Below are 57,671 nucleotides of genomic sequence, written 5' to 3'. Positions count from 1 at the left end.
TCAGGCAGCGGTCTGCGGAAAGTGCTGGGGAATAGTCACCAGAAAGCACATCCCACATAATTATGGAATAGTCCTCCCGGAGGATACGTCCCTGACTGGATTTTATTTGGCCATAAGGAGGCCTAAATAGCTTCACCTCTTCCCCTGTGGCGTATTGAATCTCTTGAGCACAGTTTACGATATCTTCGAAATAGAGCGTATCAGCCGTCCTTCGGCCATTGAGATGATGATAGGTGTGATTTCCGACTTGATGGCCACGCATCACCACTTCTCTGGCTAGAGCAGGGTGTTTACGGACATTGTCTCCTACCATAAAAAAATTAGCCTTCATGCCTCTTAGCTCCAGCTCATCCAGAATATAATCGGTGACGCCAGGCACAGGCCCATCATCAAAGGTTAGGTAAATCTCCTTTTCCTGTCTTGATTTATGCCAAATATAATGCGGAAAAAACCTTTGGATGAAGGAAGGTACATAATGGATCAGCATAGCCAGTGCTATTTGAAGCGAATACTCAATAAGGTGACATCATCTCGGCGTGGGATATTGCCAGCAAATTCATCAAGCTTGATAAAGAATTGCTCATGAAAAACCTCTGGATCCTCGCAAAGATGCTGATTGACATAGTCAAAGAAGCGGTCATCGCCATATTCCTCATCTTTCTCATTAAACACTTCTGTCAGCCCATCGGTAAACATATGGATGGTGAAGGTCGATAAGCCCGATCGGGAGCCCTGCTCCAGAAAGGGTAATTTCGGAAATGCCCCCAAAATGGTGGTGCCTGCATCCAGAAACTCACTTTTATTCTGATCCTCATAGCACAGTACCGGCGGATTATGCCCCGCATTGATATAATGAAGCATTCCTGTTTTTCTATTGAAATGCCCTAGGAAGAAGGTAATGAAGCGCTCTCCCTTTGTATTTTCAAAAAGGGTGGTATTCAGCTGCTCGGCGATCATCTTCAGATCTGAGGTGCTTCGCAGGAGTGTTCTCAAAGCTGCCTGAAAGTTCGACATTAGCAAGGCTGCCGGCATCCCTTTTCCAGAGACATCGGCAATACAGAAGAAATCTTCATCGGCTGACTTAGAGATAAAATCGTAATAATCACCTCCTACAGTGCTATGGGGAAAATAGGTCACCTTGGCACTAATCCGATCGGTATCAGGTAGATTGGAAGGAAACAGCATACGCTGCACATTACTTGCTATCTCCACTTCTTTCTTCAGTCTTTCCTGCTCCAGCTGACGTCTAGCGAAGCGCTTGTTCTCCAGTGCCACCACTAGTATATTGGTGAGTGCCTGGGTAAAATCCAAGTCGAGGTCCTTCTCGGCATCCTTGGTTTTCAACAGAAGAATCGCCAGCATTTTATCCTTATGATATACGGGCACATAGATATCCAGCTCGGTAAAGGAATATTCGGGAGGCATTACTAAATTCAATTTCCCAATTTCCCTATTATCATCTACATCGGTATAGGGAATGAGTTTGGGGATTTTTTGCTTTACTCCATGTTTTACCCTTTCTTCAAAACCTTCCTCCTGATTAGCAACATATAAAACCAAGGCCTTAATATTAAGGTGTATGAGGCAGGTAAATTTAAAGATATTGAGCAAGACAGACTCATCTTTATTCTCATTGATGGCCTGAGTGATTTCAAGAAGAGCCTTTAGCTCAAGTTCTTTTCTTTGATATTTTACCGTTTCTGTAATCAAAATCGAGAGATTTATTATAGGGTATTATGGGCAAGCAGCCCCTTTTTAGTTGCGAGGAAATAATATTCTTTCCCTGCCTCTGTGAGGTCTATATCCCCATGCAATTCCTGGTCAGGATTGATCAGGCATTTGATATATTCCATCTTTAGCAACTGCTGCAAGGTACTCAAAAGTAAACCATCTTCCCAGCCTAATTCGCCTTTTAAGTAATCATAAGACTGGACAAAATACAATTCATCCAGTAAGTCAAATTCGTCTTCACTCATAGTCTCAGGCTTGTTTCTTTGCTTGTATCACCGGCCGGCCTTTCCATGTGGGCTGGCTAAACCAGGTGCCTATACCCACCAAAAATACATAAAAAGGATGAATAAAACTGGCCAGGAGCACATCCATCATCTTCCAGCGAATCTGCCAATAGCGAAAAGGGAAGGTCAAAACATATATTTCTACCATCAGCTTACTTCCCCACCAGACAGCAAAAATCTTCCAACCCTCATTCCCTGACAGCAGCCATCCAAAGGAAGCGATATTCATCAGTCCAAAAACAAAGCTCAATAAAGCCGCGAGGGCATTGACTTTACTCCCAAAGCCTCTCCACTTCCCCGCCCATCGGATGCGCTGGCTCATAAGATCACCAAGGGAATCGGCGGCAGTGGTCCATACTAGAAGCCTTCTATCCAAGCTATACTTCACTGCCTGATTCCCAAAAAACTGCTGCACTTTCCTAAGTAAAAACGCATCATCTCCAGAGAGCAGATTTTCATTTCCCAAGTATCCCTTCAGGTGGTAAAATGCCTCCTTTCGGTAAGCCAAATTGGCCCCGCTACACATCTGCGGAGATTTCGTCTTAAAGAAAAAATTAGTTAATAATAATACACTGGACCATTCCACATACTGAAATCGCCGCAGCCAGCCTTCCCCCCGCTTAGTCAATACAGGCCCAGCGACAAGCTGAATTTTTTCATCATCAAATTCCGACAAAAATGCCTGAACCCAGTCCTCCGGCAGGCTGCAGTCAGCGTCTGTGGTCAGGATTATCGAAGAAGTCGCCAGCGTTACCCCCGTAGATAGCGCCGCTTTCTTGCCTTCCCCAGCGCTTTTAATCAAGGTAATATAACCCAACTTCCACTTGGCCACCTCTTCCTGAAGCCATTCATAGCCGCCGTCTTCGCTATGATCATCGATCATAATTACCTCTAGCGAGGAATAGGATAACTTCTGAATACTCGTAAGCAGCTGAGGGAGATGATGACGCTCATTTCTAAAGGGCACCAAAACGGTGGCAGCATACTTTACGCTGTGAATCTGGGGCATAGCCTTCCCTTTATTTTTCTTTGGCCAATATCTGGCTAAGAGAATTAAAAAAGACAGGTAAATGATACCTAGCCCACTAAAGAAAATCAATGGAATATTCATGTCCATGCAGGGAAAACCACTAAATTGCGCCAATGAGCAAAATAGCGAAAAAGGCGGTGAAAGAGCAAATCATTTTGGGAATTGATCCCGGAACCAATGTCATGGGCTATGGGCTGATTATTGTAAAAGGGAATAAATATGAAGTCATACAGTACGGTGTCATCCATCTCAAAAAATACGGAACCCATGAGCTGAAGCTCAAAAAGATCTTTGAGCGAATCACAGGAATCATCGATGAATTCCTTCCTGATAAGGTGGCCTTGGAAGCTCCTTTTTTTGGGCAAAATGTCCAATCGATGCTTAAGCTTGGCCGTGCCCAAGGCGTGGCTATGGCCGCTGCGCTCGCCAGAGATATCCCTATTGCTGAATATTCCCCAAAAAAAGTAAAACAGTCCGTCACAGGAAATGGCAACGCTTCCAAAGAACAGGTCGCTGAAATGCTGAAAACCCTTCTGAATATTGAGACTTTACCGAAACTGCTCGATGCGACAGATGCCCTAGCGGTGGCTCTCTGTCACCACTTTCATGATGGAAGGCTACAGACACGGGGACGCACCGCCGGCTGGAAAGCTTTCCTGGACGAGAACCCTGATCGCGTAAAATAAGATCTATCAAGCCTCCACTTCTACAATACCCTCTGCTCTCTCCTAAGTCAAATCCCCATTCTAGGCATGCAGCCCCTAAATACTGACCCTATAATGAGAGGCCAATCGCACAGAACCTTCGTTACTCGGCCCTATGCGATTGGTTAAGCTAAAAAAAGCACTTTTAATTCGTTTTCAGGAAATTCCTCAGGAAGCTCCACAGCTTTCCGCCAGGAGTCCCTTTGGTCAGCTTGCAAAGATTTACTTCTGATTAAAATGCACCCAGCCTTGTGCCTTCAGCTCCACAGCTGTTTCACTTTTAGTCACAAGGAATTTTCCGCTATCTTCTTTGGTGATATGTCCGATAAAATGAATGTCAGGATGCTTTTCGAGTTTGTCAAAATCCTTTTGATCAATGGTAAATAACAATTCATAATCCTCACCGCCGTTAAGCACACAGGTGATCGGATCCATATTGAACTCCACTGCGGTATCAAAGGTCTGCTTGTCTATCGGCAACTTATCTTCATAAATAGTCACACCCACCTTGGATTGCTTACAGATATGAAATAATTCCGAGGCTAAACCATCAGAAATATCCATCATGGAAGTGGGCACCACCTCCAGATCCCGCAGCTCATGGATGATATCCATCCGAGCATCAGGCTTCAGCTGTCGGCTAGTCACATAGGAATATTTATCCAACTCAGGCTGCATATTAGGATTGGCCATATAGACTTCTTTCTCTCTTTCGAGCACTTGAAGTCCAATTAATGCTGCGCCCAAATCCCCTGTAACACAGACGATATCATTCTCCTTTGCGCCAGATCGGTACACCTCCTTGCCCTTCTCCACCTCACCAATGGCAGTGACAGATATCACCAGGCCAGAACGGCTTGAGGTGGTATCTCCGCCAATTACATCAACATTATATTGCTCTGCGGCGGCATTGATCCCTGCATAGATAGCTTCCACCGCCTCCACAGAAAATCGGTTGCTAAGCGCAATACTCACCGTGATCTGTGTGGGGATAGCGTTCATGGCTGCCACATCTGAGATATTTACGGCTACCGCCTTGAAGCCTAGATGATGCAGTGGCGCATAGGACAGGTCAAAATGAACCCCTTCCAGGAGCAGGTCCGTCGTCACGACCTTTACCATATCTCCGGCATCGAGGACCGCAGCATCATCGCCGATGCCTTTTAGAGTTCCTTTCTGACGTATTTTGATTTGCTCATTGAGTCTTTCGATAAGTCCAAATTCACCAATTGCGCCTATTTCTGTTCTCTTTTCGCTCATATTTTTATTTTTTCTTATGCAAATTTTTAGTATTCCTCCCCGTACTCTAGCGCATCTGTAAAGGGCTCTCCAATAGAATAAGCCTGCTAAATGCCTAACGAAGAATTAAGATCACTTTATTCCTTTTCTGTCTCCAAGTCCTGGCAAAGTTCTACTAATACGCCATTGGTACTTCGAGGATGCAAAAATACAACTAATTTATCATCTGCCCCCTTTTTTGGGAGATCATTCAGCAGTTCAAAGCCCTCCTTTTTCAGGCGGTCCATTTCTGAATAAATATCATCCACGGCAATGGCGATATGGTGAAGGCCTTCATTTTTTTTCTCAAGGAATTTTGCAATAGGACTATCTGCGGAAAGGGCCTCTAATAACTCAATTTTGGTCTCGCCAAGCAGGAAGAAAGCCGTCTGAACTCCCTCTGCTCCCACTTGCTCTTCCTTATAGGAGTCCTTTCCCAGCAACCTCGAAAATAATTCTTTGGAGGTTTCCAGGTTTTTTACCGCTATTCCCAAATGCTCAATTTTTCTCATGGCTGAAATTTGTGTATTTTTGTGGTAGGAATTATTTCTAAGGTAAGTATGTTTCCAAAAATACGCTTACTAATGTCGATATTTTCCAAAGTCAGGAAATAAGCCTTGGCCAAATAATGGTCAGGGCACATAATCCTTAACAGAATATTGGCAAAGAAATTCCTTATTGTTAAATTTATCTCAGCAGAAAAACGCATAAAAATATGATCATAATTTCAGACCAAGCAAAAGAACGGATTATAGAGTTGAAGCAGGAGGAAAACCGAACGGATAATGAAAATATCCGCGTGTCTGTCAAAGGCGGGGGCTGCTCTGGACTGATGTACGACCTAGGCTTTGATGAGAATATCTCTGATAGCGATCAGGTATTTGAGGACAAAGGCCTCAAAATCATCGTGGACAAAAAAAGCCTCCTCTATTTAGCGGGGACGGTTTTGGAGTTTTCTGATGGGCTAAACGGGAAAGGCTTCCAATTTGTCAATCCCAATGCCTCCAGAACCTGTGGTTGTGGCGAGAGCTTCTCGATATAATTCATCACTCCCACGCATTTCAGGTGGAATAAAAACATTAATGCTAAAGGGCTGGGCGGTTACCAGCCCTTTTTTTTTGGCCCTGCTTCTCCCTCCTTTTATTTGAGGAGGCACATTCACTTTACCACTCCAAAGATTTGCTCCTCTTTCCTTCTTGGTTTTTGGCTGGAAGAGATTAAATTTCTACTCCAGCCAAACATAGAGGGTGAAATTCGCAAAAAAGTCTAGGCATACCACTCCATTATTTTCCAGGATAAGTACGAATCCCTATCCAGAATCTGATCAATATATTGCTATCACCACAGGCTCCCTTCTAAAAACCCTTAATAGTGACCGCATCCCTTCTCTTTTCCTGATCGCCGTTGGCTATGTTAGCAGGCATTTATTACCTTTGCCAAAACCGAAAAAAACCCAGGTATATGGAAAATGCGATTAAGAAAGTTGCGCTAAATGACAAGCACATCGAATTAGGAGGCAAAATGGTGCCTTTTGCGGGATATAATATGCCCGTGAGATATTCATCCGATAAGGAGGAACACAATACAGTAAGGAATGGTGTGGGCGTTTTTGACGTCTCTCATATGGGTGAATTTATGGTTACCGGACCAAATGCATTGGCACTTATCCAAAAAGTGACGTCCAATGACGCCTCCAAACTTGTGATCGGTCAAGCGCAATACTCTTGCTTCCCCAACGAAACCGGAGGAATCGTCGATGACCTTATCGTCTATAAAATGGCGGAAGAAAAATACCTGCTGGTAGTAAATGCCTCCAATATCGATAAAGATTGGGAGTGGATCAACCGACATAATGATGTGAAAGCCGATCTGGAAAACATCTCCGACAGCATTTCTCTCTTTGCCGTTCAAGGCCCCAAAGCCACTGCTATCCTGCAGAAATTAAGCCCTGTAAACCTGGACGAAATCAAATTCTACCATTTTGCAGAAGGTGAGTTTGCAGGAAAGAAGGACGTCATTATCTCCGGAACAGGATATACTGGCGCAGGTGGTTTTGAGATTTATGTACGAAATGAGGATGCTATAGCAGTTTGGGACGCTATCTTCGAGGCAGGAGCTGAAGAAGGAATCAAGCCCATCGGGCTAGGAGCCAGAGACACCCTTCGTTTGGAAATGGGCTATTGCCTATATGGTAATGATATCGATGATACCACCTCACCACTGGAAGCAGGCCTGGGATGGATCACGAAGTTCACCAAAGACTTTATCAATAGCGATAATCTAAAAAAACAAAAAGAAGAAGGAGTCAGCAAAAAGCTCGTAGGATTTAAGTTTACCGAAAAAGGAATCCCTAGAGCCCATTATCCTATCGTCACCAAAGAGGGCGAGGCGATCGGAGAAGTGACCTCCGGGACCATGTCACCAAGTATGAATATTGGAATTGGTCTGGGATATGTCGATCTGGAATACGCCAAACCGGGAACAACCATATATATTAATGTAAGGAATAAGAGTATTCCTGCTGTTATTGAAAAATTACCTTTATTAAAAAAATAAATACAATGTCAATACGATGCTGTCTATAATTGCCCTACCTGACCTAATAGAATCAACCCAAGCAAGGCCGCCAGGGGAAGTACTTTAGGTCAGGTAGGGGTAACGATCATCAGATATATGGGTTTTTCCGTGAGGATGAAGAGGGTATTGAGCAGGAAACATCCTCTCTTGCCCCTCCCTACGATTATTTATAGAGAAATCAGAAATATTGACAGCCACTAACCTATCAGAATGAACAAAATCGAAGTTTGCCTTAGCCCTGAATTAATTCATCTCTATGATCTTAAGGGAAAAATTGTAGTGGTAGTAGATATATTCAGAGCCACCTCGACCATGGTCACAGGCCTGGCCAATGGCGTCTCTTCCATCACCCCTGTGGCGGGTTTGGAGACTTGCCGGCAAATGAAATCTCAGGGCTATATTATCGCTGGTGAGCGAAATGGGCAGACCGCCGATGGGTTCGAATTAGGAAACTCCCCTTTGAGCTATCTCAACAATGCTTTTGAGAATAAAAAAATCGCCGTCACCACCACCAATGGCACTTTGACCATCGAGAAATCCAAAACCGATGCCGCAGAAGTTTTGATTGGTGCCTTTCTTAACCTTAAAGCCACGGCAGAATACCTCGCTATCCAAGAAAAAGATGTCATCATTCACTGTGCCGGATGGAAAGGGATGTTCAACCTTGAGGATTCCTTATATGCAGGGGCATTGGTAAATTCCCTAAAGGATCATTTCACTTTTGAATGCGATGGAGCCATCGCCATGAAAGCGCTCTATGAGCAAAACCAAGATGATCTAAAGGGATTCTTAAGCCAAGCCTCCCATGCCAAACGGCTGCAGAATCATAATATTGATGCAGACATAGACTTCTGTCTGACCTTAGACAAATTTGACTTTATCGGTAAACTTGAGGATGAAAAATTAATCAAACACCCCGTCCACTAGCCTAAGGTCCCATAAGAGATACTTCTGTTTCTCTTCTTAGCCAAGGCTTGGGAATCTATCTTCTCGATCAGGCGCTAATCTTTTGGGAAATCCTCCTTTTGGATTTACCTTTGTGCCCCATGGAAAAGCACCTCCAATTCATCCAGACAAAATTGGACCAAATGGCCAGCCAAAACCGCCTAAGATCACTTCAATTCCTGAGCTCGGATTATATAGATTTCTTTTCTAATGACTATTTGGGTTTTTCGACCAAAGGTCTTCTCCATGTCCCCTCCCAGGAAATCAGTAATCAATGGATTGGAGCCACCGGCTCAAGACTGATCAGCGGTAACCACCCTGAGATGATTCAGGTGGAAGAGCAATTTGCCCGCTACCTTCGGGCCCCCTCTGCTTTGCTATACAATTCGGGCTATATGGCCAACACTGGTTTGCTATCCGCTTTAGGGGATAAAAACAGCTGCTTTGTGTACGATGAACATGTCCACGCCAGTATCAAGGAGGGAATGCGCTTAGGCTTTGGCTCCAAAATAGCTTTCAGACATAATGATATTGAGGATTTACAGAAGAAATTAATAGCCCAAAGCAAAAAGGATCTGAAGGTCTATGTGCTTACCGAGGGGCTGTTTTCCATGCATGGAGATGTCCCTCCCATCAGGGAAATCCTAGAAATCTGTGCCAGACATGAGGCTGCACTAATTGTGGATGAAGCCCACGCACTAGGTACCCTAGGGGAGGACAATAAGGGGCTTTCTTATTCTTACGCCGATCATCCCAACCTTTTTGCTCGTATAATTACCTTTGGCAAAGCCGCTGGATGCCATGGAGCCATGGTGCTGGGGTCATGCCTCCTTCGAGAATTCCTGATCAACTTCAGCAGGGCATTCATCTATACCACCGCTCCTTCATCGGATCAGGTAGCCACGATCTCGGCCAGTTTAAAACTATTTGCCGCCAGGACCAATTCAGAAAAACTCTCCTCGATCATCCACTATTATACCGCATTAGTCAAAGAAAAATCAACCGCCTTCTCCCAAAATCCCGGTCCAATCCAATATTGGCAATGTGCGGATATTGGATTACTTAAGCAAAAGGTGGAGAAATTGAAACAAGCAGGAATCAATTGCTACCCCATTCTGTCTCCCACCGTAAAGCCTGGCGAGGAAAGAATCAGAATTATTCTTCATGCTTTTAATACCAAGGAAGAATTGTCCTTACTTATCCAATTATTAGAATCCTGATCCATGAAAAACAGAATATTCGTAACCGGAATAGGTACCGGCGTGGGCAAAACCATCTGTGCCGCAGCCATCTGCAAAACCTTTGGTCATAGCTATTGGAAGCCTGTCCAATGTGGAGATCTGGACCAGTCCGACGCTATTATAGTCAAAAAACTTAGTCCGGAAACCTTAATTCACCCTGAATCCTACCTCCTCAGGACCCCACAGTCCCCCCATCTGGCGGCCAAAATTGAAAATATTAGCATCTCCCTAGGAAAGCAAGACCTCCCTGCCGATTCCAAAATCTGCGTGGAAGGAGCCGGCGGGATCATGGTCCCACTGAATGATGAGCATACCTTTATGGATTTCCTGATAGATTCGCAGCTCCACCCAGTCATCGTGATCAGGCATTACCTTGGAAGCATAAATCACAGCCTGCTGACCCTACAGGGCTTAGTACAGGCCGGAATGGAGGAGTACACCATCCTGTGGAATGGCGTCCCCAATTCCTCTTCGGAAGAAGCGATACTCAAAAGATTTACGCCTTCGGCGCAATATCGGATGGAGGAATGGACCGACCCATCAAGTGCCTTACCAAGAATTCAAAAAATCAGTTAATTGCCAATAATTCGGCCCACAGAAAGATTCGTGAAGTATGAAATATAACCCGCTAAGTATTACCAAAGCCTCCGGCATCAATCCAATAGGCCACTTCTCTTCTGATGAAGCGCAGCGGTATCACAGCCTTAGCCATCACTTTGGCTTAAATGAAAATGGAGATTGGGTGGGAAAAATCGCTCCATCCCTTTGGGAAAACATCAATACATATATCCATATTCTGGGGCATAAGCCTGAGCGATTTCCTGAAGAAGCAAAGGTATTATCTTATCTCCTGCACCATATGGACATCAGTCCTTCCGAGGAGCAGATGATCAATGCGGCCACATCAAGGGGAAGTATTGACTTCCTCTCCCGGATGCAGATGGAGCATCCCTCCGTGCCCGTATGGACCTCGCCTCACTCCACGCTGGGATTTGCAAGCAGCTGGCCCAGCTTACTTCATCCATCCGAATCACCACTCTTTTTCCAGTCTTCCACCTGCAGCAGTTTTGGCTTAACGCTTCAGAATGCCTTTGCCTGGCTAAATAGCGGCATGGCAAGCTCATTTATTGCGGCAGCTGTGGAATGCCCCACTGCCACGCTTACCATAGACCAGATGAAAGCCATCCGTATTTATGCCACAGATCCTGCCGCAGAATATCCCTGTCAATCTATGGATTTCCAAAAAAACCAAAATACCATGGTTCTTGGTGAAGGTGCTTATGCCTTCCAACTAGAAAAAAATGCAGAGAATAGATTAGCACTCCTCAAAAGTGTTGGCTCAGGGATGGAGAAGATCCATCACTCCACCGGCCTATCCGACAGTGGCCAGTGCATCATTCAAGCTGCCAACGCGACGTTTAAGCATTTTCCAAAGGAAGAAATTGACTTGATTATTGGTCACTTCCCAGGCACTAAACTAGGAGATCTGGCCGAACAAAAGGCTTATGAAACCCTCTTTCCAAATAGGCCTTACACCCTTTCTAATAAGTGGAAGATCGGACACTCCTTAGGCGCTAGCTTAGCGGCCAATCTCGACCTCGCCCTAGCTATACTCAAGAATCAGCAAGTCCCCGAAATCCCCTCCTATATCCAAAACTCAGCCTCCGCTCCCTCCAGAATCAATAATATACTGATCTCTGCTTTGGGATTTGGCGGGCAAGCAATCTGCGCGGTGGTGGGGAACTAAATCCCCCGCCTTATTTCAATTTATCATTGTTCTTATGCCTGTCCTTATCCCGGATATTTTTCTTCTCAAAATTCTTCTCCAATGCTTTGGTCAGATCCACTCCCGTCTGATTGGCCAGGCACATCAATACCCATAAGACATCCGCCATCTCATCGCCCAAGTCCTTACCTTCATCACTTTTCTTGAAGGATTGCTCTCCATATTTGCGGGCGATAATCCTGGCCACCTCTCCCACTTCCTCCGTCAAAATCGCCATATTGGTGAGCTCATTAAAATACCTCACCCCAACGGTATTGATCCACTGATCCACCTGGGCTTGTGCTTCTTCTATCGTCATCGTATTTATATTTTACATGAATAAGGCTTGCTCCTACTATTTTCAATTTAAAGCCAACAGCCACTTTTTAGCTTCACACTAATGCTGGATCTAGCATCAAATCATCCTTAGGACTTTCCCCTCTTCTAATACCAACTCCCTATCTACCACCTCGGGAATATCCTCATCATAATGGCTGACATAAATCATGGATACCTGTGGATGGCTTCCAATGTGATTTACTGTCTCCCTAAAGAGGATTCGCTGTTCGTCATCCATCCCCTGCGCAGCCTCATCCAGGATGAGTAAGGCGGGGGACTTGATCATCGCCCGGGCCAATAAGCAGAAGCGCTGATTTTCCAGGGGCACTTGATTTAATCTTTTTTGAGCAATATGCTCTATTCTAAATAATCGCAACCAATCCATTGCTTCCTGTTCCTGCTCACTACTTACTTTCTTAAATAGACCCATGGTGTCAAACAATCCGGAAAGCACCACTTTTAAGCAGGTCTGGTTGCTGGGGAAATAACGAACCAGCTCCGGGGAGACAAAACCTATCGGCCGTTTGATATCCCAAATGGACTCGCCAGTTCCTCTTTTATGGTCAAATAAAGTCAGGTCGTTGGCATAAGCCTGAGGATTCTCGCCATTGACCAAGCTCAACAGCGTGGATTTCCCCGCGCCATTATGTCCACGAAGCACCCAACACTCCCCTTGCTTCACCGACCAATTTACCTGATCGAGAATCACCTTGCCATTGTATTCGATATGAATATTATTCATCTGTACGAGCTGATCAAAGGTAGGGATCGGCTTCGCCTGAATGAGCTTGTCCAATTTACGATGATCAAATTGGGCCAAAGCTTGGTGCTGATGAAAGTCTAAAGAATGAAATTCCTCCCTTCGCAGGGTTTGAGAGACTTTTCCTCCCTCCAAAATCGCCACATGGGTAATAGCCTCGGGTATCTCTCCGGCAGAAGTCGCCATGATCACCTGAATCCCGGAAGCCATCATCGCCTCCAGCACCTCCGTAAAATGCGCCCTAGATCCCACATCCAAACCCGTCATCGGCTGATCCATCAAAAATAATTTCGGATTTCGCAGCAAGGCTGACGCAATCGCCAACCTCCTCGATTCACCATTGGAAAGCTTGATAAGTGACTTATCCGATAGCCGCTCCAGGTCCAACAAACCCATCACATTCTTAGTATTCCAATATCCTGCACGCTTGACAGGCACCTCGGACAAATGCTCCCAAACGGTGGCTGCTTCCTCAGACTCTGAAGAATTGAATCGCTGCTGATAATAAAAATTCTGGAGATTGGACTTATTCGTAAAGGTGTATTTCTGTGAAACCACTGATACGAGATCCCTGAAGCTATTGATCTCCCCAGCAGCGGTTTTCTCTTGCTGATATTCACGAGAAAACTCTCGAATAATCTGCCCTTGAGACAAATTAGTCTTACCCAAAATCGTATCCAGAAAAGCCGTCTTCTCCATTCCAGAAGCACTCAAAATGGCCCATTGCTCCCCTTCCAACATTTCAAATTCCAGATCCTGAAAAATGTTACGCTCCAGATAATTGACCTTCGCCCCTTTGATGGCTATAAAACTTCCCTTATTCATTTCTTATTATTTCTTATTCTTGCTATCAATAGAAATGGTCACTGGACCATCATTGACCAGTGAAACCTTCATATCCGCCCCAAATTCCCCTGTCTGTATGGGCTGGCCAAGCTCCTGCTCCACCGTCTGGATAAATCCCTCATATAAGGGGATGGCTATATCTGGCTTAGCAGCTTTGATATATGAAGGTCGATTTCCTTTTTTGGTACTGGCATGAAGGGTAAATTGACTGATCAATAACAGCTCCCCACCGATGTCCTTAAGGCTTTTATTCATCACCCCATTCTCATCTCCGAAGATCCTCAGGTTCACGATTTTCTTGCTAAGCCAGTCAATATCTTCCTGGTCGTCGGCCTCTTCTATCCCTAATAATACCATGAGGCCGAGCCCAATTTCTCCCTTTAACTCCCCGTCAATTCGCACGGCGGACTCAGATACCCGTTGAATAATAGCTATCATTACTAGTGTTAATTTTTTGAAAGCTTGAAGATAAATGAATTCGCTCAAGATTGACAGCTTTGATCCGTCCAATTTATTGCTTTGATGAAGCGATAGAAACAGAAAACAGCGCTAAGGACAGAAAGGGGGAGTTAATTACAATTCAGCTTATTTATTGAATAGTGTAAAAAGCGGGATATCATATAATAACACAAAATTGGTCCTGGCGATACTCACCTCTCCATAGACGGTATTGTCCGGATCTGTGTAGGATCGAAGATGAGGAGCATAAGAGTAATTTACCCCAAAAGACAAGGGCGACTTTTTAAGATTATACAAGACGCCGGCTCCTGGCATAAAAAAATGGGACGGACGCCAATCGGAATAATAGGTCGAGTCATCATTCAGGCGCAGGTTGAAGGTGGAGCCTAAGTCCAAAACGCTCAATAATACCGTCCAATGATAATTCCAGGTGATGGCAAATCCGATGGGAATCGTCATCCCTATATTCCCTTTAGGCGGAAGGCTGGGGGCATCAAAGGTATATTCGGTCCCGCCCGTCACCCCTATATAAGTATTGAATGAGATATTAAACTTACTCGCCCGCTTGATGGAGGAGCTGCTAATGGGCATTATGAAGGTATTCAGAAGTGAAATTATCTGATCAGGCTGTTTTAATAAGGCTAATTCTACTAAAAAATTTAGATTTCTAAACTTTTGAGAGTCATGATTTTCCCCAAACATAAGCCAAAATTCCACCATACTTCGCTGGAAGTCCTGCTGCCTAATATGCTTTACCATTTTCACATATTTCTGTACATCCATCTCATAAGCACTCAAGTCAAAAAGCTTAGTATAGCAGGAATCGCCTTTAAAATGCGCCATAAAAGTCTCAGTGGCATTGGCCACGTGGATGGCATAATCCATAAAATCGCTCATGGAAGTAAAGTCATAGGACTTATTCTTCGCCAATCTATAGGCATTATTAAGTGGCTCCACGAAGTCCGATAGCTCATGGATATAGCCGACAAATGTCTCCTTATTTACTTCAAAAAACGGATATTCTCTCAATTGCTCATAAAGTAATCCATAGAAAAAATGACTAATCACACTTTTTTCGTCCAGTAGTGAGCGCTTATATTTCATATCTACCCATTGATCTTTGCTATCTTCCACCTCCGCAAGGGCATGACTCAGCAGCACCATAAGCTGCATACCTGCGGCGACATTGACTAGATTCTGCTCTTTGGATTTCAGATCTGCCTGTAGGGCAATATTATTTAGCGTCTCCTTAATCGTAAATTCCTCCTCCAAACTGTGTAAAATGGAATGACTCATTTTGAGTATGAATTTTTGTTCGTCAGTGAATGAAAGGACGGAGCTATTGATCAACTTCTTTGGGAGGTCCTCTATTTCTGTCCTGACGATCTCCCGAATAAGGGTAATATCTGAGGTAAATATGCCACTATCTTCCTCTGCTAGTTGATTGATTAATTGGAGTGACATGGGGAAGCAGGAGTTTATCAAGCTGTCTTTGGCCAGTAGATTGATGAGTCGCTGGACGCCAAAGTGCAAGCCCGCATTGGCAAAGCGCTTCACCAGAAAACTATCAAAATTCTCATTTGCAGTTGATTTCCATTTATCATCAGAATCGCTTTCTATATTAAACTTGGCCGCATCAATCTGGGCCATGGAGGAGGGAGCGGGTGAAGCTGGCGACTGACTGCTCGTCTGTATTGAATCCGAGTGGAGAAATCCCATATCTGCGAATAGAGAATCACTCAGAAAGGGGTTCCTTTCCATGGATAAAGGGGTGAATTCCAATCCATAGTTTTTGAAAATAACTGCTATTTTTTGTTTGCAATAATCCGCTGAATACTTTTTTGAATTATATCCCGCAACAAGCTCTCCTAATTCAACTGCATCTTGGTAGGTGTTACGAAATTCAGATAAATCTTGCCCAAAAGCTTGGTTGCAATGCACTAAACAGACAACTATCACCCAAAGAACAATCTTCATATAATGCTTTTTAACCATATGATTAATTGCGATTGTTACAATTATTATAAGCACGCTGACCTATACAATTTTCTTCTCCTCACTGTTTAGTGGTTTTGGCTGTATCTCGTTAAGAAGGAATCAGGGCAATACCTACATACTTGATCAGAGGCTGATTGAATAAAATTCAGATCAAATATCTAGAATAATTGAGGATTAAACACTGTCGACAAGCTCTTTGAGCCCATATTATCAAAAAAATAGGCATAATTCAATAAAAACTGTCTAAAGAAATCAGGAAATGAAGATTAATAATTAAAATATGCATATTTGAGGGTATAAAAAAATCTTATTCCTCGAAAAAATTTAACTTGTCTTAGATTTAAAAAATCTGCATCTCACTGGAATTGATCACTTTAACCACTTCCAATTCATCCGTATGTGCCTGATGGATCATGGCTTTGGCTACTTGATAGGCATGAATAGGTTTATATTTCTTCAAAATGCCCACTGCCGTCACCCAGCTGGCCAGCCGCTTACCAATACTCTCCCCTAAGCGGGACTCATTTCTATCCCCTAATAAAATCGAGGGTCTAAAAATCCCTAAATAGTCAAATGGTATCAATTTGAGGTCTTGCTCAACCTCGCCTTTTACCTTGCTATAAAAAACTGATGAAGTCTGATCTGCACCCAGAGCACTCACATAATGAAACTTCTTCGCTCCCCATTGATGCGTCCATTTGGCAAAATTGATCACATAATCATGATCGATCTTATAAAAATTCTCCTTGGATTTTGCCTTCTTTATCGTCGTCCCAAGAGCACAGAAGCCCTGGATTTCCAACTCAAATTTCTCCAATGAAACGATAAGCTGATGGAGATCCCCACCGATATTTTGTTTTCTAAGCTCTCCGATCAAGCTGACCTGAGGAAGAGTCCCGAAGTCCACCACTAACTGCAGCAGCTTGGGATGTTTGATCGCTAGATCTCGCCGGCTCACCACCAGGACATATGAAAATGTGGGGTCGGAAAACAACTGATGTAACAGTTGCATTCCCACCAATCCTGATGCTCCAGATACGATCGCTAGCTTTTTCATTAGACTAATTTCTGACTAAGTAAGTCGACAAATTCTTTTTCTAAGTGTTGATTTTTATTCTTAGCATACCAAAGGTGTACGCTTTTCTTAAAATCCTCAGGAGATTCCCCATTAGGATTCTGCTTATAAGCCAGCATGAGATCCTGCAATTCCTTAGGTCTGGGTCCCCAGTCAAATAATACCTCCAAACTGTCCTCATCCAGGCCGATCACTTTAGGAATGGATCTAGCGCCATTGGTCAGAAAAGCATCCATCAAAGCAGGATTTTCATCCCGAAGCAGGTACCTTACTTTAAGTAAAGGATTTAGTGAGGCCAGTTTCTCCAAATATGGCATATTCTGAGCCGCATCACCACACCAAGCTTCCGTAAGCACCAGCCAAGTCTGAGGGCTATCTATAGCCTCCACGACGGACTGTGCCTCCTCGCTGATCTTAGAGGTTTTGTCCCAGCGTTTCATTCTCTGCACATTGATTCTGGTATAATCCAGCATGACTTCAGAGTGATTTTCACCGGTAGTTTTGTTCTCTATTAATAAGGTATCGATCAGATTACGGTACGTGGCATAGTCCATAGAACGGTCAAGAAGCTCACGGGTAATCAAGGAGGAATGGTCAGTCATAATTAAGTTATATTTTTCGGATTAACGGTAAGAATCAAACTTTTGTTCGTTCCCAATCCAAAAAAGCTTCAATGTCGGATTGCATGCTCTTGGTGATAGCCAGCAGGACCGACAGGTCATCGACATAGCCCAAGCCCGCAATAAAGTCAGGGATTATATCAAAGGGCATCACAAAATAAAGCAGACCTACCACCAATAAAATCAACGATTTGGAGCTAAAGGCTCGATATTCATTTCGCTGATAGGCTCGGATCATTCTTACCACCACGTCCAGGTACATTTTGGCCTCTTTGACGGTGGGATTATCAGCCAAAAGATGGATTTTTGAGCCCACCCTTTCCAGTAATTCATGTATTTTCTCTTTACTTTTGGCGATCTTTTCCGCCTTTCCCTGATAGTTCCGCTTTACCTTTCCGATCAGGGTCTTATGTTCGTTGCTTGTATTTTCCATGGTTGGTTATTATAGCTTACAAGTAAAATCTAATTTCATCCTTCACTTTAGTCAAAGCAAATGATATGCCGTCATTTTTTCTGCCAAGTGACAATTGAAAAACCTTCTTTGCCAAAACCACTGATTTATCATCGACGCTTACATCTTGCATGGCCGAGTTGATGAGGGAGATCACTTCTTCCACGGCATTACGAATACTTTCCCAGGTTTCATCGGAAAAGTAAAGTTGCTGCGAGAAATTATGATTGAACTCATTTCTTACTTCCTGCAATAAAAGGCCGTGCAGCTCGCCAGCGGTATAGGTAGGATCATTTAACCTACGCACCAAATTATTGGGGCTGATTCTTTCTAATAATAAACAAAGTCGCTCCCCTGCTTGAAGTTTAAGGGGGATTACTACCTTGGTATTCTGCGTTTTGAAATCTATTAATCGATCCTCTCTTTCTTTTCGAATAAAAGATATAATCACCAAATACATGGCGTAAATGACCAGCCCAGCTGGCAAAACAATCTTCAATAGAGCAAAAATGTATTCCATCAGTTTGTATTTTAATCCCGAATATCACAAATATATCAAAGACAAGTTGCCTATTTATGATTATTTTTGAACTATAATCGTGCCTTGAACATTTAGATTTTATGCTAATACCTATTACGATAACTGAAAAAGCGCAGGAGGAGATCAGAAATATCATGACTCATAAGAATATCCCAACAGATTACGCCTTAAGGGTCGGGGTAAAAGGAGGAGGTTGTGGCGGCATGTCTTACGCACTGGGTTTTGACCTTAATAAAGAAGGAGATGAATCCTTTCAGTTGGAAGGAATCCCAGTGCTGATCGAGAAACGGCATGTGATGTTTCTAATGGGCATGCAGATTGATTTTTATGAAGGGGATGACGCTAGAGGCTTCACCTTTGTCAATCCAGACATTCCTAAGCGACATGATTTAGACCCAGCCACCTAAGTAGATGCTATGAAAACCACCTTATCCATTCTCCTGTACCTTTTGGCTTGTACCACGCTTAGAGCTCAGGAAGTCCTGCAATTGGTCGAAAACGAGCCTTCTTCAGTAGCAGCAGTGGCTGAACTTAATTGGATGACAGGCTACTGGGAAGGAGAAGGGCTTGGGGGATTTTGTGAAGAAATATGGCTACCCGAAAAAGAAGGCCATATGAATGGCATCTTTAGATTTTTTAGTGAAGGCGAATTGATATTCACCGAATATATGGCCTTAACCAATGATGCAGAGGGTCGGCTATATTTGAAGCTCAAACATTATGGTGAGGACTATTCCCCTTGGGAAGAAAAAGATCGGTGGGAAGAATTTAAACTTATCAAGATTCAGGGAAAGACGGCTTATTTCGATGGCTTGACTATTTCTCGGGAAGATGATCAAATGACCCTGCAATTAATCATTGAGCATGAAGGCAATTCCTCTATAGAAACCTTTAACTATTCGCTCAATAGCCTATAAAAAGCCTTCAAATGCGGGCCTGACATTGGACCAAAACTCATCCAGGGCAATGATCCGAGGCTTCAAAAAGGAAATGATTTCACTCCAATCTTCCTGCTCCATCACATTGACATTGGGTAGGGTCTTCTGGATTTTGGAAGTGACCTTGCCATAGTCATCTGTACTATGAAGGGACCATTGCCATTCCTCTCCAAGTGCACCTTCGAGCAGTTTTTTGAAGGTTTGGAACTGCTCAAAAACCAGCTCCTGCATCTCCAGATCCTTAAAATTGATCTCTATACCTATGGAGGCAAAATCACGCTCTGCTTTCATGCGAAAAAACACCTGAGGAACGTGTGTTTTATAATTCTGCCAATTTACCTTAAGCCCTTCGGCAGAAGGTACCGGCTTCATATATTGGCCAAAAGTGGTCCAAAAATCAGTCTTGGTCTTTGTGATTTCAGCTCTTGTGTACACTTATCTATAATCTTCTGGGTAGGAAACGGTAACTACCGAAAAATTCACCACACCTCCCAAAGCTGGATTGTGTTTTTTGATAGTAATCTGCACCTTGGGAAGCCCCGGGTAAGACGCCAAAATATCCTGAACGATCCTATGCCCTAGATGCTCTAGCAGTTTTACAGGCTCCTGCATATGCGCCTTGGCTATTTGGTACAGGCGACTGTAGTCAACAGTGTCATCCAGCTTATCCTCGAGCATGGCTTTTTTAAAGTCAGTCTCTACGTGGATATCCACCGTAAAGCGGTTTCCAAGCTTCTTCTCCTCACTATATACCCCATGAAATGCATGAAATTCTATTCCCTCAAGCGATACTTTCCCCATTTTCAGTCAAATTGATCAAAAAACGAACCCGAACTCTTTTTGCTAGCTGGCAGATCCTCTTTGGGTTTGGGCACCTCGGTGGCTTTCGGCTCTGCCTTTTCCATGATCGGCTCTGGCTCTGGCTCTGGTGCAGGGGAGCTTTCCTCCACTTTCACCTCTGGTATCTTCGGAGTTTCTTCCTCCCTCAAATCTATAACCAGTGAAGACTCTACCGGGCTTGCGCTAGGGATAGGTTCAGCAAGCTCCGCTGCTGGAGATTCATGTTCTGAAGGCTCCGATTCCGCTTTTTTATTTTCAATTACAAAAGTATGCGACCTTTCTTTGGGCTGGCGTGATGCCTGCTCAGGAGCAAAGGAGGAAGATTGACGGTTAAGGTCCTTCACTGCTTTATGGTGCACATCCATATCAATACGCTTAAAATCATCCTGAGACTGGCTGATATTGTCAAGGCTTTCGCTGGCCATTTTCTTTAGATTACGCACGAGCATCTCCCTTTGAGAAAGCAACGCTTCATAATTATCCACCAACACCTTCACGTCTTCCTTCAAATCTTCAATGATCCCCTTCGCCTTGGTTTCCGCTTCATCTACGATATTGCGGGAATTATTTTTTGATTCAGCTTGGATGGCATCGGCATTCATCTGAGCTTCTTTTAGAATAAGCTCGGCTGTTTTATTGGCCTGTTCGATGATGCTGGCACCAGTATCTTCAGCCGCTTTGAGGGTTCTGAAGAGAGAGTCTTCCACTTCTCTCAATTTGGCAGATTCCTTTTGTACCTGTTCCAGTTTGATTTTCAGCTCCCTTTTTTCATCCATTTCCCGCTCCCATTCCTGAGAGAGAGTCACTAAAAAAGAATTCACTTCATCTTTATCATATCCCCGAAAGATTTTTTCAAATGTTTTCTGGCGTATTTCTAAGGGTGTTATTTTCATATAACTTAAATTTTCTAATGCCTAATAGTTGGAATGGTTAATGCATTTGGTCCAGATCGATCTCCCAGATAGAAATGGTCCGATCATCACTTATGGCAATGACCTGCTGATTATAGCGACTCCAAATCACCTTATTGACGGAGGTACCATGACCGGCATGTCTGGACTTATCAATCACCTTCAAGAGCTCAAAGCTTGCAGAATCCCACAGTTTGATGGATTTGTCCATACTACAAGTTACAAAATATCTGCCATCTTCCCGAAAGTCGAGATAGTTGATCGCAAACATATGAGCAACGATGTCTTTTTGCAGCTGGTATGTAGCGCTGGACCAAACTTTCAGGTGAGCATCACGACCACCAGTAATCAGCGTCTCTCCATCGGGGGAATACCGCAGGGCAAATACCGAATTGGTATGGTCATCCATATGGCTAAGCGCCTGATAATTCCGCAGATCAAAAATTTTGACAGAATGATCACTCGCTCCCACTGCTAGATGATGCTGGAGAGGATTGATATCCATCACTCTAATATTCTTCTCTCCTATTTTGAGATGCTTTATTACCGAACGCTCCTGAATATCCAGAACGATGATCATCCCACTTCCCGTCGCCACAAAGGCTTTATTTCCAAAAGTCTTGATATCAAAAATAGCCTCATCGGTAATCTTCAGTGACCAGATTTCCTGATTGGTATTAAGGTCGATCACATGCACACCCTCATAGTTATGCCCTATAAATAAGAGGTTATTCTCTATATTCACCTCCAATGCATATACGGAATGGGGTAATTTAGCAATTAATTTTCCGTCTTTGGGCTGGTCCAAATCCCACTGTACCACCAATCCATCACCAGCTCCTGTGTAAAAATACCTAGGATTTGCACCTTCTACCAGCGCATAAACGCTGTCATTATGACCGGTAAGGGTATTTAGTTTATTTACTTGAATTTTTGACATATATTGCAACAATAATCAAACATCACTCCTCGCCTGCTGTATGCTAGCAAAAATAGAAAAAATAAGTCCTTTATCTGCTTTGGCCATTAAGAATATTGATGAGGAGGAAAATAAGCCCGTAGATTTCCTAAGTTTCCGGGAAAAACTTTCCTTCGCCAATATCAGTCATCCTGACAAGAAGAAAGAATGGAAAGGAGCACGAATCGCTATAAAAGCGGCGCTAGATGCCATAAACCTGGATTACCCAGGCTTCTATAAGGATGAACATGGCAAATCTTACCCGATGAATAATTATGGCAATGTCTCTCTCACCCATACTCAGGGCTTAGCAGCAGCAATTTTTCATAAGGAAATGCCCGTGGGTATAGATATTGATTATATCAAAGAGAAAGTGGTACGCCTGGGACCCAAATTCCTGGACCCATCCGAGATGGATTTTCTCAATAATGATCCTTTACTTTATACTATCGCCTGGTCGGCTAAGGAGTCAATCTTCAAATGCCAAGGTCGAAAGGGAATTAGCCTACGCCAAAACATCCTCCTTTCGCCCTTCTGCGCAGAGGATAAGGTGGTCAAAGGAAAAATCTATCACACCGAATTTGCCGATCACTATTATGCGGTGAAGGTGGAGCAAGAAAAGGACCTCGTGCTCACCTATACCATCTGGTAATACCGACTAGCCTCAACGGCCTTATCAATACATTGGCGGCTCAAGAATAGCCAATAATTCTCGGACTTCCTCCACTTTATGTGGCTCCCCAAGTTTTTCAAATGCCACGATTAGATTTCGTAAGGTCCGCTTCACAATATCCAAATTGCTGCAAGGCTCAAAAAACTCATCTCTGGGCTCTATCTTCAAGTGCTGAAGGTAATTATTAATATCCTGACGGCTAAAGATCAAGCCCTTGTTGAAGGCATTGATATAAATAGTGGTCTCAGCGGATTTATAGGTGAGCACAAATAGGTTGGGGAGATTCACCCCATATACCGGTAGGCCTAACTTCTGAGCAACCAAATAATAAATAGCACAGAGCGAAATGGGATTTCCTCTTCGGGTGTCCAGCACATTACTGATCATACTATTACCTGGAGAATGAAAATTCTTGGTATTCGCCGAAAACCTCAGCTGGTTAAAAAGGACGTTATTGATTTGTCTTACCTGATCAAAGGCGGTAAGGTTCTGATCAAAGGCCGTCCACACCTCAAAATAGATCTGATTCATCTCTGCATTGATCGTCTCAAATTCCAGATCGGGGTATTGATAGGTATTTAGAATCCATAATCCTTGAAGCAAATCCCTATCCTCAGACAGCAGCCACTGCTCCAAGCGCTCTTTCAGTAAGCTATACTGAAGCTCATGCACAAGCTCTTCAATTTCTCTCTGTAAGTCAGGGTTAAAACTATTCTCCCACTTCTGCTCTAAAAAAGGAATAACATCATTTCCCATAGATATGATTTTCCCTTTCACATGATCCTTCACTTCTCTATCTGTATCATCGAGAAGAGACACCAGCGCATGTAGCTCCTTTTCACTCAGCTTTTCCATATTATCTATCTGTATTCGACTTCCGTATTTCCCTCCAAAAGCCTTTTAATTTTATTATAAATGGGTGTTTTTTGAGGCGAAAATCAATCAAATTTACAATCAAGTTTGTATAACTCCTACATTAAAACGCTCAGTAATGGGTGAATGGTTCGCTGCTTCTATCCCTATGGATATAATCCTTCTGGTTTCCAGAGGATTAATCACTCCATCTACCCATAAGCGGGCGGCGGCATAATAGGGGCTGAGCTCCTCTTTATATTTTTGGGTAATTTCATCCAGCAATTTTGTTTCCTCTTCGGGGGAGATTACTTTACCCTGTTTTTTCAAGGAAGAGACCTTAATTTGCAATAAAGTTTTAGCGGCAGAGGCCCCAGACATTACAGCCATCTGGGCGCTAGGCCAGCTGAAGATCAATCTTGGGTCATAGGCTTTACCGCACATGGCGTAGTTTCCCGCGCCATAGGAGTTGCCTAGGATGATGGTGAATTTTGGCACCACCGAATTGGCCATTGCATTGACCATCTTCGCTCCATCCTTGATGATTCCTCCGTGCTCAGCCCTACTTCCCACCATAAATCCACTCACATCTTGGAGGAATAAAAGTGGAATTTTCCGCTGATTACAGTTCATGATGAAGCGGGCGGCTTTATCGGCTGAATCAGAATAGATGACTCCCCCCATTTGCAACTCCCCTTTACTGGTCTTAACCACCCGTCTTTGGTTGGCGATAATACCCACTGCCCAGCCATCGATTCTTGCAGTGCCACAGACTAGTGTCTGGCCATAAGTAGGCTTATAGGCATCGAAGGTCCCGGCATCCACCAAAGTCTCTAATACCTGCTCCATATCATAAGGCTTCACCCTCTCGGCTGGAAACAGTTCGAATATTTTCTCAGTAGGAAGAGCTGGCTCGGAAGGCTCCTGCCTGTCAAATCCTGCAAGATCTGGAGCTCCTAAAGTCTCAAATATCCTCCGTATAGCCTCAAGGCACGCCTGATCTGTTTCATACTTCTGGTCAGTCACCCCGGAGATCTCACAATGTGTCGTGGCTCCACCCAAGGTTTCATTGTCTATGGTCTCCCCAATTGCGGCCTTAACCAGATAAGATCCCGCTAAAAAAATGGATCCTGTCTTATCCACTATCAATGCCTCATCAGACATAATGGGCAGGTAGGCTCCTCCAGCCACACAGCTCCCCATTATAGCAGCTACCTGCACGATTCCCATCGCAGACATCTTGGCATTGTTTCTAAATTGCCTCCCAAAATGCTCTTTATCTGGAAAAATCTCGTTTTGCATTGGCAAAAATACCCCGGCACTATCCACCAGGTAGATTATTGGGAGCCTATTCTCCATCGCTACTTCCTGAGCTCTTAGGTTTTTCTTTGCGGTCATGGGAAACCAAGCGCCCGCTTTGACGGTAGCGTCATTGGCCACGATCACACACATCCGGCCACTCACCCGGCCAATACCCGTCACTACGCCTGCACTCGGACAGCCTCCTTCCTCCTCATACATGCCATCTGCCGCAAAAGCTCCTATCTCCAAAAACTGCCCCCCCTCATCCATCAAAAAATCTATGCGCTCTCTGACCGTCAGCTTTCCTTTTGCATGCTCTTTCTCCATACGCTTTTCGCCGCCGCCCTTCTTTACTTCGCTTAGCTTTCTTACCAGCTCCTCCAGCAGCGCCAAATGCTGCTCCTTATTTGAATCTTTCATGGGTTTATATCTTTTGTATTGTCACTAGTCCTAATATAGAAAATTTCCATAAATAATAGCAGCCAGCCTTCAACCCTTCCCCATTACAACACCAGAGTCGTTTCTTTAAAAATCAGCTTTTTGGAGGGAAATAAAAAAAGGGGAATTTAAATTGTCTATAATTTCTCCCTAAGATAGCAGCCACAGGCATATCACTATCCTCACAACACGTTCAAGAATAATGCTATTTTCCACAGCCATCATTTCGTTCTCTAAAGAAATATGCTAAAAACCACTCCGCAGCCAGGAACTGGATTTAAGAACTGAATTTAAAATAGTGCGATAAAATATAGAAGGCCTAAAAAAATCGAGCTTGATTCCTCCTGCAAAAAACCTTACCTCCAATGGAAATAAAAGATCATTAGGCTGAATAATCATGATATTTCAGCCTGTAAGGCTAAACTATGGAACCCAGGCAAAAAAAGCCCTCTGCCTGAGTTCTAAAAAAAAATTACTTCGATAAGGTCTGATTAGAAGTTTAGCGCCCTAAATGATAGAAAGCTAAACCTCCAATTAGAATTAATATGCTTCGACTTCTTCTTTATATGCTTTTATGGATCGATAAATGGCGGAAGACAAATAAGCTTGGCCATTTTCGCTATTGAGGTATTTTTCTTCAGTAGAATTAGACAAAAAGCCTGTTTCAATCAAAATGGAAGGCATGCTTGTGGTCCATAATACGTAGAGCGGTAGTTGCTTTACGCCTCTACTATGACGGTTAACTCTGGTCTTGAAGTCATTTTCCACTTTTTGAGCCAAGGAAAGACTGTTGGCAAAATAGGCTTTTTGGATTAGGTTAAACATCATATAGGACTCCGGGGCATTGGGATCAAAGCCCTCATAGTTTTCCTCATAGCCATCTTCCATCAGGATCACTGAGTTTTCACGCTTTACTACATCGAAGTTACGGTCAAAGTGATTTGCACCCATGACATAGGTTTCAGTGCCATAGGCATTGGAGCCCTTTACGGCGTTACAGTGAATCGACACAAAAAGGTCAGCTTTATTACGATTGGCGATATTAGCTCTTTCCTTTAGTTCAATAAAGACGTCGGTCTTTCGGGTATAAATCACCTCCACATCCGGCAGATATTTCTCGATATAGGCTCCCACTTGCAGAGCGATAGAAAGGGCAACATCCTTTTCCTTGGACCTACTGCCAAGAGTTCCGGGGTCTTTCCCCCCATGCCCAGCATCGATGACCACTCTTCGCAACTTAAATTCCCGCTCTCCTTCCCCTGTGGGGACAAAAGAGGACAGCAATGCTATGCTAGTCAGAAAAAGAATTATTATAAGATTTTTGACACTGGTTCGTTTCATAAACATTAATAAGCTTAACTTTACGCAAAATTCATAAATTTTTGAAGCAAATAGAAGTAAATCTGTGCAGAATATTAAGGTAGCGTATCTTTCCTTTTTCCTCATAGTCATTAGCCTACAGATTTCCTACGGTCAAAGACGGCTCCAGAAGCAGTCGGGTGCCGAAAAGGAAATTGTTGCTCCTGACTTATCCCCCTTGCCGGAAAGGCCACTTCCCTCCCTTATGGACAGTTTGGCGGTATTGGACAGCATCCCTAAATCGGACACAGCAAAGGTTGTGCCTAAGGGTGATATCGAAACCGTCATCAAATATGCAGCAGAAGACAGTATTTTATCTGATTTTAAGCAAAAAAAAGTATTTCTCTACAAACAGGCTTGGTTTGAGTACGGTAATATCCGTTTGGATGCGGACTATATTGAGATCGATTGGGAAAAAAACGAGCTCTATGCCTCTGGTATAAGTGATACCACTGGAACTGTCCAAGGGAATCCGATATTTAAGGAAGGAAATAGCACCTATGAGATCCGAAAGGAAATGAGGTATAATTTCAAGACTAAGAAAGCCATTATTTCTGATGTGGTCACCGAACAGCAGGACGGCTTATTACGTGGGGAAATAGTGAAAAAAGATAACGATGGTAATGTCTATCTCTATCACGGATATTATACCACCTGTAATCTGGCAGAACCACACTGGCATATCTCTTCCAAGAAACTAAAGTCCGTGGAAGGCAAACAAACCATTTCCGGGCCTTTCAACCTTTATTTCAACGGAATTCCCACTCCATTGGGTCTCCCTTTTGGCTTTATTCCAGACCAAAAAGAAGAGCAGGTTTCTGGCATCATCATCCCTTCCTATGGGGAAGAACAGCGGAGAGGTTTTTACCTAAGGGATTTCGGCTATTATTTTGCCTTCAGTGACTATGTACATACCCGGCTGACGGGCGAGATCTACTCCAAAGGAGGCTATGGAGCAAAATTAGCGACTGCCTATAAGAAGCGGTACCGATATAGCGGTGGATTTAATATTGATTTTCAACAATTCCGCAGTCCCGAAACTGACGCAGAGCCTCTCGACTATACCACCATGTGGGTCAACTGGTCTCATACTCCGGAAACGCGTGGCAATTCTCGCTTCTCAGCCTCTGTTAATGCTGGTACGACCAATTATAATAATATAGTGGTCAACCCAAATAGCTACGTCAGGAATACTCAATCGGAATTTACTTCCAATATCTCCTATAGTAAAACCTTTACCGGTACGCCATTTAGTATGTCCGCTAACCTTAGGCATTCACAAAATGTGCAAACTGAGGAGGTGACATTAATCCTCCCAGATATATCTGTCAATATGAATAGGCAGACCCCATTTAGCAATTCCACTTTTGAGCCATTGAAAACACTTAATTTTGCATGGAACTTCACGGCTCAAAACTCCATTGACAATGCTGAAGAGTCTGTATTAGGAGTGGAAAACGATTATTTTCAGGATGACTTCTTTGAGGACGACCTAGAAGCCCCGGATGTCATCCCATTTACTTGGGCCAACCTCCCGAAACTATTAAAGCAGGCGGATAACGGTTTCCGTCACTCTATTCCTGTTTCCTCCAACTTTACATTATTTAAGTATTTTACAGGAACAGCCGGGTTTCAATATACCGAACTATGGTATTTTGATCGGATCAACTATTTCTATAATGCTCCGCAAGAGCGAGTGGATAAGGTACTGGAGAATGGTTTTAGCCGGGTAGGCTATTATAATACCTCCTTTAATATGGCTACGAATATTTATGGTTTCTATAAATTCAAGCCAGGATCAAAAATTGAGGCCATTCGACATCACCTTCAGCCGACCGTGGGAATGTCATTTACGCCTGACTTCTCCGACCCAAGCTACGGCTATTACCAGAGTGTGCAGGTCAATGAGGAAGGGGATGAGGAGCTTTACAGCCGATTCCAGGGCTTCCTATATGGTGGAGCGCCCAGAGGCGAATCTAGATCGCTGAACATCTCCCTAAGAAACACGCTGGAAGCCAAAAAGCGCGTGGAAAGCGATACTGCTGAAGTCACCACTAAGAAATTCCCATTGCTGCAATCTTTCAATATCTCTACCAATTACAATTTCGTAGCGGATTCTTTTAAGCTTGCACCGATAAGCATGAGTACCAGGACCACCTTCTTTGACAATAAAATATCCGTAGCACTATCGGCCACCCTCAACCCATACGCCACCACCAGCTACTATGATGAAACCAGCGAATCCACTCTCTACCGACGTATGAATGAATACGCATGGCAAGCAGGACAAGGCCTTGGCTCCATCAGCCGGGCCAATCTAAACCTGAACGGCAGTTTCAATCCTAGAGGAGCTGAAAAAACCCCTGCCGATACCCGTGAGGAACTGACTAATGAGTTTCTGGATCAAGGTGGGCAGATGAACGAATTTGTGGAAAATGAGATAGACAGGATTGCCAATGACCCCGGGCAATATATCGACTGGAGCATTCCATGGAATATCAATTACGGCTACAACCTCAGCTATAGCAAGAGCGACCGCACAGGGGATACCAATATCACCCAGGCACTGAATGTATCAGGAGATGTCAGTCTCTCGGACAAGTGGAAAGTGAACTTTAATACGGGTTTTGATTTTAGCACAGACAAGATCACCCAAACAATGATAGGCATCGCCCGTGACCTACACTGCTGGCAGATGAATGTGAGCTGGATTCCTTTTGGAGCATTTACCAGCTATAATATCGACATCCGAGTGAAAGCGAGCATATTGCAAGACCTTAAAGTATCAAGAAGACGTTCTTTCTTTGATTATTGATAGCGCGACTTAATGGATGGGATGGTTGAAGGCTAAAACTGTAGTGCATGGGGATATTCGACGATATACCCTATTCTCAGGCAGCAAAAACCCATCGCATATGACTCGCTCTACAGCCAAATCGTAATCAACAACACAATATATCTTTAATTATTTGAGGTATCTACACCTTAGCTCTACTGAGAGGCATAGTCATGCATCGTGGGCCGCCAAGACCGCGGGACAGTTCTGAGGAGGGGATTTCTATTACATCTACCCCCATATCCCGTAGCGCTCGATTGGTATGCTTATTTCTTCTATAACTGATTACTTTCCTAGGACCAATGGCAAACACATTCGCCCCGTCATACCATTGCTCACGAAGTGCATAATCCTTGTTTCCATTTCCTCCAAGGTGAATAATTTCCAAGTAGGGGATTTCTTTTTCCAACACAGTCAATAGCGACTCTTTCAGAACGGTTCTTTTGATATGAACCTGATCGCCGTCATTTTCTTTGAGAGTATAAAGGGAGGTCTGAAGCACAGCTTCCAATGCATCGGGATAGGTGAGTACCAGGTTTTCATCAAGAATAGTGAATACGGTATCCAGGTGCATGAAATTTCTCTTTTTGGGAAGATGAACCTCATAAACACGCTCCACAGTACCTTCTGCTAACAGCGCTTTTGCAACATGATAAATGGCCTTTTCGTCAGTTCTTTCGGAATTCCCAATGGCGATAGCCTTGTCAGAAATAACGATCACATCACCACCTTCTATGCAGGCTGGGTTATTATGGCCATCCACCGGATATATCCTGTTTAGCTGATCCTTAAAGTCAGGATGATTCTCAAAAATCGACCGGATAACATTGGCTTCTCGCTGGCGCCCTTCCATTCGCATGCTCGAGAAGATCATCCCACCCGGCGTCAATGCTGCTGGATCACGCTGAAAATATAAGTTCGGACAAGGAGGAATCACAAAAGCGAAATCCATCAAATCCACCATGGGAAGTTTGCTGATTTTCTTCTTCAACTCATGGACTTTGATCCCTGCGATCAAGGCCGTGGCACATTCAGAAGTGGAAAGCCTACCGAGAATACTCTCGGTGAAGTGTGACAATCGGCTATAACTCAAGGCTTCCTCCATCATCTTAAATAAGATCGCATCATCAGCCATGGTCTCCATCAGCAACTCATGCAAACTAAGTATTTTGGCCCCCGTCACTTGCTTTATTACATTCGTGAAATAATCATGCTCCTGCTGCATCGCTTCGAGGTAAGGGACATCTTCAAATAATAATAATTCCTTATTATACGGAGTAAGTCGATCGATCTCTTTTCCCGGGCGGTGCATCAAAACCGTCTTCAAAGTACCAAATTCCGAATGTAATCTTAAATCCATAATATTTCCCTTAATAACCTATCCAAAAATAAACCTAAAATTAATGACTCAACAACAATCAGACTAATATTAGCTCAAAAACTAACCATATCCCAACATTCTAACTGAAATACTTAAACTAGATATTATAAATAAACTTAAACAAAAAAAGGGAAGAACTTTTGTCCTTCCCTTTTTCGCTATTTCTAAACCACGATTACCATATTCTTACTCGATCTTCAGGAGCTTTATACATCTCATCTCCCTCTTTGACGCCAAAGGCTTCATAGAAAGCGTCTATATTCACCAAAGGACCATTGCCTCGGTACTGAGCAGGAGAATGGGGGTCAGTCTGAATCTGTGTCCTTAAGGCCTCCTCACGGCTCTTAGTTCTCCATACAGTGGCCCAAGAAATAAAGAAACGTTGCTCAGCAGTATATCCATCGATATTTTCAGGACGACCATGCTCCTCAAAGTGTTTTTGAAGGCCATCATAAGCGACTAGTAGGCCGCCTAAGTCGCCTATATTTTCTCCTAGCGTAAGGGCACCCTTTACCTTCACTCCTTCTAATGGCTCATAGCCATCATATTGAGCGACCAGTTTGCCTGTTCTTTCGCCAAAATTCTCCTTATCCTGCTCTTCCCACCAGTTCTTCAAATTGCCTTCTGCATCGTACTGACTGCCTTGATCATCAAAACCATGAGAAATCTCATGACCAATCACTGCGCCGATTCCTCCGTAATTTACGGCCGCATCGGCCTTATAATTATAGAATGGAGGCTGCAGTATTCCTGCTGGAAATACTATTTCGTTCCAGGTTGGATTATAATAAGCATTAACCGTCTGAGGAGTCATAAACCACTCGTCTTTGTCAATAGGCTTCCCTAGTTTATCGATATTCTCCTGAAATCTAAATTTGGAGGAGGCTTTTACATTATCGAAATAAGAAGCGGTCTCAGGATCACCGTTCACTTCCAAGGCAGCATAGGACTTCCATTTGTCAGGAAAACCTATCTTCACATTGAAGGTACCCAATTTCTGCAGGGCCTTCTCTTTAGTGACATCAGACATCCACTCGAGATTCATGATTCTATCCCCCATGGCTGCGAGTATATTCTCAACCATTTCGTTGGCTTTATCTTTTGCTTCCTGAGGAAAATAAGCTTCAGTATAGAGCTTACCAATTGCCTCACCTGCGGCTCTTTCTGTAGTCCCCAATACTCTTTTCCATCGCGGACGCATCTGATCAGTACCCTGCAGCTCTTTCCCAAAAAAGTCGAAATTATTCTTCACGAACTCATAGCTTAAATAAGAAGACGCTCCATCCACGGCATGCCAAGTAAGGTAATTTCTCCAGGTCTCCGCAGGCATGGTATTCAGCACGGCTTCTACTTGTTCCAGGAATTTTGGAGTAGAAACGATCACCTCATCAGTCTTTGCACCAAGGGCATTCAAGTAGGCCGCCCAATCAATGGAAGGAGCAAGAGTTTTCAGTTCCTCCACTTTATACTTATTATACCGGCCCTCTGGATCTCTCAGTTCGATACGGGTTTTACTAGCTTCAGCGAGTCGGGTTTCCAGTTCCATCACCTGCTTAGCTGCTTCCTTTGCTTCGGCATTTTCATATCCTATAAGCCCAAAGGTGCGCTCCAAATGCGCAAGGTATTTGGTTCTTATCTCATTGAATTTCTCATTATCCTCGGTATAATAATCCCTATCTGGCAGGCCTAATCCACCTTGGGAAAGGTATAGAGCCATTTGCTCGGAGTTCTTAAGGTCTGTATTTACTCCCAAACCAAAGAAAGCTCCACCGCCAGACAACTGTTGCATTTCTAAGTATTTCTGAAGGGAGGCAATATCGTTCACCTTTTCGATCTCTTCAAATACGGGCTTCAAAGGATCCAATCCTCTCTTTTCGGCAAGCAGTGAATCCATTCCGATCTGGTAAAAAGCCACGGCTTTGCCCTGGTCAGAATCAGTGGACAAGTTCTCATCTTCCATCGCCTGGGTAAGCACGGTGAGTACTGCATCGTTATTAAATTCTCTAAGTTCATTGAAACTCCCCCAGCGGCCTTGGTCACCTGGGATTTCTGTATTGGCGATCCACTGGCCATTTACAAAACCAAAGAAATCATCCTGTGGGCGGATGGTGGTGTCCATGTTCTCTAAATTGATAGCTTGGACGGTCTCTTCCTCCTGAGCTTGGTTACCAGAGCAGCTCATCATAGCCATGCCTGCACCCATGCTCAGCAAAAGTATATATTGCTTCATCATTATATTTGTTAGGTTTATACTGCTGTGAAATTACTAAAAATAAAAAAACCGAATCGAGATGATCCGGTTTTTTTAAGAATTATTTATGATAAGTGGTCAAATTAGGCAAGCCAATTGGCCACATCTTCCTTACTAGGATTATTTACTTGCAACTTTAATTTCTTTCTTCTTCCACAAACGTCATTAAAGAGCTTATTAGGATCTTGTTCTTTGAGCTGCTCTATCGTGTGAATATTCAAATCGCGAAGGGCAGGAACCAATCCAGCATCCACTCCAAGCGCCACAAAGTCCTCATCCGTGGCGATTTTCACTTTTTTCTCAGGCCTCATTTGAGGGAAGAAAAGCACCTCCTGGATGGTAGACTTATTGGTCAATAGCATTGTAAGTCTATCAATTCCAATCCCAAGACCAGAGGTAGGAGGCATACCATATTCCAGAGCACGTAAGAAGTCCTCATCCATGGCCATAGCCTCATCATCCCCACGCTCAGCCAACTTCAATTGGTCCTCAAAACGCTCTCTTTGATCAATAGGGTCATTCAGCTCGGTATAGGCATTGGCTATTTCTTTTCCATTGACAAAAAGCTCAAAGCGCTCCACCAAGCCTGCTTCAGTTCGGTGTTTCTTGGCCAATGGCGTCATTTCTATAGGGTAATCGGTAATATAAGTAGGCTGAATCAGGTTAGCTTCTACTTTCTCTCCGAAGATCTCATCGATAAGCTTTCCTTTACCCATGGAATCATCCACTTCTATCCCCATTTCAGTGCAGACTTTACGAAGTTCCTCTTCATTCATCTTGCTTACGTCGATATCTGCATATTCCTTGATGGAGTCAAACATCGTCAAGCGGCGATAAGGGCCTGAAAAGTCAATGTCTTTATCCCCAACTTTCACGACTGGCTTACCATGTACAGATACGGTAACTTTTTCCAGAAGGTCTTCTACCATTTCCATCATCCAGATATAGTCCTTATAGGCTACATAGATTTCCATGGAGGTAAATTCAGGATTATGTGTACGGTCCATCCCTTCATTTCGGAACATTTTACCAAACTCATATACGCCATCAAATCCACCTACGATCAACCTTTTCAGGTATAGTTCATTGGCGATCCTTAGGTATAAAGGCATGTCCAGGGAATTGTGATGTGTCCCAAAAGGTCGTGCAGCAGCGCCACCATGAACAGCTTGCAGGATGGGGGTTTCCACTTCTATCCATCCACTATCATCGAAATATCTCCTCATATTGGAGATGATTTTTGATCGGGTGATGAACACTTCTTTCACATCAGGATTTACGGTAAGGTCCACATATCGCTGACGGTAACGCAGCTCGGGGTCTGTAAATCCATCAAAAACATTCCCTTCCTCATCTCTTTTCACTACAGGCAGTGGCTTGACGGACTTAGAAAGCACCGTCAGCTCAGTAACATGCAGCGATATTTCCCCTGTTTGGGTGGTGAAGATATATCCTTTGACACCTATATAATCACCTATTCCAAGGAGTTTCTTAAATACAGTATTATAAAAAGTCTTGTCCTCTCCGGGGCAGATATCATCGCGGCGGACATAGATCTGCAATCTTCCTGAAGAATCCTGAATCTCAGCGAAGGAGGCAGACCCCATGATTCGTCTGCTCATCAACCTTCCCGCTATGGAAATATCCTTATAATCTAGTTTATTATTTTCATAATTCTGATGAATATCCTTAGCGGACGCATTGATAGGAAATTTAATGGCAGGATAGGGATCTATCCCAAGCTGCATCAAGGCTTCTCTGTCCTTGCGTCTTTCGATCTCTTGTTCGCTCAGTAATTGCATAGCAATGTATAAATATTAAATTATGGTTTTCTTGAGGTACGCACGGCGCGTAATCTCATTTTTGATCAGTTCAAACTCTCTACTACTTTGCCCGGAAACGCTGGTATTCTCTGCCGCTCTACGATATAGATAAGGCATTACCGACTCCACAGGGCCGTAAGGGACATATTTGGCTACATTATACCCCGCAAAAGCTAGGTTATAAGAAATAGTGTCACTCATACCATATAGTTGTGCAAAATAAACTCTTTTATCATCAGCCTGCAAGCCATGGAGGTTCATTAGCTCTGTTAATATGATATTACTTAATTCGTTATGGGTACCACAAACCAGATAAATGCGGTCTTTATTGTCCATACTGAACTTCAGGGCATCGTTGAAAGCATTATCAGAATCCTCCTTGGTGTCCTGGATGGGGCTAGGATATTCTTTATCCTCTGCCCTGTCTCGCTCCTTTTCCATATAGGCCCCTCTTACGACCTTCGCTCCAAGGTAATACCCTCCTTCTTCGGCTTTCTGATGAGCTTTTTTTAATAATCCCAACATATCTTTTCGATACATCTGGAAGGTATTATAGACGATGGCCTTCTCGCGATTGTACTTGCTCATAGCTTCATACGCCATTTCGTCCACCACATTCTGAAACCAACTTTCCTCTCCATCGACCATGATTCGCACATCATTTTCATAGGCTGTGCGACACAAATCATCCACCCGTTGTTTCATTTTATCAAATGACACCTGTTCATCACGGCTTAGTGATTTACCTGCCTGAACTTTCGTCATTATTTTACTGCTGCCCACCCCCGTGGCCTTAAAGACGGTAAAGGGGATCTCAGCAGCTCCAGCAGACCTCTTGATGGTCCCTATGAGCTCATCTCTGGTGAGGTCATAACTTTTCTCTGTTCCCTTCCCTTCCACAGAATAATCAAGAATGGTCCCTATGCCAAATTCCTGTAATTCCTTGATGGACTTTGCGCAGTCCCTTATGCTTTCGCCGCCACAAAAATGACCAAACATGGTCTTTTTCATTATCCCTTTTACAGGAAGCCTCAAAGCAAAGGCAAAATCAGCCAAATTGGTCCCGATTTTAACTGCCCAGTTTTTGTCCATCACTGCAAAGATAAGGTACATTTTTCTGAGCTCCACGTCCGTCCTGGACGCAAATGCTATTTCAGTATTCTCAAATGAGATATTGGGTTTTGTATTCATCATTTTGAATCAAGGTGCAAATATATTAAAAAAACGCTTTCTGACTTTGACTTTTTATCGCTATCATTCTCGGGGCAAGAAGCCTGCCAACATCAGGTGTTTTTTACCTATTCTAATCCCATATACCGCTCTAAATCCCTTATTTAGGGTAATGTAATAAAAGAACTGATTTTTTTTATCGGTCCAGCTTAAAAAAAATATTCGCACCTAAATAGTCAAATTCCAGCCATGCTTTGGATGAAAACAAAATAAAATATGGCAAATTAGCCCATCTTAGCCAGAGTTTTATCCTGTTTATTCTGCAAGCATATTTGAATTAGGGGTTTAACAAAAAATTAATTTACTTTTTATTGGTTTTTAAATATTGACCACCTAAATTTGACGCCATGATAATACAAGCAGCAACATACTTTAGCTTTTTCTTTTTTTACTTTCGTCCAGAAGGTCGAATCGGAGCTGCTTATTGCCTGAATGAAAAATAAAATTCATACATATACTAAGAAGCCCGATTCGAAAGAGTCGGGCTTTTTTATTTTAAACAATCAAAACAATGAAAGATCACTTAAGAACATCGGAATGGGGACTTGGTCTCAAAGGTCACATTATCATCGCGGGACCTTGTAGTGCAGAGACGCCAGAGCAGGTAGAGAAGGTCTGCATAGAAATGAAAGAGCAGAATGTAATCCCTTCCATGTTCCGTGCAGGTATATGGAAGCCACGTACTCGCCCGGGAAGTTTCGAAGGGATCGGGGAAGATGGACTGAAATGGATGGAGATCGTAAGAAACCACCTCAACATCCCTATCACCACAGAAGTAGGCAACACAGCTCACGTAGAGCTAGCCCTAAAGCATAAAGTCGATGTATTGTGGATCGGTGCTCGTACTACCGTAAACCCTTTCGCTGTTCAGGAGATCGCCGAAGCCCTTAGAGGTACTGATATCCCAGTAATGGTAAAGAATCCAATGAACCCAGACCTTCAATTATGGCTTGGTGCTTTGGAAAGACTTCACGCTGTAGGGATTGATAAGCTTGCTGCCATCCACCGTGGATTCAGTGATTCTTACGACAAAAGATTCAGAAATAAGCCAAACTGGTCTATGCCAATCCACCTGAAAAGAGAATGGAAAGGTATGGAAGTAATCAATGACCCGAGTCATATTGTAGGTAAAAGAGACGGTATCCTGGAAGTTTCTCAGCGTGCCATTAACTTTGGCCTTGATGGACTGATGATCGAGACACACCATGATCCAGACAATGCCTGGAGTGATGCAAAACAACAAGTAACCCCTGCTCAGCTAAAAGAAATTCTTTCCAAAATCGATTTCAAGAGTTCTTTGGAATCTGAGAAACCAGGTGAGAAACTTAATGACCTTCGCACGGCTGTTGATCATTTGGATGATCAATTGATCGATCTTCTTTCAGAAAGATTCTCAATCATTGACCAAATTGGCGCTCATAAAAGAGAGCATAAACTAACCGTATTCCAGTCTGACAGATGGAAGCAAGTAATGGATTCCAGAACAGACAAGGGCGTAAACAAAGGTCTTAGCGAGAAATTCATGAAAGAACTTCTTTTCACTATTCATGAAGAATCTGTAAAAAGACAAGAAAAGCAACTTAGATCTGGCGATGCCATCAATAAAAATGCTTAATTCAGGAATTTAACACTAAAAAAAATCCCTTGGAATCAATCATTTTCACCACACAAATAGCCCCCGACCTGGAAAGGTATCTTTCCTCAAAGTCCTACTCCAAGTTGGGGGTAATCATGGACAGCAATACCCATCAAGCCTGTTATCCCTTGATACAGGCGGTATTGCCTGCTCATGAACACTTTGCTTTTGAGGCAGGGGAAGTAAATAAGACACTGGATACCTGCCAAAAAATCTGGCAATGGATGACGGATTGCGGCTTTGACCGACAGTCATTGATCATCAATCTCGGTGGAGGAGTCACCGGCGATATGGGTGGGTTTTGTGCTAGCACCTATAAGAGAGGCCTGCGCTTCCTCAATATCCCAACCAGCCTCCTCTCTCAGGTAGATGCCAGTGTTGGCGGTAAACTAGGAGTGGACTTCAATGGCTTCAAAAACCATATTGGAGTATTCAATGAACCTGAATCTGTGATCATCTCTGCTTCCTTCCTTCAGACCTTACCACATTCTGAGCTCCGCTCAGGATATGCCGAAGTGCTGAAACATGGACTGATCAGAAATGAGAATTACTATAATAGCCTGAAAACTCAAAATTGGGAAACCCAAAACTGGAAGGACATTATAGAAAAATCAGTCTCCATCAAAAAAGAAGTGGTATCCAAGGACCCTAAGGAAGAAGGCTTACGCAAAATCCTAAACTTCGGCCATACGGTGGGCCATGCTGTGGAATCCTATTATCTGGATACCGAAAGGCACCTGCTACACGGAGAGGCGATAGCCGTCGGGATGATCGCTGAAGCGTACCTGTCCACCACCCATATCAGGCTTCCTAAGGAAGACCTGGAAAGGATCAAGGACACGCTACTTACGATCTTTGGCAAGGTGGAAATACCTGCTGAGGACATTGCTTCCATTACGCAACTTTGCTTTCAGGACAAGAAGAATGATGGCAAAACCATCAACTGCTCCCTCCTGAAAAAAATCGGGGAATGCGACTATAATATCGCTGTAAGTACGGATGATATTTCCAAATCCCTAGAATACTACAACGACTTACAACCATGAACACTATCACCTTAGCCCGCACCGAGCAATTTGGTGAGGTCACGATCCCTTTGCCTTCCTCCAAAAGTGAAAGCAATAGGGTCCTGATCATTGATGCCCTCACGGAAGGTAAAAACACAATTGACAATCTCGCTGAAGCCCGGGATACACAGACCATGATCCGCCTGCTCAGTCAGGATCCTGAAACATTGGATGTATTGGATGCTGGCACCACCATGAGGTTTCTTACCGCCTACTCCGCGCTGACGGGGGTTAAAAAAACACTAACAGGTACTCCTAGGATGTGCGAGCGCCCAATTGGAATACTTGTGGATGCCCTAAGGAGCATAGGCGCAGAAATAGACTATCTCGACAAGGAGGGGTTCCCTCCTATGCAAACCAAGGGATTTGGAAAGCAACTGAATAACCATATCACCATCAGAGGAGATGTGAGTAGCCAGTATATTTCGGCCTTATTGATGAATGCCCCCCTGCTTCCTGAGGGCCTGACCTTGGAGCTGACCGGAAAAATAGGCTCCAGAACCTATATAGAAATGACTTTGGAGCTCATGAGGCAATTTGGTGTTACTTATTCTTTTGAAGAAAACCTCATCAAGGTGAAGCCTCAAACCTATAAGCCTACCTCCTTCTCTGTAGAAAGTGATTGGTCTGGGGCCAGCTATTGGTTCAGTCTATTGGCTTGCGCCAAAGGAGGCCAGTTTTTTCTTAATGGGCTCAAAGAAAACAGCCTTCAGGGAGATTCTAAAATAGTGGAAATCATGGACCACCTGGGGATAGAAAGTCAATTTCAGGACGGTGGAATTCTTTTAACCAAGAAGCCAGTGACTGGCTTGGAGGGATTTGACTTCACACACTGTCCCGATTTAGCGCAGACAGTCGCTGTGACCTGTGCTCTGCTCGGTCAGACGAGCAAGTTTACAGGCCTGGAAAGCCTTCGCATCAAAGAAACAGACCGCATCTATGCCCTTCAGCAGGAACTGGCAAAATTTAACGCCCAGCTGGTGGAAGGAGAAAATGAGGTCTTCACCCTTATTCCCTCCAGCTCGATTCCGGAGAAGGTCAGCATCGCTACGTATGACGATCACCGTATGGCGATGGCCTTCATGCCGCTAGCCACACAGACTGAGGTAAGCTTTGATGATGCCGAAGTGGTGAATAAATCTTACCCTAGCTTTTGGAAACATTGTCTCCTTGCTGGAATAGAATAATTTATACGATCATATTCGCGGTCTCCGCGCAAAAAAACATACTGAAGCTGCTTAATTCTTATATAAGCAGCTTTTTTTAGCTTAAGCCTTACTTTTAAGGAAGAAGCATTGTATAATTTGTATCCCTGATCTAATTTCACTGCGGAGAAATAGCCAAAGGCCCTGGATTCTTCTGGAACAGCTGTGCTGGCAAAAGGTACGCAAAGAATGAAGTGTCAGTGAAAACCAATGCACTGCCCTAAAAGGACTAAGCAAGGCCCTCAAAAGTAGCTAAAAACAAGACAGCCTGAAGTGCATTCCCTATATTGGGAATATATAACCACCTTTCATAAAGCCATAATATTGTGAAAACAAATCCAAAAAATGTAGCCATTCAAGGCATAAAAGGAAGCTACCACTATCAGGTGGCATTAAATCAATTTGGGAAGGACATCCAGATAATTGAATGTCTGAGTTTCTCTGAATTGGTCAAGAAGATCACCTCAAAGGTGGCTGACATTGGAGTATTGGCATTAGAAAATTCAATTGCAGGTGCCATCCTTCCTAATTATGACTTGATGGACAGGAATAATCTTCAGGTAACCGGGGAATTTTACTTGCCCATCTCCCATCAACTAATGGTGCTTCCAGGCCAGACGATAGAAGATATTCAGGAGGTAAGGTCTCACCCCATGGCCCTACTTCAGTGCAAGTCCTTCTTTGAGAAATATCCGCATATCAGACTCAAGGAAGATCTCGATACCGCCGCCGTAGCTAAGGATATCAAGGAGCAACAACTCAAGGGAGTGGGTGCAATTGCAGGAAAATCCGCCGCACAATTTTACGATCTGGAGATATTAGCCTCCGACATTCAAACTATCAAAAACAATATTACGCGTTTTTGTATTGTGGAAAATGCGGCAGAGGCAGCGCCAATCGCGGACTTTGACAAGGCATCGATCAAGGTGATCATTAAGAATGAGCAAGGAAGTCTAGCGAAAGTACTCACCACCATGAGTCAAAACAACCTGGACCTTACCAAAATCCAATCGCTACCAGTCATTGACCAGCCTTGGCATTATGCTTTTTTTATTGACCTGATATTCCAGAATTTCAATGAATACAAGCAGGCCTTAAGCTCTCTAAGCACTCAGGGACACGAGGTCAAAATTATAGGCGAGTATAAAAACACTAAGTAATCACATGATACAACCGGCTAATAGACTGCAATTTGTCAAAGAATATTACTTTTCTAAAAAACTGCGTGAGGTAGCTCAGCTAAAGGCCGAAGGTCAGCCCATCATCAATATGGGAATCGGCAGCCCCGACCTTCCCCCTGACCCTACGGTAATCGAGGCCCTCTCTAAGACCAGTCATCTTGCGAATTCCCATGGCTATCAAAGCTACCAGGGAAGCCCTGCTCTGCGGCAGGCTATAGCGGATTTCTATAACAAATACTACCAGGTATCCCTAAATCCTGCCAATGAAATACTCCCAATGATGGGGTCTAAGGAGGCCATCATGCATATTTCCATGGCCTACCTCAACCCCGGGGATCGGGTGCTCATCCCAAATCCTGGCTATCCAACTTACAGCTCAGTAACCGAGCTGGTCTGCGCCAAGGCCGAATACTATGACCTTAAACAGGAGAGTCAGTGGCTCCCTGACTTTGACCAACTGGAGAGCTACGCCCAAACCCCCATCAAACTGATGTGGGTCAACTATCCCCATATGCCGACCGGAGCAAATGCGGATGAAAATGCACTTCAAAAGCTGGTGGATTTCGCCAGAAAACATGGGATTTTACTTGTCAATGATAATCCTTATAGTTTTATACTAACTAAAGAAAAAAGAAGCATCTTATCATTGGAGGGGGCAGATGAAATTGCCTTGGAACTAAACTCTCTGAGCAAGACCTATAATATGCCAGGATGGCGGGTGGGAATGCTATGTGGAAATGCCACCTATCTGAAAGAAGTCCTCAAGGTTAAAAGCAATATGGATTCAGGTATGTTTTTGGGCATACAGGAAGGGGCAATTGCAGCGTTAAATCTTCCTGGCACCTGGTTTGAGGAGATGGACAAGGTCTATCAGCATCGCAGGGAACTCGTGTGGAAAATCGCGGATCAATTAGGAGCTGTTTATGACAAAAACAGCTCAGGAATGTTCGTGTGGGCCAGACTTCCAGACCAAACTGACCCTTTGGCCCTAGTGGATAAATTGCTTTATGAAAACGCCATATTCATCACTCCAGGAGATATCTTCGGAAGTAATGGCAAAGGATATATACGTTTTTCCCTCTGCCTCGCAGAAGATCAGATAGAAGAAGCACTCCAGCGAGTAAAAGCGACTTGGACGAGATAATTATTTAATTGATGGAGATCAAAAACATTCATATCATTGGCCTAGGCCTTTTAGGAGGTTCTTTTGCGCTAGCGCTCAAAAAACATCTTCCCCAGCTCAAGATCACCGGTCATGACCAGAATCCAAGTCACCTTGAAGAAGCCCTTCAGCGTGGCATTATTGACGAACACACCGTGACACCCCCTCTCGCCAGCGAGGTTATTGTCATCTCCACCCCTGTCAATACCGTGGGTCCCCTAGTAGTGGAAATTCTGGAGACCATCCACCCAGAAGTACTTTTGATGGATTTCGGCTCTACCAAGGAAAAAATCTGCCTTCAGGCATCCAGTCATCCTCGCCGAAGCCAATTCCTAGCGGCCCACCCCATAGCAGGCACCGAGTTTTCGGGGCCATCCGCAGCATTCACAGAGCTATTGATCAATAAAATAATGATTGTATGCGAGCATGAAAAAACCTCTCCTGACTTATTAAAAAGAGCCTATTTCCTGTTCAACCTGCTTCAAATGCATGTCCGAAACATGGGACCTGAGCAGCATGATAGGCACTTAGCCTTCGTTTCTCACCTTTCTCATATCAGCTCCTTTATGCTGGGACAGACGGTGCTAGACAAAATGGAGGATGATAAGAATATTCTTGATATGGCTGGAAGTGGATTTGAAAGTACGGTGCGGCTGGCCAAGAGCTCCCCAGCTATGTGGACGCCCATCTTAAAGGAAAACAAGGGGAATATTCTGGAAGCCCTAGATGGATACATCAAAAATCTGAGCGAATTCAGAAAGATGATGGCCGAGGATCAGTATGAGGAGCTTAATGGAAAAATGAAAAAAGCCAACCTTATCGGCACCATTCTGGAGCAAAAGAAATAATGCGGAAATTGGATTGCGCCAGGAAGGCCTCTAGCATTCCTGAAAGCAGCCAAACTCCACCCTCAGCCTAAGCCAAGCACCAATAGATAAGAAGCGGTATTATATTTCTTTATCCAAGCTACGGAAATAAGAAGGGGCATACTGTAGGCGGCTTCCATACCAGGAAAACATCTCCCCATCCACCAAAAGAATTTTGCTCTCAGGATACTTTTCCTTAAAGGTAGCTAAGTGCTTTTCTCCAAAAGGAAATGGCTCTGAGCTCAGCAGAATATATTCAGGATCCAGCCCTGCCAGGTCATTTTCGGAAAGCTCCGGGTACCTGCTCTTTACAACGACATTTTCGAATCCAGCAAAAGCTAGCATCTTATCAATAAAGGTCAATGGACCCGCAGCCATCATAGGGGCGTTCCAAATCAGATAGGCAGCCGTACCTTTCTTGGCCACAGGCACAGCAAATTCCGCCCTGATCTTTTGTGCCAGTTGCTCGGAAGAAGCGCTAAGTCCTAACACTTTCCCCAGGGAAGAGATCATTTGCAAGGTATCTTCCAGGTCAAATACATCACTCATCCATACGGGAAAATCCTCTTCCAGGCGCAAGATTCCTTCCCTATAATTCTCCTCCTTATTCCCAATAATGAGATCAGGCTTCAAGGCCGTGATTTTATCGAAATTAAAATTTTTGGTACCACCGATTAGCGTCTTACTTTCTCTTAAGCCCTTCGGGCGAATACAAAACTTCGTAATCCCCACGAGCCTGTCACCAAGCCCTAAGTCCATCAGCATCTCAGTATGTGAAGGCACCAAGGAAATAATACGTTGTGGCAATTCGGGACAGGTCACTTGACGTCCCATCTGATCTACGGTGGTCTGAAAATTCATCTGACAAAACTAATTGATTATGTGGCAATGCACCATTTGAAATGACATAATCCTAAAAATGCACCTAGACGTCCATGAAAATTCGCTTATACATAACATCAACTAGCGTCACCAACTCCACTTGAATAAGGGGCAAAAAAAATCCCCGTTATGGCGGGGATATTTTTAATGTTATAACCAAAATTAAGTTTAATATGTACTCGTATTCAATACGATCTAAAGCTCAAATCATTATCAATATTTTAGCTGAATTCGCCTCTCTCCTCTATATCTGGCCACGCTGAATCCCTATTGATGCCACAAAGGTAGACAAGGGCATATTACAAAACAATATTTTTCACAACAATTAACATAGGCTTAATTTTAAAATATAATTCCTTAAAAACAATAAATACAAAATTATACATAAGCAAAGAAAAAGAATTAGCTAGTCAATTTCTTTCCAAAAGAGAAACTCATATTTTTATATTTATTAGCAACTATTTATTTTCAACCTAGCCTAAAATTCAGGAAATTCCCGCACCTGTTTATAGGAGAGGGAATCCAGGTCATATTCCAGGCAAATATGCTGAAGACCATTGCTGATTGCCATAAATCTGGCACCGATGGTTTTATTATAAACAGCCACCTGCTCCACTGTAGTCTGGCTTAATCGAACTTCGGGAGCTTTACATTCGATAAGGATAAAGGGTTTTCCGTTTCTATCCAGTATCAGAATATCAAATCTTTTGCTCAGCTTATTATATTTTAAACCTCTTTCGAGCGAAAAAAGACTTTTAGGATACTTTTTAAACTCTATTAAATAATAGATCAAATGCTGCCGAACCCACTCCTCCGGTGTCAGGACTAATTGTTTTTTCCTCAAAGCATCAAACACCCAGAGCTTGCCCTCGTCCTCGGTCAATTTAAATTCACCCTGAGGAAGGTTCAGTTTAATATCTAAAAATGGATAGTCCGCTTTTTTCATCCTGCAAATATCTTGGCTACCTTTAAGAAAAAAAATTAAGTGGGTATTTAATATGAAAGCCAGATCCTTTATTACTCTTCTTCTCGTCGCTTTTATTCTTATTTCATGCGAAGCTCCCAAGGAATCCAGCGATATGATCGTCCATAATGCCGTAATCTATACCGTAGATGGGGATTTCTCGGTTGTCGAAGCCTTTGCGATAAAGGATGGATTAATTCTTGAAACGGGAACCAGTAAGCATATTTTAGAGAAATATGAGGCTCAGGAAGTAATGGATGCCAAGGGACTATTCATTTACCCTGGCTTTATTGATGCCCACACCCACTTTTACCGATACGGTCTGGGGCTAAAAGTCGCCGATCTAACGGGAGCAAAAAGTGAAGCGGAGATGATCGAAAGAGTCCAGCAACACAGAACCAACACCCCTGATCAAGCCTGGATACTGGGTCGAGGCTGGGATCAAAACCTTTGGGAAGGCCAGCATTTCCCTAGCAAATCCACTCTTGACAGCCTATATCCTGACATCCCTGTGCTCCTAACCCGGATCGATGGACATGCCGCATTAGCCAATTCCAAAGCCTTGGCTATGGGAGGAATCACCCCCAAAGAAACTATCCTGGGGGGAAAAGTAATCACGCAAAATGGCAAAATGACCGGCGTACTTATTGACAACGCCATTGACTTAGTAAGTGCAAATATACCAGATGTAAGTGAATCAGACGCCAGGGAAGCACTGCTTGCGGCTCAAAAAAACTGCTTTGAAGTCGGCTTAACGACGGTGGCGGATGCAGGACTGGATAAGGAGACCATCCTGCTCATTGAGCAAATGCAAAAGGAGGAAGAGCTTATGATGCGCGTGTATGCGATGATCAACCCCAGCCCAGAGAATAAAGAATATTTTTTCGAAAAAGGCCCCTATCAAAATGAGTCCCTGACTGTACGAAGTTTTAAAGTGTATGGGGATGGCGCTTTGGGATCCAGAGGCGCTTCCTTACTTCGCCCCTATCATGATGCCCCGGAGGAATCAGGATTTCTATTGGATCAGCCTGAACATTTTCTAGCCTTGGCTGAAGAGCTCAATGAAAAGGGATTTCAGATGAATACACATTGTATTGGTGATTCTGCTAATCGTACCTTATTGAATATATATGGAAAGGTCCTGCTCGGAGAGAATGATAAAAGATGGAGAATAGAGCATGCCCAGGTCATTCACCCTATGGATATCGAGAAGTTCGCTAAGTTCAATATTATCCCATCAGTACAGCCTACACATGCCACTTCAGATATGGGCTGGGCCGCTGACAGACTAGGTGAAGACCGTGTAAAACACGCTTATACCTATCAGCTGCTGGAGCAGCAAAACGACATGCTAGCGCTAGGAAGCGACTTTCCGGTGGAAGACATCAACCCGCTATATGGCTATCATGCTGCGGTGGCCAGAACGGACGGGAATAATAAACCTGAGGGAGGGTTTCAGCCAGAAAATAAGCTCAGTCGCCAATCGGCCTTAAAAGGGATGACGATCTGGGCAGCTTATGCCAATTTTGAAGAGCCGCTAAAAGGCAGTATCGAGAAAGGAAAGCTTGCCGACTTTGTGGTAATGGAAAGGGATCTAATGACCGCTCCTGAAACTATATTGCGTGAGCTAAAAATACAAGCCACCTATATCGGCGGTCAGAAAGTATATTAATAGCAGGGGATCAAGGGAGAGTCTCCATCTCAAAATCCAGATAGGGAACCACCTTATCAATCCATGTCTGATTGAAAATCTTGATTTTGACTAGGTCCCCGGCCTCGTGATAGGGACCATGCTGCTTCCTATATGCCACGAGCACCTTGGCCTCCCCATAACCAATATAGGGATGCTGGGCAAGCTGCTGGACCTCCACCAAATTGAGAGAAATCTTCTTGATCGGCATGGGTGAAAATTCGAAATATTCGAAGACTTTACGCGCGGTCTCAGGCTTAAGGCCATAGACATCTTCCAGCTGTGTTTTAGAATGCATACCTCCCAGCCCTTCCCGAAACTTAACAATGCGGGAGGCCAGGGCTGCCCCTACGCCGGGGACTATCTGCAGAAGCACCGAATCGGCTTCCGAAAAATCCAGTTTCTTTATGGAGGATTGTTTATTCTGCCACCCACCAGTGTCCAAAGCGGCAGCGAGCCTGAGGTTTGGAAGTGGATCATTGATAGGCTCGAATGCCTGAGCTGTATCCAATTCGCTCAGAATAACTCTGGCATTCTTTAAATATTCTTGGTATAATTTACGTGATTCACTAGCCTGAAGTCCATCTATCACATCAGGAACGAAGTATAAGATAAAAAGTACTGGGATCACCAGCAGAAAACCTTTTGATTCCCGTTGTGAAAAGCCCAAATAATTTTTCAGGTAAAAAAGGACTTTTCTATTCATAATCAGCTAATTTTGAAGCCCATAAGACTGGACATAGTTTTTAGCTATGGGTGATAAATTAATCATATTGGAATTATTTTCAAAATTTTATCATTATTGCATTGAAATAAATGTGAGAAAAAGGCAAATATTATTTAGACAGATTTTAAATTAAAGATTGCGTAGGCGAAATAGTTCATTTCGTGCCGTTTCTATAATAAATTTGCAAAATAAAAGTACCAAGAATGCAGCATAACTTTAGAGCCATTAGTCTATCCTATAAAAATGCTCCTGTAGAGATTCGGGAGATTATTGCATTGGATGACAAGGCTGTACACTCTCTATTGGTAAAATTAAAGGAGTTCTTTAATGTAAAGGACACCTTGATTCTATCTACGTGCAATCGCACAGAGGTATACTATGCGCATGAACTGGACCTAAGTGTAGAGATCATCAAGCTGATCGGCACAGAAAAGGGGCTTCACAATGTCATTTCATATCTCGAGTACTTCGATCTGATAGGGGATGACAAAATGGCCATAGAGCATCTTTTCAAAGTTTCTATGGGTCTGGAAGCTCAGGTGGTAGGAGATATGCAAATTGCCAATCAGGTAAAACGAGCCTATCAAGCTGCTGCAGACATGGAGATGGCAGGTCCATTCCTTCATCGTCTGATGCATACCATCTTCTTCACCAACAAGCGCGTGGTCCAAGAGACGGCTTTCCGAGATGGTGCCGCCTCTGTCTCTTATGCCGCAGTGGAGCTTATAGACGAATTGACCTCTAATACACTCAACCCGCGTATTTTGCTAGTTGGCCTTGGAGAGATCGGTGAGGATGTGGCTAAGAATATGATGTACCTGCCCAATGCAGAGGTAAAACTCACGAACAGAACCTTCTCCAAAGCCCAGCAGATGGGCGCAGAGCTTGGGTATGAAGTGATCCCTTTTGAGGAGGTCCATGCTGCGATGAAGGCCGCGGATGTAATCATATCTTCGGTAGCAGCCCCCACGCCATTCATTACGAAAGACCTTGTCAAAAATTTCGATATCCAAAGTTATAAGCTGTTCGTAGATCTCTCGGTTCCCAGAAGCATTGAGACTACTGTGGACGATGTACCTGGCGTACTGCTATATAATGTGGACAATATTCAAAGCAAGGCTACTGAAGCTTTGGAGCGAAGAATGGAAGCAGTCCCTCAGGTGGAGACCATCATTCAGGAAAGTATTGAAGAGTTTTTTGACTGGAAGAAAGAGATGATGGTATCACCCACCATCAACAAACTAAAAAATGCATTAGAGCAAATCCGAAAAGAGGAACTGGAGCGATATCTCAAAAACTCCAGCGCCAAGGAATATGCTATCATTGATAAAATCACCAAAAGCATGATGCAAAAAATCATCAAGGTACCCGTGGTACAGTTGAAGGCAGCATGCAAGAAAGATCAAGCTGAAGAAATGATTGATATTATTTCTGACCTCTTTGACTTGCAAAAAGACCCTAATCATCACGATCAGGAGTAAGCACGGAGGGAGTTATCATATATTTACATCCGGAATACAGTCGTTGTTAGACAGTTTCCGGATGTTTTTATTTATAGCTGTTATCATTATTTTTGTAAAGCACGCCATTAGTTATACTTTAGAGGTAAAATTAAACTACTCATAAAATGTCAAAAGTTTTAGGCCAATGGATCAGCGCCAGTATGCTAATCCTAGCCTTCACAGGAACTGCTTCTGCTCAAATGTACGAGGTATATGATTCGGAATTGAATCTAATACAAAGGATCAATGATGATCATATCTTTCTTCTCAGCGAATCCATTCGGGTGAGTGATAAGGATGCCAGGCTTCAGCTTCTAGGGAATAATTATAAGCCTTTCTTGGAGCTAGAGGGTGAGGCTATATACCAGTACCTCAGCCCTTGGATCCTAGTGGAGCAAGATGGCAAATTAGGCGCTTACCATGAGTATGGGGAGCAGATATTCAAACCAGAATATGATGCGATAGACATGCGCTACAATGAGCTTCTGGCGAATAAAGGCAATGCCTATCACCTATACGATGTGGGTACCAAAATCCACTCCTTTCTTGGCCAGTACGAAGCCGCTCATATCGCTTCAAATGGGCAGGTGATTGCAAAAATCCCCGCCGGCTATCTTTTACCCATTTCAGAAGACCCAAACCACCTTTACCTTGACTTACAATCCACATCCCCAAAGGCCATTTTGGCACAGGAGGCGGAAGGATACGGCCTTATCAATAGACATGGTCAATATATTCTCGAACCCGTCCTCGATAGTCTCAGGCACCTCGAGGGGGAGTTTTACTTTGGCTACAATGAAAACCAGTACATGCTCATAGAAGCTCGGGAGGAAACGGCTGAAATACGCTATAGCAGCTACCACAAAATCACTGAAAAAGAGGGGCTTATCTTGGAATATATCCATGGAAGACTTCGTAGAGTGATGGAAAAAGACGGCATCCTGCTCGACATGATGGGCATGCAGCAGGTGGTCAAAGTCGATCCCACGCATTATAATGTATATTTCAAGGACAGAAAAGTAGGTCTTCTTGATCATTCTGGCAACTGGCAGGTGAGCCCATCCGACAGTATCGAGGTCATTTATGCTGGAAATGAAAATAGATATGCCGCCACCACAGGCCAGCAATACGGCTATGTGGACAAAGGAGGCAAATGGATTATTAAAGCTCAATTTCAGGAGGCCTCACCCTTTAGTGAAGGCCTAGCGGCAATTCGCAATAATAGTGGCTGGGGATATATCGATCTTTATGGAAAATCCATAATCTTCCCAGAATTCGAGTCCGCAGGGCAGTTTCAACGAGGCTTGGCCGTCATCCGATCTTCCGGAAAGGCCAATTTGATTGATCCTCAAGGCCGCAAGTTACTTGCAGAGGGCTATGATGATATATTCCGATCAGATGATTCTTATTTTATCACCGAAAATAATGGGCTTTTTGGGATATTGGATCCATTGGGAAATGAAATTACTCCGCCCATTTTCCAGTCACTTCGTAGAGAAAGCTTTAATCAAATCGTAGTCCAAAGAAACGATCGATATGGGATCATGGATGAGCAGGGAGAGGTGATCTTACCAATCTATTATCTAGACATTCTAGTGGATAAGGAAGCCCGAAAAATACTTGCTGAAGACCTATACACTCCCCCAATCTCTGAAGAGGACGGCAAGGGTAAAAAGAAAAAGAAAACCAAGTAAATAAAGGTTTGGAGAGCCCGCATTAAGGCGCAGCTTTTCCCTGGAATGCCATATTGCAGCTCTTCTCTAAGTGCCTGACCAAATACTTAATAAAAGGCAGCGGAGCCTATTCGTTGCCTTTTGCTTTTGAATCTACAAAGCTCTTCCAGCCTTCTCTTGCAAAGGAAAGACTCTGCTTTTTTTGATAGGAATAGAGTTGGTATAGGCCTCTCAAAGCCCAATAACCTCATAGAAGAAAGAAACTCCATCTGCTCGAGCCACTGCTAATACCTCAGGCTAGCCAGGGTGAATAGCAGTCTATCATGGCAGGCTATTCGATGGCCAGAACTATCCCTTCTCTTTGGAATCCGTCCGATCTACACTAGCCTACAGCAAAACGACAAAAAGCCCCGCTAATGCAAGGCTTCTTTTTATTCTCTAAGTACCAATTTCAATTTATCAGTGTCCTTGACTCTTCAGGTTTCGATTCGGAAATTACAGCCGAGAAATTATAACCTTAAAATAGTGTCCCACTTTTATTAAAACTGAACAGGGTATCATTTCAGTATAAACCAGGGTAAACCAGGATTTGGACCCATTGATGGAAACAAAGTAATTTACCTCTTTGTTCTATTCTTTATTTTTATCGTTTTTATTTTTGCCTTCCTCTGGTTTAGCGATAGACTCACGCATCTCAGTATCAGACTTGATATTTTCCATACGGTAATAATCCATAACCCCTAAGTTTCCAGAGCGGAAAGCTTCGGCAAGGGCCATTGGTATTTCGGCTTCAGCTTCTATTACCTTGGCACGCATCTCCACGTTTCTGGCTTTCATTTCCTGTTCTAAAGCAACCGCCATAGCTCTTCTTTCCTCGGCTCTAGCTTCGGCCACTTTCAAATCAGCAGAAGCTTGATCAATTTGCAATTTGGCGCCGATATTAGTTCCAACATCGATATCAGCAATATCAATAGAAAGGATCTCAAAGGCAGTTCCAGCATCAAGGCCTCTTTGAAGCACTAGTTTAGAGATTTTATCAGGGTTTTCAAGCACGCTCTTATGGGAGGAAGCAGAACCAATAGAGGTGACGATTCCCTCCCCTACACGGGCGAGAATAGTCTCCTCGCCAGCTCCACCCACCAGTTGGGCGATATTGGCACGAACGGTAACTCTAGCTTTAGCGATCAGCTGAATTCCATCAGCAGCAACTGCCGCCACACTTGGCGTATTGATCACTTTAGGATTTACAGATATCTGCACTGCCTCAAACACATCACGTCCAGCAAGATCAATGGCAGTGGCCTGCTTGAAAGTCAAGTTAATATTCGCCTTATCTGCTGAAATCAGAGCTCGGATAACATTCGGGACATTGCCCCCAGCCAAGTAGTGAGTTTCCAGTTCATTGGTGGTGAGATCCAGCCCTGCCTTGGTCGCCGTAATCAGTGAATTGACAATCACACTTGGCGGAACTTTCCTGATACGCATACCAATAAGTTCGCCAATACCCACTTTCACATTCGCAAAAACAGCTGTAATCCATAGATTTACAGGAACAAAGTACAAGAAAATAAATAGTAGAATCAGACCTCCGAAGGCCGCTACTAAAATGAGCACTGAATTAGACATTTCCATTTTATATTGCTTTTATTATAATTCTATTATTTTCCAATTGATGAATCTCCACTTGCACCCCTGCTGACACAAAACCATCGTTTGATTTAACTTCATAAATTGTGTCCCCAAACTCAGCCTTGCCGTAAGGCTTTATATCCGAAATCGTCATACCACGCAATCCTACCTGCAAGCCCAGCAGCCGATCATCATAAGAACGACTTGAGATGGTTGACTTTAGAGAAAACCGCTTCCATAATCCTGACTTAAAACCATAGAAAACCACAGCAACGTTCGCTAAGGTCGCTAGTCCTAAAACCAAGAAAGCAGTGGAAGAATCATAATTTACAAAGCCCAGAAATACGCCAAGACCACTAAAAGCCAATCCCAATATCCCAACCAATGTGGTACCGGGAACAAAAAGCACCTCCAGCAGCATCAATATCAATCCGAGCACTAAAAATCCAATTATTAATGTTAAGGTCATTTCTAGTAAGAGAGTTAATAGCTCAAATTAGAGAGATTTTTTGGCAAAACGAAATTATTTCTTTTCACCATGCAGCAATCTCCCGCTCTCCAACCAAAAGCCTCCTTCCAGTTCGAAGCGAATCAATCGCTGCGATCCAAAAGGAGGCTTTTTATCCTGTATAAAGAAATTTTTCTAGGTCCTACCTAATAGGCTTTGGCAAACAAAACTCTTCCACTAGAAGGTTTACCGCTATATACACAGCTTCCTTCTTCTTTTTGCTGGTCCAGAGGGATGCAGCGAATGGTGGCTTTGGTAAGTTCCTTGATTTTATTCTCGGTCTCAGAGCTTCCATCCCAATGAGCAGAAATAAAACCACCTTTTTCCTCCAATACCTTTTGGAAATCATCCCAGGTATCCACAGAAGTCGTATTGTCCTGTCTAAACTGAAAAGCTTTCTGATAGATCCCTGTTTGGATTTCTTCCAAAAGCTCAGGGATAAAGGTTTTCAAATCCACCTCATTAAGGTTGACCATTTGCTTGCTGAGCGTATCACGTCTGGCTACTTCTATCGTATTATTGGCTAGGTCACGTGGTCCTAGAGCGATTCTGACAGGAACGCCTTTAAGTTCGTATTCAGCGAATTTCCAACCTGGCTTGTAGGTATCGCGATGATCAAAATGCACAGAGACGCCGAGAGGCTTCAGGGCATTCAATATCTCATGCGCTTTAGCTTCGATGGCATCCAGCTCCTCATTACTTCTGTAAATAGGTACGATGACCACCTGAATAGGTGCAAGTTTTGGAGGAAGTACCAGGCCATTATCATCCGAATGAGCCATTATTAAGGCGCCCATTAGGCGGGTACTCACGCCCCAGGAAGTACCCCAGACTAGCTCTAAGCCCCCTTCTTTGCTGGCAAACTTCACATCAAAAGCCTTGGCAAAGTTTTGCCCCAGGAAATGGGAAGTACCAGCTTGCAAAGCTTTACCGTCCTGCATCAGGGCTTCAATGCAATAGGTTTCTACAGCACCTGCAAATCGCTCGTTTTCACTTTTGATCCCTTTCACCACTGGTAAGCCCATAAATTCCTCAGCAAACTGCGCATAGATATTCATCATCAGCTCGGTTTCTTCAATGGCTTCTTCTTTGGTAGCATGGGCAGTATGCCCTTCCTGCCAAAGAAATTCTGCTGTTCTCAAAAATAATCGAGTACGCATTTCCCAGCGCACCACATTGGCCCACTGGTTTATCTTAAGGGGAAGGTCACGGTAAGATTGAATCCAGTTTTTATATGTACTCCAAATCACCGTTTCAGAGGTGGGTCTTACGATCAGTTCCTCCTCCAGCTTCGCCTCTGGATCAACGATTACGGATTTACCATCTTCACTATTTTTCAGCCTGTAATGGGTCACCACGGCACATTCTTTAGCAAAACCCTCGACATGGCTTGCCTCTTTGCTGAGGTAGGATTTGGGAATAAATAAAGGGAAATAAGCATTAGAATGACCTGTTTCTTTGAACATCCGGTCAAGCTCTTTTTGCATATTTTCCCATATGGAATAGCCATAGGGTTTGATGACCATACAGCCACGGACGGCAGAATTCTCCGCAAGGTCAGCTTTTTTTACTAGTTCGTTGTACCACAGTGAGTAATCTTCGCTCCTTTTTGGCAGTCCTTTGCTCATGAGTATGTTTGTTGTTATGAAAAAACTCTTTAACTTTCGTACTTGTTTGGGGAGCAAATATAAATCAAAAAAATATAACCCTCCTCCCAAGTGCACGTATATAGTGTTACGAGTTGTAAACTAATTTATTATGAAAAGAAATACTACATATCGTTATCTGGCTGTCCTTGCCGTACTGGGGCTGGCATCTTGTAGCAGCAGCTACTCTGCCATGCAAGGTGAAACAGATGACCTTTACTTTATGGCCTCTGATGACGCCATCCCAACTAACCATGCGGTAAACAATAACACTCCGGACAACTTCAGCCAGTACACTGAGGTTCAGAGCACTCCGCAATATCAGCAAGAAAGCTTTTCAGCCAAAAATGTAAACCCTGAGTATGTAGCCAAGTATCAAGTTCAAAATGATACGGTCCCTCAGGATGATTACGTTTATTTTGATGAAAATGCAGTAGCCTCTTCCGCCACACAAACCACCGGCGAAGGCAATGTGAATGTCTATAATAATTTCTACGGCTATAATAATCCTACAGGCCCAAGTTATGCTTCAAACTCATGGTTTATGCCATCGTTTAGCATGATGTATAGCCCTTATGGATTCTATCCTAGCATGGGTTTTGGATTTTATGATCCATTCTTTGGCCCATCATGGGGTTATAGACCTGGGTTCAGCATGTCCATTGGTTTTGGATTTGGTTTTGGATACGGTATGGGTCGCCCTTACTCTCCTTATTATTATGATCCTTTCTATGGCCCTAGATATGGCTATGGTGGTGGTTATTATGGATATGGTAGCCCAGTGATTATTAATAATAATATTTACACTGGAGAAGGTCGTCAAATCGTACAAGCCTCTAGATCAAGCAGAGGTTCCGCTTCTCCTACGAGAGCCATTAGTAGTCGCTCTGCAGCTAGCCCAAGCACTTCACGGGCAATCGCCAGAAATAGCGCCGTGAGCCGTGTGGATAATAACAGATCTAGCAGAGATTTTAGTAGATCGGAAAATGATTATCTCAATGGTCGTAGCCGAGTAACCTCAGCGAATACCACAAGAAGATCAACCAACTCTGCCACCATGTCTCGCCCTAGAAGCAGTACTGATCGCAGCAGAAGTGCTTATACCCCATCTAGCAGCACCAGAGCCACGAGCAATGCAACTCGCTCAACCTCTACCAGCAACGCAAACAGCAGATCAAGAAGCGCAACAACTTCTCCATCTTATAACACAAGAAGTACCACTAGAAGCAGCAGCTATACCGCTCCTACTAGAAGCACTAATACTTATACTACACCATCCAGAAGCAGCAGCAGTAGCAGTAGAAGCTATACGCCTAGCAGCAGTTCATCTTCATCGTCTTCCAGGAGCTCAGGAAGCGTAAGCAGAAGTTCTGGAAGTTCAAGAAGAGGGGGGAATTAATCCCCCTTTTTTTACCACTTTTTCAACCTTCACCGTTAATTAATCATACCACTTATCAGGAAGAAACAGCAGCCATCTCTGGCTGAATGGAAAAGTATTATACAAAAATGAAGAAATCCTTTAAAGTCACCCTACTAGCATTGCCATTTATGGCTGGCCTGGCGATGATATCAGCGCAAGGACAGACCTTCGACGATGCACTACGATATAGCCAATATAACGCCACCGGATCCGCAAGAATCATGGGCATAGGCGGAACGCAGTTTGCCATAGGCGGAGATGTTTCCAATATCTCCGGTAACCCCGCAGGTCTTGGATTCTTTAGAAATTCCCAGGTTAGCTTCACTACTAATTTTGAAAACTGGAATTCAGATTCCTATTTCATGGGGCAGAAACAGTCCGATAGTGACTTTACCTTTTCCCTGCCGAATGTAAGCGCCGTATTTGCTAAAACCAAAAACCCCATGAACACCGATTCATGGAGAGGTCATTCCTTTGGAATCAGCTATAATAGATCTAGCAATCTTAACAATCAGTTTGGTTATTATTCCAATATCGAAAGCCCTACCTCGATTTTAGACTACTATTCCGCAGAATATAATGCTACTCAAGAACCACCAATAGGTGATCCAGCAGGCTTGCCTCTGGATGTCGGGCTGATTGTTCAGGACGGAAATATATTTAGACCCTCAGATTATACTTATAATATCAATGATGACGGCAGCGTAAACTTTGATAGCCCCATCGCTCCCTATCAGGATGAGATGATCATCACTGAAGGAAATACTAGCCAGTTTACCTTCGCTTATGGAGGCAATTATGACAATAAGTTATTCATTGGTGGCTCTGTGGGTATTACCTCTGTCAATTTCACCTCTCACAAAACCTATGGTGAGGACTTTGTAGATAATCATAATTTCCAAGCTACCGCCTTCAATATTCGCGAGAACCTAAATCACAGCGGTTCTGGGGTGAATCTAAATATAGGCTTAATATACAAGCCTATAGATCAGATAAACCTCGGCTTCACCTTTAGCTCTCCTACCTGGATGCAATACCAGGAAGGCTATGACTCTGATATTGTCGCTGATTTTTATGACCTGGATGGCAACTTTGACTATGGAGAAGAAGCCTATAGCAATTATTATAATCCAATCTATAAGTTAAGAACTCCCTTAAAATTGAGTGCTGGAGCGGCTTTCTTTCTGAATAAAAATGGCTTCATTTCTGCTGATATAGATTATCTGGATTATTCTACCATGCACCTTTCTGCCAGGTCTTTTAGCCTTAATGATGAAAACCAATTCATACAAAACACGGCTACCAGCGTGATCAACTACCGCGTGGGTGGAGAATGGAGAATCAATATCTTCAGATTGCGAGCAGGAACAGCCTTCTATGCTGATCCCTATAAAGACAGTGCTAATGATAGAAGCAAAACGCAGTACTCTGGTGGTATCGGGGTGAAGCTAGCGAAAATGTCTATTGACTTAGGATT

The 57,671-nt window shown here is 43.5% G+C and carries 53 protein-coding genes (2 of these 53 cut by a window edge); 22 read left to right on the top strand and 31 right to left on the bottom strand.

Annotated features, from left to right (window positions below):
• The 4 genes in view from B050_RS0109790 to B050_RS0109775 are tightly spaced (at most 14 nt apart) and all read right to left on the bottom strand, a layout consistent with a single transcriptional unit that may run on beyond the window.
• Positions 1-487 carry the 5' portion of a polysaccharide deacetylase family protein gene (locus B050_RS0109790; RefSeq protein ID WP_018473740.1) on the bottom strand. Its footprint begins 140 nt before the window's first position, so 487 of the gene's 627 nt are visible here — the first part of the coding sequence; it begins with the start codon at positions 485-487; its stop codon lies beyond the left edge, outside the window.
• An 8-nt stretch (positions 488-495) separates the two neighbouring features.
• Complete coding sequence (locus B050_RS0109785) at positions 496-1,710, bottom strand: PP2C family protein-serine/threonine phosphatase (RefSeq protein ID WP_018473739.1); 1,215 nt, start codon at positions 1,708-1,710, stop codon at positions 496-498.
• A 14-nt stretch (positions 1,711-1,724) separates the two neighbouring features.
• A complete protein-coding gene (locus B050_RS0109780; protein WP_018473738.1) occupies positions 1,725-1,976 on the bottom strand; it encodes a hypothetical protein in 252 nt (83 codons plus the stop codon).
• A gap of 4 nt (positions 1,977-1,980) precedes the next feature.
• A complete protein-coding gene (locus B050_RS0109775; protein ID WP_157492680.1) occupies positions 1,981-3,024 on the bottom strand; it encodes a glycosyltransferase in 1,044 nt (347 codons plus the stop codon).
• Positions 3,025-3,158: 134 nt separating this feature from the next.
• Between B050_RS0109775 and ruvC the strand changes: the two genes are divergently transcribed.
• A complete protein-coding gene (gene ruvC, locus B050_RS0109770) occupies positions 3,159-3,731 on the top strand; it encodes a crossover junction endodeoxyribonuclease RuvC (RefSeq protein ID WP_018473736.1) in 573 nt (190 codons plus the stop codon).
• Between the two features lie 240 nt (positions 3,732-3,971).
• Here ruvC and thiL read toward each other — a convergent pair whose 3' ends face one another.
• The gene (gene thiL, locus B050_RS0109760; RefSeq protein WP_018473735.1) at positions 3,972-5,009 is read right to left on the bottom strand and encodes a thiamine-phosphate kinase; all 1,038 of its coding nucleotides are present in this window, start codon (positions 5,007-5,009) and stop codon (positions 3,972-3,974) included.
• 116 nt (positions 5,010-5,125) lie between these two features.
• A complete protein-coding gene (gene mce / locus B050_RS0109755) occupies positions 5,126-5,539 on the bottom strand; it encodes a methylmalonyl-CoA epimerase (RefSeq protein ID WP_018473734.1) in 414 nt (137 codons plus the stop codon).
• A 203-nt stretch (positions 5,540-5,742) separates the two neighbouring features.
• Here mce and B050_RS0109745 point away from each other — a divergent pair, with 203 nt between their 5' ends.
• The 6 genes from B050_RS0109745 (at position 5,743) to B050_RS0109715 (ending at position 11,537) form a co-directional block, all read left to right on the top strand.
• The gene (locus tag B050_RS0109745; RefSeq protein ID WP_018473732.1) at positions 5,743-6,069 is read left to right on the top strand and encodes a HesB/IscA family protein; all 327 of its coding nucleotides are present in this window, start codon (positions 5,743-5,745) and stop codon (positions 6,067-6,069) included.
• 419 nt (positions 6,070-6,488) lie between these two features.
• Positions 6,489-7,583, top strand: coding sequence for a glycine cleavage system aminomethyltransferase GcvT (gene gcvT / locus B050_RS0109735; protein ID WP_026235772.1), 1,095 nt, complete (start codon positions 6,489-6,491; stop codon positions 7,581-7,583).
• A gap of 231 nt (positions 7,584-7,814) precedes the next feature.
• Positions 7,815-8,531 carry a 2-phosphosulfolactate phosphatase gene (locus tag B050_RS0109730; protein WP_018473730.1) on the top strand — a complete coding sequence of 239 codons (717 nt, stop codon included), beginning with the start codon at positions 7,815-7,817 and terminating at the stop codon, positions 8,529-8,531.
• Between the two features lie 119 nt (positions 8,532-8,650).
• The gene (locus B050_RS0109725) at positions 8,651-9,769 is read left to right on the top strand and encodes an aminotransferase class I/II-fold pyridoxal phosphate-dependent enzyme (RefSeq protein ID WP_018473729.1); all 1,119 of its coding nucleotides are present in this window, start codon (positions 8,651-8,653) and stop codon (positions 9,767-9,769) included.
• Between the two features lie 3 nt (positions 9,770-9,772).
• Positions 9,773-10,366 carry a dethiobiotin synthase gene (gene bioD, locus B050_RS0109720; protein WP_018473728.1) on the top strand — a complete coding sequence of 198 codons (594 nt, stop codon included), beginning with the start codon at positions 9,773-9,775 and terminating at the stop codon, positions 10,364-10,366.
• A gap of 37 nt (positions 10,367-10,403) precedes the next feature.
• Complete coding sequence (locus B050_RS0109715; RefSeq protein WP_018473727.1) at positions 10,404-11,537, top strand: beta-ketoacyl-[acyl-carrier-protein] synthase family protein; 1,134 nt, start codon at positions 10,404-10,406, stop codon at positions 11,535-11,537.
• Positions 11,538-11,547: 10 nt separating this feature from the next.
• On the opposite strand, the gene B050_RS0109710 is transcribed toward B050_RS0109715, so the two are convergent.
• The 8 genes from B050_RS0109710 to B050_RS0109675 all read right to left on the bottom strand — a co-directional run bounded on the left by B050_RS0109710 (position 11,548) and on the right by B050_RS0109675 (position 18,623).
• Positions 11,548-11,874, bottom strand: coding sequence for a nucleotide pyrophosphohydrolase (locus B050_RS0109710; RefSeq protein WP_018473726.1), 327 nt, complete (start codon positions 11,872-11,874; stop codon positions 11,548-11,550).
• Positions 11,875-11,970: 96 nt separating this feature from the next.
• On the bottom strand, positions 11,971-13,479 hold the full coding sequence (locus tag B050_RS0109705; protein WP_018473725.1) for an ATP-binding cassette domain-containing protein: 1,509 nt from the start codon (positions 13,477-13,479) through the stop codon (positions 11,971-11,973).
• Positions 13,480-13,485: 6 nt separating this feature from the next.
• Positions 13,486-13,938 carry a D-aminoacyl-tRNA deacylase gene (gene dtd, locus B050_RS0109700; protein WP_018473724.1) on the bottom strand — a complete coding sequence of 151 codons (453 nt, stop codon included), beginning with the start codon at positions 13,936-13,938 and terminating at the stop codon, positions 13,486-13,488.
• A 147-nt stretch (positions 13,939-14,085) separates the two neighbouring features.
• Complete coding sequence (locus B050_RS0109695; protein WP_157492678.1) at positions 14,086-15,720, bottom strand: hypothetical protein; 1,635 nt, start codon at positions 15,718-15,720, stop codon at positions 14,086-14,088.
• A gap of 577 nt (positions 15,721-16,297) precedes the next feature.
• Positions 16,298-17,014, bottom strand: a complete 717-nt coding sequence (locus B050_RS0109690; RefSeq protein ID WP_018473722.1) for a Rossmann-fold NAD(P)-binding domain-containing protein — start codon at positions 17,012-17,014, stop codon at positions 16,298-16,300.
• Positions 17,014-17,634, bottom strand: a complete 621-nt coding sequence (locus tag B050_RS0109685) for a thioredoxin family protein (protein ID WP_018473721.1) — start codon at positions 17,632-17,634, stop codon at positions 17,014-17,016. Before B050_RS0109685 ends, B050_RS0109690 begins: the two co-directional genes overlap by 1 nt.
• 34 nt (positions 17,635-17,668) lie before the next feature.
• Entirely contained in the window at positions 17,669-18,085 is a 417-nt protein-coding gene (locus tag B050_RS0109680) for a YkvA family protein (protein ID WP_018473720.1), read from the bottom strand.
• A 16-nt stretch (positions 18,086-18,101) separates the two neighbouring features.
• Entirely contained in the window at positions 18,102-18,623 is a 522-nt protein-coding gene (locus B050_RS0109675) for a DUF7935 family protein (protein WP_026235771.1), read from the bottom strand.
• 101 nt (positions 18,624-18,724) lie between these two features.
• Here B050_RS0109675 and B050_RS0109670 point away from each other — a divergent pair, with 101 nt between their 5' ends.
• Positions 18,725-19,051, top strand: coding sequence for a HesB/IscA family protein (locus B050_RS0109670; RefSeq protein WP_018473717.1), 327 nt, complete (start codon positions 18,725-18,727; stop codon positions 19,049-19,051).
• Positions 19,052-19,060: 9 nt separating this feature from the next.
• Positions 19,061-19,561: a DUF6265 family protein gene (locus B050_RS0109665; RefSeq protein WP_018473716.1), complete on the top strand. Its 501-nt coding sequence runs from the start codon at positions 19,061-19,063 to the stop codon at positions 19,559-19,561.
• Here the strand turns inward: B050_RS0109665 and B050_RS0109660 are convergent.
• Genes B050_RS0109660 through B050_RS0109645 form a run of 4 tightly spaced genes read right to left on the bottom strand, consistent with a single transcriptional unit; the run spans position 19,556 to position 22,273 of the window.
• The gene (locus tag B050_RS0109660; protein ID WP_018473715.1) at positions 19,556-20,017 is read right to left on the bottom strand and encodes a DUF4268 domain-containing protein; all 462 of its coding nucleotides are present in this window, start codon (positions 20,015-20,017) and stop codon (positions 19,556-19,558) included. The two genes, B050_RS0109665 and B050_RS0109660, sit on opposite strands and share 6 nt — an antisense overlap.
• Entirely contained in the window at positions 20,018-20,383 is a 366-nt protein-coding gene (gene folB, locus B050_RS0109655; RefSeq protein WP_018473714.1) for a dihydroneopterin aldolase, read from the bottom strand.
• A gap of 2 nt (positions 20,384-20,385) precedes the next feature.
• Positions 20,386-21,315, bottom strand: coding sequence for a DivIVA domain-containing protein (locus B050_RS0109650; protein WP_018473713.1), 930 nt, complete (start codon positions 21,313-21,315; stop codon positions 20,386-20,388).
• A gap of 37 nt (positions 21,316-21,352) precedes the next feature.
• Positions 21,353-22,273: a WD40 repeat domain-containing protein gene (locus B050_RS0109645; RefSeq protein WP_026235770.1), complete on the bottom strand. Its 921-nt coding sequence runs from the start codon at positions 22,271-22,273 to the stop codon at positions 21,353-21,355.
• 40 nt (positions 22,274-22,313) lie between these two features.
• Here B050_RS0109645 and B050_RS0109640 point away from each other — a divergent pair, with 40 nt between their 5' ends.
• Positions 22,314-22,943 (top strand): 4'-phosphopantetheinyl transferase family protein, encoded by a 630-nt coding sequence (locus B050_RS0109640; protein WP_018473711.1) that lies wholly within the window; start codon positions 22,314-22,316, stop codon positions 22,941-22,943.
• Between the two features lie 24 nt (positions 22,944-22,967).
• Here B050_RS0109640 and B050_RS0109635 read toward each other — a convergent pair whose 3' ends face one another.
• The 3 genes from B050_RS0109635 to B050_RS0109620 all read right to left on the bottom strand — a co-directional run bounded on the left by B050_RS0109635 (position 22,968) and on the right by B050_RS0109620 (position 26,897).
• Positions 22,968-23,819, bottom strand: a complete 852-nt coding sequence (locus B050_RS0109635) for a transglutaminase-like domain-containing protein (RefSeq protein WP_018473710.1) — start codon at positions 23,817-23,819, stop codon at positions 22,968-22,970.
• 99 nt (positions 23,820-23,918) lie between these two features.
• Entirely contained in the window at positions 23,919-25,538 is a 1,620-nt protein-coding gene (locus B050_RS0109630) for an acyl-CoA carboxylase subunit beta (protein WP_018473709.1), read from the bottom strand.
• Between the two features lie 558 nt (positions 25,539-26,096).
• On the bottom strand, positions 26,097-26,897 hold the full coding sequence (locus B050_RS0109620) for an N-acetylmuramoyl-L-alanine amidase family protein (protein WP_026235769.1): 801 nt from the start codon (positions 26,895-26,897) through the stop codon (positions 26,097-26,099).
• Positions 26,898-26,961: 64 nt separating this feature from the next.
• Here B050_RS0109620 and B050_RS0109615 point away from each other — a divergent pair, with 64 nt between their 5' ends.
• Positions 26,962-29,730 carry a putative LPS assembly protein LptD gene (locus tag B050_RS0109615; RefSeq protein ID WP_018473706.1) on the top strand — a complete coding sequence of 923 codons (2,769 nt, stop codon included), beginning with the start codon at positions 26,962-26,964 and terminating at the stop codon, positions 29,728-29,730.
• A 163-nt stretch (positions 29,731-29,893) separates the two neighbouring features.
• Here the strand turns inward: B050_RS0109615 and B050_RS0109610 are convergent, their stop codons facing one another.
• The 4 genes from B050_RS0109610 to B050_RS0109595 form a co-directional block, all read right to left on the bottom strand.
• Positions 29,894-31,111 (bottom strand): arginine deiminase, encoded by a 1,218-nt coding sequence (locus B050_RS0109610; protein WP_018473705.1) that lies wholly within the window; start codon positions 31,109-31,111, stop codon positions 29,894-29,896.
• A gap of 196 nt (positions 31,112-31,307) precedes the next feature.
• Positions 31,308-33,365, bottom strand: a complete 2,058-nt coding sequence (locus B050_RS0109605) for a M13 family metallopeptidase (RefSeq protein WP_018473704.1) — start codon at positions 33,363-33,365, stop codon at positions 31,308-31,310.
• A gap of 101 nt (positions 33,366-33,466) precedes the next feature.
• The gene (lysS, locus tag B050_RS0109600) at positions 33,467-35,185 is read right to left on the bottom strand and encodes a lysine--tRNA ligase (RefSeq protein WP_018473703.1); all 1,719 of its coding nucleotides are present in this window, start codon (positions 35,183-35,185) and stop codon (positions 33,467-33,469) included.
• A 15-nt stretch (positions 35,186-35,200) separates the two neighbouring features.
• Positions 35,201-36,397: a proline dehydrogenase family protein gene (locus B050_RS0109595; RefSeq protein ID WP_026235768.1), complete on the bottom strand. Its 1,197-nt coding sequence runs from the start codon at positions 36,395-36,397 to the stop codon at positions 35,201-35,203.
• A 550-nt stretch (positions 36,398-36,947) separates the two neighbouring features.
• Here B050_RS0109595 and B050_RS0109590 point away from each other — a divergent pair.
• The 6 genes from B050_RS0109590 (at position 36,948) to B050_RS0109565 (ending at position 43,535) form a co-directional block, all read left to right on the top strand.
• Complete coding sequence (locus B050_RS0109590; protein WP_018473701.1) at positions 36,948-38,051, top strand: chorismate mutase; 1,104 nt, start codon at positions 36,948-36,950, stop codon at positions 38,049-38,051.
• 29 nt (positions 38,052-38,080) lie between these two features.
• Complete coding sequence (gene aroB / locus B050_RS0109585; RefSeq protein WP_018473700.1) at positions 38,081-39,118, top strand: 3-dehydroquinate synthase; 1,038 nt, start codon at positions 38,081-38,083, stop codon at positions 39,116-39,118.
• On the top strand, positions 39,115-40,326 hold the full coding sequence (locus B050_RS0109580) for a 3-phosphoshikimate 1-carboxyvinyltransferase (RefSeq protein ID WP_018473699.1): 1,212 nt from the start codon (positions 39,115-39,117) through the stop codon (positions 40,324-40,326). Before aroB ends, B050_RS0109580 begins: the two co-directional genes overlap by 4 nt.
• A gap of 344 nt (positions 40,327-40,670) precedes the next feature.
• On the top strand, positions 40,671-41,504 hold the full coding sequence (locus B050_RS0109575) for a prephenate dehydratase (protein WP_018473698.1): 834 nt from the start codon (positions 40,671-40,673) through the stop codon (positions 41,502-41,504).
• A gap of 4 nt (positions 41,505-41,508) precedes the next feature.
• On the top strand, positions 41,509-42,669 hold the full coding sequence (locus tag B050_RS0109570; protein WP_018473697.1) for a pyridoxal phosphate-dependent aminotransferase: 1,161 nt from the start codon (positions 41,509-41,511) through the stop codon (positions 42,667-42,669).
• A 17-nt stretch (positions 42,670-42,686) separates the two neighbouring features.
• Positions 42,687-43,535 carry a prephenate dehydrogenase gene (locus B050_RS0109565; protein ID WP_026235767.1) on the top strand — a complete coding sequence of 283 codons (849 nt, stop codon included), beginning with the start codon at positions 42,687-42,689 and terminating at the stop codon, positions 43,533-43,535.
• A gap of 99 nt (positions 43,536-43,634) precedes the next feature.
• Here B050_RS0109565 and B050_RS0109560 read toward each other — a convergent pair whose 3' ends face one another.
• Both B050_RS0109560 and B050_RS0109555 read right to left on the bottom strand, forming a co-directional pair.
• The gene (locus B050_RS0109560; protein ID WP_018473695.1) at positions 43,635-44,414 is read right to left on the bottom strand and encodes an ABC transporter substrate-binding protein; all 780 of its coding nucleotides are present in this window, start codon (positions 44,412-44,414) and stop codon (positions 43,635-43,637) included.
• Positions 44,415-44,913: 499 nt separating this feature from the next.
• Positions 44,914-45,381 (bottom strand): type I restriction enzyme HsdR N-terminal domain-containing protein, encoded by a 468-nt coding sequence (locus B050_RS0109555; protein ID WP_018473694.1) that lies wholly within the window; start codon positions 45,379-45,381, stop codon positions 44,914-44,916.
• A gap of 52 nt (positions 45,382-45,433) precedes the next feature.
• Between B050_RS0109555 and B050_RS0109550 the strand changes: the two genes are divergently transcribed.
• Positions 45,434-47,071 carry an amidohydrolase gene (locus B050_RS0109550; protein ID WP_018473693.1) on the top strand — a complete coding sequence of 546 codons (1,638 nt, stop codon included), beginning with the start codon at positions 45,434-45,436 and terminating at the stop codon, positions 47,069-47,071.
• A gap of 10 nt (positions 47,072-47,081) precedes the next feature.
• Here B050_RS0109550 and B050_RS0109545 read toward each other — a convergent pair whose 3' ends face one another.
• Positions 47,082-47,795: a ComEA family DNA-binding protein gene (locus B050_RS0109545; protein WP_018473692.1), complete on the bottom strand. Its 714-nt coding sequence runs from the start codon at positions 47,793-47,795 to the stop codon at positions 47,082-47,084.
• A 224-nt stretch (positions 47,796-48,019) separates the two neighbouring features.
• Here B050_RS0109545 and hemA point away from each other — a divergent pair, with 224 nt between their 5' ends.
• Positions 48,020-49,297 carry a glutamyl-tRNA reductase gene (hemA, locus tag B050_RS0109540; RefSeq protein WP_018473691.1) on the top strand — a complete coding sequence of 426 codons (1,278 nt, stop codon included), beginning with the start codon at positions 48,020-48,022 and terminating at the stop codon, positions 49,295-49,297.
• A gap of 146 nt (positions 49,298-49,443) precedes the next feature.
• The gene (locus tag B050_RS0109535) at positions 49,444-51,012 is read left to right on the top strand and encodes a WG repeat-containing protein (RefSeq protein WP_018473690.1); all 1,569 of its coding nucleotides are present in this window, start codon (positions 49,444-49,446) and stop codon (positions 51,010-51,012) included.
• A gap of 609 nt (positions 51,013-51,621) precedes the next feature.
• On the opposite strand, the gene floA is transcribed toward B050_RS0109535, so the two are convergent.
• The 3 genes from floA to proS form a co-directional block, all read right to left on the bottom strand.
• Positions 51,622-52,623 (bottom strand): flotillin-like protein FloA, encoded by a 1,002-nt coding sequence (gene floA / locus B050_RS0109530; RefSeq protein WP_018473689.1) that lies wholly within the window; start codon positions 52,621-52,623, stop codon positions 51,622-51,624.
• Position 52,624: 1 nt separating this feature from the next.
• Positions 52,625-53,089: an NfeD family protein gene (locus B050_RS0109525; protein WP_018473688.1), complete on the bottom strand. Its 465-nt coding sequence runs from the start codon at positions 53,087-53,089 to the stop codon at positions 52,625-52,627.
• A gap of 185 nt (positions 53,090-53,274) precedes the next feature.
• The gene (proS, locus tag B050_RS0109520) at positions 53,275-54,756 is read right to left on the bottom strand and encodes a proline--tRNA ligase (protein ID WP_018473687.1); all 1,482 of its coding nucleotides are present in this window, start codon (positions 54,754-54,756) and stop codon (positions 53,275-53,277) included.
• A 130-nt stretch (positions 54,757-54,886) separates the two neighbouring features.
• Between proS and B050_RS0109515 the strand changes: the two genes are divergently transcribed.
• Both B050_RS0109515 and B050_RS0109510 read left to right on the top strand, forming a co-directional pair.
• Complete coding sequence (locus tag B050_RS0109515) at positions 54,887-56,173, top strand: hypothetical protein (RefSeq protein WP_018473686.1); 1,287 nt, start codon at positions 54,887-54,889, stop codon at positions 56,171-56,173.
• Positions 56,174-56,280: 107 nt separating this feature from the next.
• A protein-coding gene (locus B050_RS0109510) for an OmpP1/FadL family transporter (RefSeq protein WP_044202210.1) crosses the window boundary here: on the top strand, positions 56,281-57,671 show its 5' portion. The gene runs 109 nt beyond the window's last position; only the first 1,391 of its 1,500 coding nucleotides appear in the window; its start codon is at positions 56,281-56,283; the stop codon falls past the right edge of the window.

This window comes from Echinicola pacifica DSM 19836, assembly GCF_000373245.1.
Taxonomy (GTDB): domain Bacteria; phylum Bacteroidota; class Bacteroidia; order Cytophagales; family Cyclobacteriaceae; genus Echinicola; species Echinicola pacifica.
This window is presented reverse-complemented; position numbering and strand designations above follow the sequence as displayed.

Excerpts from the sequence above, each read along its gene's own strand:
- B050_RS0109780 (WP_018473738.1), bottom strand. The coding sequence starts at position 1,976 with ATGAGTGAAGACGAATTTGACTTACTGGATGAATTGTATTTTGTCCAG.
- B050_RS0109775 (WP_157492680.1), bottom strand. The coding sequence starts at position 3,024 with ATGCCCCAGATTCACAGCGTAAAGTATGCTGCCACCGTTTTGGTGCCC.
- ruvC (WP_018473736.1), top strand. The coding sequence starts at position 3,159 with ATGAGCAAAATAGCGAAAAAGGCGGTGAAAGAGCAAATCATTTTGGGA.
- thiL (WP_018473735.1), bottom strand. The coding sequence starts at position 5,009 with ATGAGCGAAAAGAGAACAGAAATAGGCGCAATTGGTGAATTTGGACTT.
- mce (WP_018473734.1), bottom strand. The coding sequence starts at position 5,539 with ATGAGAAAAATTGAGCATTTGGGAATAGCGGTAAAAAACCTGGAAACC.
- B050_RS0109745 (WP_018473732.1), top strand. The coding sequence starts at position 5,743 with ATGATCATAATTTCAGACCAAGCAAAAGAACGGATTATAGAGTTGAAG.
- gcvT (WP_026235772.1), top strand. The coding sequence starts at position 6,489 with ATGGAAAATGCGATTAAGAAAGTTGCGCTAAATGACAAGCACATCGAA.
- B050_RS0109730 (WP_018473730.1), top strand. The coding sequence starts at position 7,815 with ATGAACAAAATCGAAGTTTGCCTTAGCCCTGAATTAATTCATCTCTAT.
- B050_RS0109725 (WP_018473729.1), top strand. The coding sequence starts at position 8,651 with ATGGAAAAGCACCTCCAATTCATCCAGACAAAATTGGACCAAATGGCC.
- bioD (WP_018473728.1), top strand. The coding sequence starts at position 9,773 with ATGAAAAACAGAATATTCGTAACCGGAATAGGTACCGGCGTGGGCAAA.
- B050_RS0109715 (WP_018473727.1), top strand. The coding sequence starts at position 10,404 with ATGAAATATAACCCGCTAAGTATTACCAAAGCCTCCGGCATCAATCCA.
- B050_RS0109710 (WP_018473726.1), bottom strand. The coding sequence starts at position 11,874 with ATGACGATAGAAGAAGCACAAGCCCAGGTGGATCAGTGGATCAATACC.
- B050_RS0109705 (WP_018473725.1), bottom strand. The coding sequence starts at position 13,479 with ATGAATAAGGGAAGTTTTATAGCCATCAAAGGGGCGAAGGTCAATTAT.
- dtd (WP_018473724.1), bottom strand. The coding sequence starts at position 13,938 with ATGATAGCTATTATTCAACGGGTATCTGAGTCCGCCGTGCGAATTGAC.
- B050_RS0109695 (WP_157492678.1), bottom strand. The coding sequence starts at position 15,720 with ATGGAAAGGAACCCCTTTCTGAGTGATTCTCTATTCGCAGATATGGGA.
- B050_RS0109690 (WP_018473722.1), bottom strand. The coding sequence starts at position 17,014 with ATGAAAAAGCTAGCGATCGTATCTGGAGCATCAGGATTGGTGGGAATG.
- B050_RS0109685 (WP_018473721.1), bottom strand. The coding sequence starts at position 17,634 with ATGACTGACCATTCCTCCTTGATTACCCGTGAGCTTCTTGACCGTTCT.
- B050_RS0109680 (WP_018473720.1), bottom strand. The coding sequence starts at position 18,085 with ATGGAAAATACAAGCAACGAACATAAGACCCTGATCGGAAAGGTAAAG.
- B050_RS0109675 (WP_026235771.1), bottom strand. The coding sequence starts at position 18,623 with ATGGAATACATTTTTGCTCTATTGAAGATTGTTTTGCCAGCTGGGCTG.
- B050_RS0109670 (WP_018473717.1), top strand. The coding sequence starts at position 18,725 with ATGCTAATACCTATTACGATAACTGAAAAAGCGCAGGAGGAGATCAGA.
- B050_RS0109665 (WP_018473716.1), top strand. The coding sequence starts at position 19,061 with ATGAAAACCACCTTATCCATTCTCCTGTACCTTTTGGCTTGTACCACG.
- folB (WP_018473714.1), bottom strand. The coding sequence starts at position 20,383 with ATGGGGAAAGTATCGCTTGAGGGAATAGAATTTCATGCATTTCATGGG.
- B050_RS0109650 (WP_018473713.1), bottom strand. The coding sequence starts at position 21,315 with ATGAAAATAACACCCTTAGAAATACGCCAGAAAACATTTGAAAAAATC.
- B050_RS0109645 (WP_026235770.1), bottom strand. The coding sequence starts at position 22,273 with ATGTCAAAAATTCAAGTAAATAAACTAAATACCCTTACCGGTCATAAT.
- B050_RS0109640 (WP_018473711.1), top strand. The coding sequence starts at position 22,314 with ATGCTAGCAAAAATAGAAAAAATAAGTCCTTTATCTGCTTTGGCCATT.
- B050_RS0109635 (WP_018473710.1), bottom strand. The coding sequence starts at position 23,819 with ATGGAAAAGCTGAGTGAAAAGGAGCTACATGCGCTGGTGTCTCTTCTC.
- B050_RS0109630 (WP_018473709.1), bottom strand. The coding sequence starts at position 25,538 with ATGAAAGATTCAAATAAGGAGCAGCATTTGGCGCTGCTGGAGGAGCTG.
- B050_RS0109620 (WP_026235769.1), bottom strand. The coding sequence starts at position 26,897 with ATGAAACGAACCAGTGTCAAAAATCTTATAATAATTCTTTTTCTGACT.
- B050_RS0109610 (WP_018473705.1), bottom strand. The coding sequence starts at position 31,111 with ATGGATTTAAGATTACATTCGGAATTTGGTACTTTGAAGACGGTTTTG.
- B050_RS0109605 (WP_018473704.1), bottom strand. The coding sequence starts at position 33,365 with ATGATGAAGCAATATATACTTTTGCTGAGCATGGGTGCAGGCATGGCT.
- lysS (WP_018473703.1), bottom strand. The coding sequence starts at position 35,185 with ATGCAATTACTGAGCGAACAAGAGATCGAAAGACGCAAGGACAGAGAA.
- B050_RS0109595 (WP_026235768.1), bottom strand. The coding sequence starts at position 36,397 with ATGAATACAAAACCCAATATCTCATTTGAGAATACTGAAATAGCATTT.
- B050_RS0109590 (WP_018473701.1), top strand. The coding sequence starts at position 36,948 with ATGAAAGATCACTTAAGAACATCGGAATGGGGACTTGGTCTCAAAGGT.
- B050_RS0109580 (WP_018473699.1), top strand. The coding sequence starts at position 39,115 with ATGAACACTATCACCTTAGCCCGCACCGAGCAATTTGGTGAGGTCACG.
- B050_RS0109570 (WP_018473697.1), top strand. The coding sequence starts at position 41,509 with ATGATACAACCGGCTAATAGACTGCAATTTGTCAAAGAATATTACTTT.
- B050_RS0109560 (WP_018473695.1), bottom strand. The coding sequence starts at position 44,414 with ATGAATTTTCAGACCACCGTAGATCAGATGGGACGTCAAGTGACCTGT.
- B050_RS0109555 (WP_018473694.1), bottom strand. The coding sequence starts at position 45,381 with ATGAAAAAAGCGGACTATCCATTTTTAGATATTAAACTGAACCTTCCT.
- B050_RS0109550 (WP_018473693.1), top strand. The coding sequence starts at position 45,434 with ATGAAAGCCAGATCCTTTATTACTCTTCTTCTCGTCGCTTTTATTCTT.
- B050_RS0109545 (WP_018473692.1), bottom strand. The coding sequence starts at position 47,795 with ATGAATAGAAAAGTCCTTTTTTACCTGAAAAATTATTTGGGCTTTTCA.
- hemA (WP_018473691.1), top strand. The coding sequence starts at position 48,020 with ATGCAGCATAACTTTAGAGCCATTAGTCTATCCTATAAAAATGCTCCT.
- B050_RS0109535 (WP_018473690.1), top strand. The coding sequence starts at position 49,444 with ATGTCAAAAGTTTTAGGCCAATGGATCAGCGCCAGTATGCTAATCCTA.
- floA (WP_018473689.1), bottom strand. The coding sequence starts at position 52,623 with ATGGAAATGTCTAATTCAGTGCTCATTTTAGTAGCGGCCTTCGGAGGT.
- B050_RS0109525 (WP_018473688.1), bottom strand. The coding sequence starts at position 53,089 with ATGACCTTAACATTAATAATTGGATTTTTAGTGCTCGGATTGATATTG.
- proS (WP_018473687.1), bottom strand. The coding sequence starts at position 54,756 with ATGAGCAAAGGACTGCCAAAAAGGAGCGAAGATTACTCACTGTGGTAC.
- B050_RS0109515 (WP_018473686.1), top strand. The coding sequence starts at position 54,887 with ATGAAAAGAAATACTACATATCGTTATCTGGCTGTCCTTGCCGTACTG.